Source organism: Paracoccus broussonetiae (assembly GCF_031854425.1).
GTDB classification, from domain to species: Bacteria; Pseudomonadota; Alphaproteobacteria; order Rhodobacterales; family Rhodobacteraceae; genus Paracoccus; species Paracoccus broussonetiae.
On the sequence record NZ_JAVRQI010000004.1, the window covers coordinates 167,332 to 223,498 of the forward strand.

Below are 56,167 nucleotides of genomic sequence, written 5' to 3' on the forward strand. Positions count from 1 at the left end.
CATCGACAAGGGCCAGGACAAGGAATGGCAGGTCCCGCCGCATGAGATCCACGGCGCCCAGAATGGCGAGCTGGTCGAGGCCGAGCAGATCGGTCCGCGCGGTCGCATGGGCCTGCCCGTCGCGCGCATCCTGGAACGCCTGGGCGATCCCTCGGCCCCGCGTGCGGTCAGCCTGATCGCGATCCATCAGCACGGCATCCCCGATGACTTCCCCGACGAAGTCATTGCCGAGGCCGATGCCGCCAAGCCCGCGACCATGAAAGGTCGCGAGGATCTGCGCCAGCTGCCGCTGGTCACGATCGACCCTTCGGATGCCCGCGACCATGACGACGCCGTCGCGGCCGAGATCCGCGAGGATGGCGGGGCCGATATCTGGGTCGCCATCGCCGATGTGGCGCATTACGTCCGCCCGAACTCGGCGCTTGACCGCGAGGCGCGAAAGCGCGGCAACTCGACCTATTTCCCCGACCGCGTCGTGCCGATGCTTCCGGACATCCTGTCGGGCGACCTGTGTTCGCTGCACGAAGGGGTGGATCGCCCCGTCATCGCGGTCAGGATGCGGCTTGACGCGCAGGGCAACAAGGTCAGCCACAGCTTCCATCGCGGCATGATGCATTCCGCCGCCAGCCTCAGCTATGAACAGGCGCAGGCGGCGGCGGACGGGAACCCGGACGATGCCACGGATCCGCTTCTGGACAGCGTCATCCGGCCGCTCTGGCATGCCTATGCGCTGCTCAAGGCCGCGCGGGACCGTCGCCAGCCGCTGGAACTGGACCTGCCCGAACGCAAGATCATCCTGACCCCGGACGGGCGGGTGAAGTCGGTGAATTTCCGCGAACGCTTCGACGCCCACCGGCTGATCGAGGAATTCATGGTCCTGGCCAATGTCGCCGCCGCCGAGGAACTCGAACGCCTGCGCAGGCCGCTGCTGTATCGCGTGCACGAGGAGCCCTCGGCCGAAAAGCTGGATGCGCTGCGCGAGGTCGCGGAGGCGTCGGGGTTCACGCTGGCCAAGGGGCAGGTGCTGCAGACGCGCCACCTGAACCGGCTGCTGGAACAGGCCGAGGGGTCCGATTTCGACGAGCTGATCAACATGACCGCGCTGCGCTCCATGCAGCAGGCCTATTACCACCCCGAGAATTATGGCCATTTCGGGTTGGCGCTGCGCTCCTATGCGCATTTCACCTCACCCATCCGGCGCTATTCGGACCTGATCGTCCACCGTGCGCTGATCCTCGGCCATAAATGGGGCGACGACGGCCTGTCAGCCTGGGATATTGAAAATCTCAGCGAGACGGCGAAGCAGATCTCTGACAGCGAGCGTCGCTCGATGGCGGCGGAACGCGATACGACCGACCGTTACCTTGCCGCCTATCTTGCCGACCGCGTGGGGGCCGAGTTCACCGGGCGTGTCAGCGGGGTGCAAAAGTTCGGCGCCTTCATTCGTCTGGATGAAACCGGTGCCGACGGCCTTCTGCCCATCCGCGAGATCGGACGGGAATATTTCCACTATGATCCCGAGGCTCAGATCCTGATGGGATCGGAAACCGGGCTGGAAATCGGCATCGGCCAGCGCGTCACCGTGCGTCTTTCGGAAGCCGTGCCCACCACCGGCGGACTGATGCTGGAATTGCTTGAGGTCGAGGGGCGGCCGCTGCCCCAAGGGGGCGCCGGTCGCGGTGGCAAGGGGCCGCAACGGCGCCGCGCCACGCAATCGCGCCTGTCCGAGGTCAAGCGCGCGCAGAAACGTCGCCGCATCCGCCGCGAACGCTAGGCGTGCGCAGCCTGAAATGAAGAAAGGCGGGGCCGATGGCACCCGCCTTTTTCACTGTTTCGAAAATACCCCGGGGGTGCGGGGGCAGCGCCCCCGCGGTCCGGAAAGATCAGCCGATCGCTGCGGCGCGGACGTCGGCGTCGATCTTGTCGGCATATTGGGCGAAATTGTCGCTGAACATCCCGACCAGTTTCTTCGCCTGCGCGTCATAGGCCGAGGTATCGGCCCAGGTCTGGCGCGGGTCCAGCAGCTTGTCCTCGACACCGGGGACCGAAACCGGAACCTCGAAGCCGAAATTCGGATCCTTGCGGAACTCGACCTTGTTCAGCGATCCGTCCAGCGCCGCGGTCAGCAGCGCGCGGGTCGCCTTGATCGGCATGCGCTTGCCGGTGCCGAAGGCGCCGCCGGTCCAACCGGTGTTCACCAGCCAGCAATTCGCGCCGGTCGCGTTGATCTTGTCCTGCAGCAGCTTGCCATAGACTTCCGGGCGGCGCGGCATGAAGGGTGCGCCGAAGCAGGTCGAGAAGGTCGGGGTCGGCTCGACGACGCCCACCTCGGTTCCCGGCGTCTTCGAGGTGAAGCCCGACAGGAAGTGGTACATGGCCTGTGCCGGCGTCAGGCGCGCGATCGGGGGCAGGACGCCATAGGCGTCGCAGGTCAGCATGATCACGTTCTTCGGCATGCCGCCCAGTGAGGTCTCGGACGCGTTCGAGATCTGGTCCAGCGGATAGGCGCAGCGCATGTTGTCGGTGATCGAGTTGTCCTCGAAATCCAGCTCCAGCGTGTCGGGATCGAAGACCATGTTCTCGATCACGGTGCCGAAGTTGAAGCAGGTCGCATAGATTTCCGGCTCGGCCTCGGCAGACAGGTTGATGGTCTTGGCGTAGCAGCCACCTTCGAAGTTGAAGATGCCGTGATCCGACCAGCCATGTTCGTCATCGCCGATCAGCGTGCGCGAGGGATCGGCCGACAGGGTGGTCTTGCCGGTGCCCGACAGGCCGAAGAAGATCGCCGCGTCATCCGGGTTGCCGATCGCGTGGTTTGCCGAGCAGTGCATCGGCATCACGCCTTTTTCCGGCAGGATATAGTTCAGCAGCGTGAAGACCGACTTCTTGTTCTCGCCCGCATAGGCGGTGTTGCCGATCAGGATCAGCTTCTTGTCGAAGTTCAGCGCGATCACGGTTTCCGAACGGCAGCCGTGACGGGCCGGGTCGGCCTTGAAGGTCGGGCAGTTGATGATGGTGAATTCCGGCGCGAAGCTGGCCAGCTCGGCCGCCTCGGGGCGGCGCAGCAGGTGACGGATGAACAGGCTGTGCCAGGCCATCTCGGTCACAAGGCGCACGTCAAGGCGCAGCGCGGGATCGGCGCCGCCGAACAGGTCCTGAACGTAGTAGTCCTTGCCCTTCATGTGCGCGAGCATGTCGGCATGAAGGCGGTCGAATGCCTCGGGATCCATGGGCTTGTTGTTCTCCCACCAGATCGAATTCTCGACCGAGGGGGTGCGCACGACGAACTTGTCCTTGGGCGAACGCCCGGTATGGGCGCCGGTCGACACAAGGAACGTGCCGCCCAGACCCAGCTTGCCTTCACCGCGCGCGACGGCGGCCTCGATCAGGGCAGGCTCCAGCAGGTTGTAATAGACATTGCCAAGCCCCGTGATCCCTTGATCTTCGAGACGGCAATTCGGATTTACGCGCGGGTCGGACATGTCCTGAAAGCTCCTGATGATCGACGGGCCGGCAGGACCGGCCGTTGCCCCGTGCTATAGCATGGCAATCGCGTGACGAAACCGGGCATGGGAGCGGGTTTAGCGCAACCAGCGAGTGTTCGCGCCAACATTCGTCTACACTTGGGGTTAAGGCAGGGCGTCAAGTCGCCGTCCTGCGGGGTTTTTCACCTGACCGGAGAAATAGTTTCAACCATGACCGACAGTGACGCCGTGATCCTTCATGCCTCGTCCGTGGAAGTCTCGGGTCGGGGCCTGCTGATTCTCGGCGCATCGGGTTCGGGCAAGTCCAGCCTTGCGCTGTCGCTGATGGCAATGGGGGGCGTGCTGGTCGCCGATGACCGGACGCGGGTCTACCTTCAGCAGGGGCGACTGATCGCGGATTGCCCCGAGGCCATCCGCGGCCGGATCGAGGCGCGGGGCGTCGGCATCCTTGCCGCCGACTATGCCGGTGCGGTTGAACTGACCCTGGCGGTGGACATGGACCGGGCCGAGCCCGAACGCCTGCCGCCCCGTCGTCACCTTGCCGTGCTTGGGGTCGATCTGCCCCTTGTCCTTGGGCAGGGGCGTGGTCATCTTGCATCTGTCCTGCGACAATATCTTTTGGCCGGGCGCGCGGATCGCGACGAGGCTTGACCCCGACGCATATGTGCCGCCCCCTTGAGGGAAGCCGCTTTTCACGAAGCACGCGAAGATTGTCATGAACCAGACCGTGAAACCCGAAGAACAGACCCAGCGCGTCGTTCTTGTCACCGGACCCTCCGGGGCAGGGCGGTCGACGGCCATCGATGTTCTTGAGGATCTTGGCTATGAGGCCATCGACAACCTGCCGCTGTCGCTGGTCCCGCGTCTTCTGGACGGGCCCGCGCGCGGTGTGCCGCTGGCGCTGGGGCTGGATGTCCGCAACCGCGACTTCTCTGCCGCGAACGTGATCGAACTTATCGATCGGCTGACCCGGCTTCCCGATTATGAACCCGAGGTGCTGTTCCTTGACTGCTCGACCGAGCAGCTTTTGCGACGGTTCAATGAAACCCGGCGCCGCCATCCCTTGCGCAGCGAAGGCGCGCCGCTGGACGCCATCATGGCGGAACGTGACATGCTGGCCGCCGTGCGCTCGCGCGCGGATGTTCTGGTCGATACGTCGGAGCTGTCGCCGCACGATCTGAAGGCGGAACTGGCGCGCTGGTTCGATGTCGATCCGGGGCGCCGGCTGACCGTGTCGGTCCAATCCTTTTCCTATAAACGCGGGGTTCCGCGCGGCGTCGACATGATGTTCGATTGCCGCTTTCTGTCGAACCCGCATTGGGAGCCGGGATTGAGACCGCTGGATGGGCGCGATCCGGCGGTTCAGGCCTATGTGACGGCCGATCCCCGATTCGCGGAATTCTTCGAAAAGGTGCGCGATCTTGTACTTTTCGCGCTCCCTGCCCATCTAGATGAAGGTAAGGCGCACCTGGTAATCGGTTTCGGGTGCACCGGAGGGCAACATCGTTCCGTCACATTGGCCGAAAAAATGGCAGACGCGCTTGCGAAAGCTGGCTGGCAGGTGTCAATTAGACATAGGGAACTTGAACGCCGTGAGAAGGCGCCGGCACCTGCGGAAGATGGTCTGACACCAGACCATCACGCGGTCTCGGCGTAGCTTTGACGGCAGACCTTGCGTGGTGGGGTAATTTGATCGGAATTGTCATCGTGGCGCACGGAGGGCTCGCTCGGGAATATCTCTCGGCGGTCGAGCATGTCGTGGGGCCGCAGTCGGGAATTCGTGCCGTGACGATCGAGGAGAATCACGATCGCGGCGAAAAGCAGGCGGAAATCTGCGCCGCTGCCGACTCGGTTGATACCGGGGACGGGGTGGTTGTCGTGACCGACCTGTTCGGGGGCTCGCCTTCGAACCTGTCGCTGATGGCCTGTCACCGACGAAATCGGTCCATTCTATATGGCGCGAACCTGCCGATGCTGGTCAAACTCGCCAAGTCCCGCAAACTTCCGGTCGCGGATGCCGTGACCCTCGCCAAGGATGCCGGGCGGAAATACATCAACAGCTACGATGTTCTGCCCGCCGACATCATCCCCGTCCCCAACCGCGCCGCCTCATGAACGAGATGAGCAACGGGGCCGTGACCCGCGATCTGAAAATCGTCAACGAAAAGGGCCTGCACGCGCGGGCCAGCGCGAAATTCGTCGAAACGGTCGAGAAATTCGATGCCCAGGCCACCGTCGAAAAAGACGGGATGAGCGTTTCGGGCGACTCGATCATGGGCCTGCTGATGCTGACCGCGCCGCGTGGCAGCACGATCCGCGTGACCACCCGAGGGGTGCAGGCCGGTGAACTGGCAGAAGCCCTCAGCGCGCTTGTCGGAGATTATTTCGGCGAAGGCATGTAGGGCCAGAACGTGGCCCGCGAATCCTATCACCACGGAAACCTGCGTCAGGCATTGGTCGAAGCGACCGTGCGCCTGATCGAGGAAAAGGGTCCTCAGGGCTTTACCCTGGCCGAGGCGGCGCGACTGGTCGGTGTCAGTGCCGCTGCGCCCTATCGCCATTTCACCGGCCGTGACGAACTGGTCGAGGAAATTGCCCGTCAGGGTTTCGAAGATTTTGCCGACCGGCTTGGGGCCGCGCTTGCCTCGGGTCGGACGCCGCTGGGCGCGTTCCTGGCGATGGGGCAGGCCTATCTGTCCTTTGCCGCCCAAAGGCGCGGCTATTACATCGCGATGTTCGAATCCGGGATCTCGATTGCCGGCAATTCCGGCCTGACCCAGGCGGCCGAGCGGGCACGGGGCACGCTGCTGCGCGCAGCCGAGGATCTGTTCCAGAACGTCCCCGCCGACCGGCGCCCTCCGGCCGGGATGGCCGCAGATCACATCTGGGCATTGAGCCACGGGGTTGTCGAACTGTTCAGCCGCGGCAAGCCGGGTGGACGCTCTCCCATCTCTCCCTCGGACATGCTGGAAAGCGGTACGCTGATCTATCTGCGCGGACTGGGCGTCATCACATCCTGATTTTTTCGCTGACCCTATTGAAGCGTGACTTTTGGACTCCATTTATGTAAATGTGATTAACATTCACATCGAAAGGGACGCCAATGAACAGCTATATCGCCCCGCGACCGTCGGTGTTGGACCGGATCGGATCGGCACTTGCCGGAATCCGGGACTGGCTGGACGAACGCGGCAAGGGGGCCTGGATCCTCGCCATGATCCTGGGCTTCGTTTTCTTCTGGCCCGTGGGCCTTGCCATCCTTGGCTATATGATCTGGAGCAAACGCATGTTTTCCTGCCGTCACCGCCATGACCACCACGCGCGCCATGACCGTTTCGCAAGCCGTGGATATTCTGCGCCGACCGGCAACGCCGCCTTCGATGCCTATCGCGATGAAACGCTGAAGCGGCTTGAGGACGAGCACCGCGAATTCCTGGACTTCCTGCAGAAGCTGCGCGAGGCCAAGGACAAGGCCGAGTTCGACCAGTTCATGCAGGGTCGCAAGGACGAGCCCCGCGAATTGCAGTCGTGATGCGAAAAGGGGCCGGGAAACTCCCGGCCCACTTTGGTCAATAGGAGTAGTCGGCGTAGATCCGGCTCAGATCTCCGTCCCATTCTCCATGATACTTCTCCAGCAGCTCGTCGGCCGGCACCTTGCCGCTGTCGACGCTTTCGCGCAGGGCGTTCAGGAAATGGGTCTCGTCCGGGATCAGACCGCCGGCACCGGGACGGGCACGCGTCTTCAGGCCGTATTCGGCGATGTCCAGCACCTCGCGCGCGATATCGCGCAGGTGAAGCCCGTCGAACTCGCCCTGAAGCCCCTGGCGCGCGGCCGCGACGCGCAAGCCGTCGCGCTGCTCGGCGCTCCACCCACGGCACAGGTCCCATGCGGCGTCCAGCGCGCCCTGGTCATAGATCAGGCCGACCCACAGCGCGGGCAGGGCGCAAAGCCGCCGCCACGGACCACCATCGGCACCGCGCATCTCGATGAACTTTTTCACGCGGGCTTCGGGGAAGACGGTGGTCAGGTGGTCCGCCCAGTCTGACAGTGTCGGAATCTCGCCCGGCAGCGCGGGCAGCTTGCCCTTCATGAAGTCGCGGAAGCTTTGCCCAAGCGCGTTGATGTATTTCCCGTCGCGGTAGACGAAGTACATCGGCACATCCAGGACATAGTCGACCCAGGCCTCGTACCCCATGCCGCTTTCGAAGGCGAAGGGCAGCAGGCCGGTGCGTGCGTCGTCAAGGTTCTGCCAGATATGCGCGCGCCAGCTTTTCATCCCGTTCGGCTTGCCGTCAAGGAAGGGCGAATTGGCGAAAAGGGCGGTTGCGATGGGCTGCAGGGCCAAGGCCACGCGCAGCTTCTGCACCATGTCCGCTTCGCTTGCGAAGTCCAGGTTCACCTGCACCGTGCAGGTGCGATACATCATCTGCGTGCCCAGCGTGCCGACCCGGCCCATATAATCGGTCATCAGCCGATAGCGACCCTTCGGCATCATCGGCATCTGGTCCTGCGTCCAGATCGGGGCAGCGCCAAGGCCGATGAAGCCCGCGCCCAGATCATCGGCCACGGACTTTACTTCGGCCAGGTGACCGTTCACCTCGTCGCAGGTCTGGTGGATGGTTTCGACCGGTGCGCCAGACAGTTCCAGCTGGCCGCCGGGTTCAAGGCTGACATTGGCGCCGTCCCGCTCCAGCCCGATGATGTTCTCGCCCTCGCGCACCGGGGTCCAACCGAAACGCTCGCCGATGCCTTCCAGCATGGCCTTGACCGTGGGTGTCCCCTGCGGCCCGTCATAGGGGAGGGGCTTCAGGTCGGAATGGCGATAGCCGAATTTCTCGTGCTCGGTCCCGATGCGCCAGCTGTCCTTGGGTTTCTCGCCCGACGAGATGTACTCTGCCAGTTGCTCGGGACGCTCGATCGGGCCGCCGCCCTGCTGTGGAATGGACATCGGTGGCCTTTCAGATTGCCTTGAACGCCACAGGTGACAATCTGCGCGCGTCAAGTCAAGCGCGTGTGGCCTTGCCTGCGCCAAAGGGTCTGAATGGCAGGCCCTTCGGTCGCCAGCGCGGCCGAGACGCGCCCCAGGTCAAAGTCGGGCAACGCGGCAAAGGCGCTGGCCAGAAGCTCGGTACCGCTGGCGTCGACGGGGATCAGAAGCGCTTGTCCGTCAAGACTTTTCAACCGCCAGTAAAGGCGCCCGTTCAGCCGCATCAGCCGGATTTCGGACAGGTCGCGCAATGCGATTTCTCCGCCCAGCAACCGGTCGGGCGAAAGATAGCGGATCGCGCCCTCGTCCAGCTCGACAAGACCGGGCGCGGTGGCGTGGCTTCTGAAGCGCATCCGCCGCCGGGCATCCAACGCCCAGACGGCGGAAACCGTCCCGATCAGCGTGCCGATCGGGCCATAGATCCAGCCGCCCCGCGAGATCACCCAGATCCCGAACGCCGTCACAGCAAGCGCCGAAAGGGTTTCGGTCCAGGGACGCAGCTTTTCGGCAAGCTCGGGGCGGATCAATCACAACTCCCGCGACATGTCGCGGTGGGAGATGCCCGCGTCGTCATATTCCGGCCCGAAGGCGGTGAAGCCCAGCTTCTCGTAAAAACCGATCGCATGGGTCTGCGCGCCAAGCTTGGCGCGGGTGACGCCGGGCTGGGTGCGCAGCTGGTCCAGCGCGGCGCGGATCAGGGCGGCGCCCATGCCCGTGCCACGCGCCGACCGCAGCACCGCCACGCGACCGATCTTGCCCGTCTCGCCCAGCAGCAGGATGCGCGCGGTGCCGATGGCGCGACCCTGATCGTCGCGCGCCAGCAGATGGATCGCCTCTCCGTCGCGGCCGTCCCATTCCTCGGCCTCGGGAACCGATTGCTCGATCACGAAGACCTCGTGCCGGATGGCGCGGCAGGTATCGATATCCTCGGTCCGTTCGATCATGCGAAGTAACGCTCCAGAATGCGGCGATAGATGCGGGAAAGCTGCCGGACCTGTTCGGCCGGGACGCGCTCGTTCACCTGATGCATGAAATGGCCGACAAGGCCGAATTCAAGGACCGGGCAGTGATCCTTGACGAAACGCGCGTCCGAAGTCCCGCCCGAGGTCGACAGTGCCGGATCAAGCCCGGTTTCGTCGCGCACGACATCGCGGACCATCTCGACGAAGGGGCCAGGGCGGGTCAGGAAGCTTTCACCCGACACCTGCGTTTCGATGTTGAATTCGACCCCGGTCTCGGCCTCGATCCCTGCGGCACGGTCGCGGATCATCCGGTCCAGCGTGTGCGAGGTATGCGCGTCGTTGAAGCGGATGTTGATCCGGGCGCTGGCGCGTTCGGGGATCACGTTCGATGCCGGGTTGCCGCAATCGACGGTCGTGACCTGCAGGCCGGAAGGGTCGAAATGCTCGGTCCCGTGGTCCAGCGGTTCGGCAGCCAGTTCGTTCAGCAACCGCACCAGCGCGTGGATCGGGTTGCGCGCGCGGTGCGGATAGGCCGAATGGCCCTGAACCCCGCGCGCCACGATGTCGAGGGTCATCGAGCCGCGGCGACCGATCTTGATCATCTCTCCCATGCGGTCGGGGTTCGACGGCTCGCCGACGATGCACACGTCCATGCGTTCGTCATGCTCGCGCATCCAGTCCAGCAGGGCGCGGGTGCCGTCAAGGCTGACGCCTTCTTCGTCCCCGGTGATGGTCAGCACGATCGCGCCGTCGGGGCGGCATTCGCTCACGAAGCCGATGGCGGCGGCGACGAAGGCCGCGACGCCGGACTTCATGTCGGTCGCGCCCCGGCCCCAGATCCAGCCATTTTCCTGATGGCCCGAAAAGGGCGGGTGGGTCCAGCTGGACAGCTCGCCCGGCGGCACGACATCGGTATGTCCGTTGAAGCCGAAGCTGCGGGCCGCGCCTTTGGCGCCCCAGCGGGCGAACAGGTTCGGCGTGCCGTTGCGGTCCGCGCGGTGGCATTCGAAGCCCGCGGCGGTTAGTTCCTGGGACAGCAGGTCCAGCGCGCCGCCCTCTGCCGGCGTCACCGAGGGGCATCGGATCAGGCGGGCAGTCAGGTCGGCGGGATCCGGGGTTGCGGTCATGTGGTCGTCTCCTGTGTTCCCTTGGGGATTACACCGGCGCGCCAATCAGTTCCAGCGCGCGACGCATCAGATTCAGACCCGTCAGCACCAGCAGGACCAGCGTCCAGCGACGGAACTGCGCGACGTCCAGCCGGTCATGGGCCAGATTTCCAAGCCACATCCCGATCAGTGCCGGAATCACGATGACCGCCGACAGCGGCAGCGTTTGCTGGTTCAGCAGCCCCGATTGCAGATGCGAGACGGTCAGCACCGCCGCCCCGATGCAGAAGACAACGCCCTGCGCCCGCATCTGTTCATCCTTGGGTGCGCGGATCGACAACAGATAGACAAGCAGCGGCGGCCCCCAGATGCCCGAGATGCCGCCGTAAAGCCCCCCGACGATCCCGGTCACGATCTCGACCCGGCGGCGGTGGTGGACGGGAATCGCAAGGCTTCGGCCTGCCAACTGCCACAGCGCGAAAAGCGAGATGGGCACCCCAAGCAGCGCATACATCACCCATTGCGGGACGCGGGTCGCGAACATCGCGCTGACCGGGATGAACAGCACGACCATCGCGATATGCCAGCGATAGGCGCAGACCGCCTGCCAGGCCGGTCCGGGACCCTGACGCAGCGCCTGCCAGACATTGGTCAGCAGCACCGGCAGGATCACCGCCGCCAGCGCCTGTCGCGCGCTCAGGATCGAGCCGAGCGCCGACATCATGATCATTGGCATCGCGAAACCGATGGCGCCCTTCACGAAGCCGGAAAACAGCGTGACCGCCATCGCGATCCAGAAAACCAGGGGGTCGAGTCCGAACATGCCCAAGCCATAGCCCTTGGGGCGGTGGATGCAAGCGCAGGCGACCGGACATATTCGTGCGAATGTTGCATCTGTTGCGCATGATAGTTGCGCTGCGCTTGCGAAGCAGCTAAACATGCTGCATCGCCGAATGTGCGCTGCATCAGCAGAAGGATGGCCCATGAAGGACGCGACGACCCTTTCCGCCGATATCCCCCAGGACCTGCTTGGACAGGCCAGGGACATGCTGTCCGACATCGGCGGGCTGCTCGATTCGGCCATTTCCGCGCTGCGGAGCCGCGTCGCGCCCGCGGGCAAGCCCGATGCCGCGCTTCTGGACCGTCACCAGCACGCTGCGCACGCCCTGTCCTGGGTCGCGACCTATGTCGAGGCGATCCGCCAGCTGACCGGTTGGGCCGGTCGGCTGGACGAGGACAGCGGCCTGGGTCGCACCGAGGCGCTGATCCTGCAGATCGGGCTGGGCGAATACCTGACCCAGCTGGCTGGCGGCATCCCGATGAGCCAGACGGAATTCGCGCGCCTGTCGGATCTTGGCATCGACTGGCAGCCCGGCGCAGCCGCGCGGCTGCTGATGGCCGGGAACACGCCCGAGGCGCGGGCCGAACTGGCGCGCACCATGCAGGCCGATCTGGGGCAGGCGACCTTCGGGGCATCCGGCCTTGATGACGAGCTTGAGATGATCCGCGCCCAGTTCCGCCGCTATGCCGACGAACGGGTGGTGCCCAATGCCCATGAATGGCACCTGCGCGACCAGCTGATCCCCATGGAGATCATCCGAGAACTGGCCGAGTTGGGTGTGTTCGGGCTGACCATCCCCGAGGAATTCGGCGGTCTGGGCATGTCCAAGGCCGCGATGGTCGTCGTGACCGAGGAATTGTCGCGCGGCTATATCGGCGTGGGCAGCCTTGGCACCCGCAGCGAAATCGCGGCGGAACTGATCCTGTGCGGCGGGACCGAGGCGCAAAAGGCGCAATGGCTGCCCGGCCTCGCCTCGGGCGAGATCCTGTCGACTGCGGTCTTTACCGAACCGAATACCGGCTCGGATCTTGGCAGCCTGCGCACCCGCGCGGTTCGCGACGGCGACGACTGGCTGATCACCGGCAACAAGACCTGGATTACCCATGCGCAGCGCAGCCATGTCATGACGCTGCTGGCGCGCACCGATCCCGAAACGAGCGATTGGCGTGGGCTGTCGATGTTCCTGGCCGAGAAGACGCCCGGCAGCGACGAGGATCCCTTTCCGACACCCGGCATGACCGGGGGCGAGATCGGCGTCCTGGGCTATCGCGGGATGAAGGAATACGAGCTTGGCTTTGACGGCTTCCGGGTCGAGGGTGCGAACCTTCTGGGGGGCGAACCCGGCAAGGGCTTCAAGCAGCTGATGGAGACCTTCGAATCCGCGCGCATCCAGACTGCAGCCCGCGCCGTCGGTGTCGCGCAATCGGCTTGCGAGGCGGGGTTGCGCTATGCGGTCGAGCGGCGGCAGTTCGGCCGACCCCTGGCCGAGTTCCCGCGCGTCGCGGACAAGCTGGCCCTGACCGCCGTGGAAATCGTGATTGCCCGGCAGCTGACCTATTTCAGCGCCTGGGAAAAGGATCACGGCCGGCGCTGCGATCTTGAGGCGGGCATGGCGAAGCTTCTGGCTGCGCGCGTCGCATGGGCCGCGGCGGACAATGCGCTGCAGATTCACGGCGGCAACGGCTTTGCGCTGGAGTACCCGGTCAGCCGCCTGCTTTGCGACGCGCGCATCCTGAATATCTTCGAGGGCGCGGCCGAGATTCAGGCGCAGGTTATTGCACGCAGGTTACTGTCCTGACGCGAAAAAACCGGCCACGGCTGGACAGATTGCGGCGATCAGGCATTATGTGCGGCAATACACAAACGGAGCTGCCAATGACCCGCATCCTCAGCTTTACCGCAGCCGCGGTGGCCCTTGCCACGCTTGCGGCCTGCGAGCCGACCGGCTCCAGTGGCCCCGGCAGCAATATTCCCACCGGCCCCTATGTGCTGGTCGGCATCGGTTCCGATACCGTGCCCCAGCGCAATGTCGGCCTGACCATCGAGTCGGATGGCTCGATCTCGGGGCAGGCGCCGTGCAACCACTATTCCGCGCCGCAGGTCGCCGAACCGCCGGGCTTCAAGCTTGGGCCGCTGACCACGACCAAGATGGCCTGTGGCGGCAAAGCCGGCGCGCTTGAGCAGCGTTACTTCAACGCGCTCTCGCAGGCTGACGGCATCAGCTACAAGGGTGGGGTGCTGGTGATCACCGGCGGGCCGTCCTACCTGACCTTCGAGCCGGGCTACCGCAAGGAATGACCCGCGATGTGGGCCGGCTGGCAGGACCGGCTGGCCCGCACGCCGCCTAGCCCTGGCGGACTTCGCTGGCCGTCAGGCGCGCGACAAGCCGTGCGCGCGCGGGCGGCAGCGGCTTTCCGGCATGAAATTCGGCCAGACGCGTTTGCAGGAAGTGACCCGTCAGGCGCAACGCATCGGCAATGCCGCCATTGCCGCAGCCACCCAGCAGCGCGGGCAGCAGCAGCAGCCTTGGCGCCCAGTCCCCGGCACCCGCGGCGCTGACGGCCCGCCCCGATCTTGGGCTGACATAGGCCAGACCCTGCCGCGCGCCAGTCACCGCGCAGCTTGACAGGTCCAGTCCAAAGCCCAGTTCGTCCAGCAGTTGCATTTCCCATTTGAGATAGCTTTCCGCCCAGCCTTGCCCGGCATCGATGCGGTCCAGCAGCGCCTCGGTCGCGTCGGCAAGGGCGGGGTGGGGATCGCGTTCGGGCAGGGCATAGGTCAGCAGCGAGGTGACGGCATTCGTTCCGGCAAGGGCATCGGCGCTGTCCATCAGACCCGGGCGTGCGCGCAACGGCTCGACCGTGAAGGTGCCCAGATGCTCTTCGATCCGGGCGCGCCAGCGCAGGCTGAGGCGGTTGCCCGGTTGCAGCATCGCGGCCCGCTTGCTGCTGGCCCCACCCGGCACGAGTCCCGACACCAGGCCCGCATCGCGTGACAGCACGGTCAGGATCACGGCGTTCTCTCCGTGCCTGCGCTGCGTCATCACGCTGGCTTCGCCCTGCCATTCCATCGTCACGCCTTTCCTTCGCCGTTACCCTGCCGCAGATTGGCAGACAGGAACAAGGAGAGTGTCATGTTGAAACCCTGGATCGAGGCTCAGGCGCGGCTGGTTGAGGTGGCGGCGGGGCGTGCGTTTGCGGATCTGGTGCTCCGTGGCGGGGTCTGGGTCAATGTCCACACGCGCGAGACGATCGCGGGCATCGACATTGCGGTTGCGGACGGGCGTATCGCCTATGTCGGGCCGGACGCCGCCTCCTCGATCGGGCCGAATACGCAGGTGATCGAGGCTGCGGGACGCTTCATGGTGCCGGGTCTGATCGACGCGCATATGCATGTCGAATCGGGAATGCTGACTCCTGCGGGCTTTGCGGGCGCGGTCATCCCGCATGGCACGACGACCATCTTCCACGACCCGCACGAGATCGCCAATGTGCTGGGGCTGGAAGGTGTGCGGCTGATGCGGGACGAATCGCTGCTGCAGCCGATCAGCATGTTCACGCAGATGCCCAGTTGCGCCCCCTCGGCACCGGGACTGGAGACGACGGGGTCGCCCATCAGCGAGGGCGAGGTGGCGCAGGCGATGGGCTGGGACGGTATCATCGGACTGGGTGAGATGATGAACTTTCCCGGCGTCGCGGCTGGCGATCCCCAGATGCTGGGCGAAATCGCGGCAACCCGCGCCTCCGGCAAGACGGTCGGTGGCCATTATGCCAGCCCCGATCTTGGGCGGCCCTTCCACGCCTATGTCGCGGGGGGCGCGGCGGACGATCACGAAACCACCAATGAAGAGCAGGGCATTGCCCGCGTCCGGCAGGGCATGGGCTGCATGATGCGACTGGGTTCGGCATGGTATGACGTCGAAACCCAGATCACCGCGATCACCGAAAAGGGGCTGGACCCGCGCTTCTTCATCCTGTGCACCGATGACAGCCATTCGGGCACGCTGGTCCATGACGGCCACATGAACCGCGTCGTGCGCCATGCCATCGATTGCGGCTGCGATCCGCTGATCGCGATCCAGATGGCCACGATCAATGCCGCCAGTCATTTCGGGGTCGAACGCGAGCTGGGTTCGATTACCCCCGGTCGGCGCGCCGATGTCATCCTGACCTCGGACCTGCGGGCGCTGCCGATCGAGGCCGTCATCGCCCAAGGGCAGTTGGTTGCCGAAAACGGGCAGCTTCTGGTCGATTGCCCCCGCATCGAGTGGCCGGAGTCGGCGCGGAACTCGGTCCATCTTGGCAAGCAGCTGGCCGGGCCCGACTTCGCGGTCCGGGCCAGCGGCGACAGCGCCCGCGTTCGCGTCATCGGCGTTGTCGAGAATCAGGCCCCGACCCGCGCGCTTGAGGCAGAGTTGCCGATCCGCGACGGCGTGATCGAGGGGCAGGGCGAGGTCTGCCAGATTGCCCTGGTCGAGCGCCACCGCGGCACGGGCGGGGTCGTGAACGGATTCGTCTCAGGCTTCGGCTATCAGGGGCGGGTCGCGGTCGCCTCGACCGTGGCGCATGACAGCCACCACATGATCGTGGTCGGCACCGACCGCGACACGATGGCGGCGGCGGCCAACCATCTGGGCCAGGTCGGTGGCGGTGTCACCGTCTTCCGCGATGGGGCCGAACTTGCGACGGTGGCGCTGCCCATCGCCGGGCTGATGTCCGACCTGCCGGCGACCGAAGTCGCCGAGGCCGCGCAGGCCATCGTTCAGGCCATGCTGGATTGCGGCTGCAGCCTGAACAACGCCTATATGCAGCATTCGCTGCTGGCGCTGGTGGTGATCCCGGAGTTGCGCATCTCGGACCTGGGAATCGTGGATGTGCGCAGCTTCGAACTCGTTGACCTGATCGTCTAGACCAGGTGCGAGGCGTCGCCATCCCGGGCGACGCTCAGGAATTGTGCCCGGTCCCGAAGCGTCTCGAACAGCTCGGGTCCGGTTCCCGTCAGGAAGGCCTGGGCGCGCAGCGCGGTAATTTCGTCATAAAGGGCGGCGCGGCGGTCGGCGTCCAGATGGGCGGCCACCTCGTCCAGCAGCAGCACCGGGGTTTCGTCGGCAAGCGCACGGGCATTGGCAAGGATCAGCGACAGCAGCAGGGCTTTCTGCTCTCCGGTCGAGGACAGGGCGGCTGGCATGTCCTGAGGGCCCCAATGCGCGCCAAGATCTGCCCGGTGTGGGCCGGTCAGGGTCCGACCGGCGGCCATGTCGCGTCCGCGACCCTCGGACAGACGTGTCGCGATGCTGTCAGGGTCGGGATCGTCGGCGGCGCCTTCGCCGGGCAGCAGCGTCAGGGTCGCGGCGGGAAAGGCGGTTTCGGCCCCGTCCTGCGCGGCCATGATCCGGGCAATGGCGTCCAGCCTGTTGCGGGTGATCGCGGCACCGGTATCGGCCATCTGCAGTTCAAGCGCCCGGTACCAGCCTGCATCGCGCACCTCGTCGCGCAGCAACCGGTTCCGTTCGCGCATCGATTTCTCATAAGCCAGCGCGTCCTCGGCATGGCCGGGGGTGAAGCTCAGCGTGATGCGATCCAGAAAGCGCCGACGCGCTTCCGGGGCATCGGTCCATAACCGGTCCATCGCGGGCGTCAGCCAGATGACCCGCATCAGGCTGCCTAGCGCCACCTGCGTTGATGCCTTGTCATCTATGGAGACTTCGCGCGAAAGGCCGGGCAGGGCGCGGGTCGTGACCTGACGTTCACCGATCACCGCGCGGACCTGCCAGCCGACATCCGGCCCCCTGCGCGCCTGATCGCCCGGCGCCGCCCCCCGCATCCCGCGACCGGGCGAGAGCATGGAGATGGCTTCAAGGATGTTGGTCTTGCCAGCGCCGTTCGGCCCGTGGATCGCCACGGGCCGTTGATCTGGTTCAAGCTGAAGCCGGTCCCAGCTGCGGAACTGGGTCAGGTGCAGGTGGGTAAGCGTCACACGCGCATCGGCATGACGACATAAACCGCGGTGGTGTCGCCGCCTTCGCGGATCAGCGCCGCGTCGCCCGAACCGTTGAACAGGAAGACCGCGTTTTCGCGATCGATCTGGCCCGCGATCTCATGCAGGTATTTCGCGTTGAAGCCGATCTCCAGCGGCTCGTCTGCATAGGCGACGGGCAGCTCTTCCTCGGCCGCGCCCGAATCGGGGGCGTTGACCGACAGGACCAGCCGGTCTTCGTCCAGCGACAGCTTGACCGCGCGCGAGCGTTCGCTGCTGACGGTGGCGACGCGGTCGACGGCCTTGGCGAAGTCACCGGCGTCCACCTCCAGCTTGCGGGTGTTTCCGGCAGGGATGACGCGCGAGTAATCGGGGAAGGTGCCGTCGATCACCTTCGAGGTCAGGGTGATGGTCGGCGTGGCGAAGCGCACCTTCGTCTCGCTGACCGAAACGGCGATCGGGGTCGCGTCGTCATCCAGCAACTTGCGCAGTTCGGTCACGGTCTTGCGGGGCACGATCACGCCCGGCATCTCGGCCGCGCCGTCGGGCAGGGGGGCGTCGATCCGCGCAAGACGGTGCCCATCGGTCGCCACGCAGCGCAGCGACGGCCCTTCTTCGCCCTGCGCCACATGCATGTAGACGCCGTTCAGGTAATAGCGCGTCTCTTCGTTCGATATCGCGAATTTCGACTTGTCGAACAGCCGGCGCAGGACCACCGCGGGGGCCGAAAAATTCGCCGGGTATTCCGACGAGGACATCACCGGGAAATCCTCGCGCGGAAGGGTCGCAAGGCTGAAATTCGACCGACCTGCCAGGACCGACAGGCGGCCCGAATTGGGATCAAGGTCAAGTTGCACCAGCGCGCCATCGGGCAGCTTGCGGGCTATGTCGTTCAGCATGCTGGCCGATACGGTGGTCGCGCCGGGGCGCTCGACCTGGGCATTGGTCAGATAGACGATTTCGGTGTCCAGATCGGTCGCGCGGAAGCTGACGCCCTCGGGCGTCGTCTCGATCAGGACATTGGCCAGAATCGGGATCGTGTTGCGCCGCTCGACAACGGACTGGGCCTGAGAAACTGCCTTAACCAGATCGGCACGTTCGATCGCAAATTTCATGGTCGGTCCTTATGTCACTCTCGCGGCGGGAAGGGTGACTATAAGACCCAACCCGGTGCCGGGCAATTTCGCAGATTTGCCCGGCGGGTCAAGCGGATCAGGCCTCAAGAAGACGGCGCAGCAGGTCGATATCTTCTGCAAGGCTGCGATCGGCACTGCGCAGCTCCTCGATCTTCCTGACACCGTGCATGATGGTGGTGTGATCGCGCCCGCCAAAACGGCGCCCGATCTCGGGCAGCGAACGCGAGGTCATCTGCTTGGACAGGTACATCGCGATCTGGCGCGGGCGCGCGACGGTGCGCACGCGCTTCGGCCCGATCATGTCGGACAGGCGGATATTGTAATGTTCGGCCACCTTGCGCTGGATCTCTTCGATCGAGACCTTGCGGTCATTTGCGCGCAGGATGTCGGCCAGGCATTCCTGGGTCATGTCCAACGTGATTTCGCGGCCCATCAGGCTGGCGAAGGCGAACAGGCGCTGCAACGCGCCTTCCAGCACGCGCACGTTCGAGGTGATGCGGTGGGCCAGGAATTCCAGCACGCCCGGCGCCAGTTGCAGCCCCGGATATTGCAGGCGGAAAACGTCGGTCTTGGATTGCAGGATGCCCAGGCGCAATTCGTAATCGGTCGGGTGCAGGTCGACGACCAGACCGCATTGCAGGCGCGACTTGATGCGCTCTTCCATGTCCTTGATCTCGCCCGGCGCGCGGTCGGCCGAGATGACGATCTGCTTGCCCTGATCGACCAGGGTGTTGAAAGTGTGAAAGAATTCCTCTTGCGTGGAATCCTTGCCGGCAATGAACTGGACGTCATCGACCATCAGCACCGACACGGTGCGGAACAGTTCCTTGAAGTCCATGACGGTGCGGTCGCGCAGCGCCTGGACAAAGCGGTACATGAACTGCTCGGCCGAAAGGTAAAGCACCCGTGCCTCGGGTTGGCGGGCCTGGATCTCGCGCGCGATGGCATGCATCAGGTGGGTCTTGCCCAGACCGACGCCACCGTAAAGGAACAGCGGATTGAACGTCACCGGCCCGCCTTCGGCGACGCGACGGGCGGCGGCATGGGCCAGCTCGTTCGGCTTGCCGACGACGAAATTGTCAAAGGTGAAGCGCTGGTCCAGCGGGGCGGTCAGTTCCTCGTCGACAGCACGCGGCGCGGGCTGGGGGCGCGGCTCGACCGAATTCGCGGCCTGGCGGATGACCGGGCTGCGCGTTTCGAAATTCAGCCGGTGCACGGGCCCGCCGACACGGTCCAGGACCTTCAGGATGTCGTCGCTGTAATGGCGCGAGACCCAGTCTGACAGAAAGCGCGTGGGGCAGGCGATGACCGCGGTGCCGTCGGTCACACCGGCGAGGCGAAGCGGTTCGATCCAGGTCGCGAAACTGTCGGCTCCGACGATTTTCTGAAGTTCTTCACGCGCTTGCCCCCAAATCTTGTCCATCTCGCCCACGTCCGTTCGTTGCCCATGTTCCGCCGGCTTTGCCCGGCGTGAAGTGTGATTCGGCATCGGCGCCCGACGGACTGGTGGCGACAACAGATCCCCACGCCGCAAAGTGATGCAGCGCAAAGGCCGGTCGAGGCCTCGTCTCCAGACATGAATCGGAACCGGTGGCAGCCGGTTTCCGACTTCATTGGTGAGCTGATCGTCCCCCGATCAAGCTTGCCTGCCCCGGCCTTCCGGCCAAAAGCCGGTCCACGGGGCTTGTCCCCCAGGTGCGACGTGAATCGCTGGACCGAAGCTAGCAAGAACGGCGCTCCGCCGACAACCGATCTTCGCGCTTGACAGTCACTTTGCCCATTCGAATCTCACGGGCGGGTGACGAAATCGTGACAGCGCGAAAGCCGTTATTTTACTGTTTGTTAGTCCGCGGGACTAACGGAAAAGGGCGCGCCAAGATGGAGCGCGCCCAATCTATTTCTACCGCTAGTTGCGGATTTGCAGCAGCCGTATCAGGCGGTTGCGAGCGCTTTCACGCGTGCCGTCAGGCGCGAGATCTTGCGGGCGGCGGTGTTCTTGTGAACGACGCCTTTGGTCACGCCGCGCATCAGTTCGGGCTGGGCTTTCAGCAGTGCCTCGCGGGCGACTGCCGCATCGCCGCTTTCCAGCGCTTCTTCGACCTTGCGCAGATAGGTGCGGATGCGCGAGCGGCGCGCCTTGTTGACTGCGGTGACGCGCTCGATCTGGCGGGCGCGCTTCTTGGATTGGGGCGTATTGGCCATGGGATGCGATCCTGTTTGTTCTTCGTATCGATTACGCAAAAGCCCCACGGCACCGTCCAATCGAGGACGGTCATGATTCTTGCCTTAAAGCGGGCCCACGCGCATGTAAGCTCGGCCCTATACAGGTGGTTCGGGCCAATGCCAAGCGGAAATCACCGGTCGCGGAACTGGGGCTCGCGCTTTTCCAGGAAGGCGGCCATGCCTTCCTTCTGGTCCTCGGTCGCGAACAGGGCCTGGAAGCTGCGGCGTTCGAACAGGATGCCTTCGCGCAGGGTGGTTTCATAGGCGCGGTTGACAGCTTCCTTGGCGGCCATGACGGCGACCTGGGATTTCTCGGTGATCTTCTTGGCCACGGCGACGGCCTCGGCGACCAGCCGTGCGGCGGGCACGACACGGCTGACCAGGCCCGAGCGCTCGGCTTCGGCCGCATCCATGAAGCGACCGGTCAGGTGCATGTCCATGGCCTTCGACTTGCCGACGAAGCGGGTCAGGCGCTGGGTGCCGCCGATCCCGGCCATGACGCCCAGGTTGATCTCGGGCTGGCCGAACTTGGCGTTGTCGGCGCAGATGATGAAGTCGCAGGCCATGGCCAGCTCGCAGCCCCCGCCAAGCGCATAGCCCGATACCGCCGCAATGATCGGCTTGCGGGTCGATGTGATGCGGTCGATCTCGGCCCCGAACAGGTCGCTGGTATAGACGTCGACGAAGCTTTTCGTCGACATTTCCTTGATGTCAGCACCTGCGGCAAAGGCTTTCTCGCTGCCGGTCAGGACGATGCAGCGGATCTTCTCGTTGCGGTCGGCCTCGTTCAGTGCCGTGCCCAGCTCGCTCAGCAGCTGCGAATTCAGGGCGTTCAGCGCATCGGGCCGGTTCAGACGGATCAGCGCAACATAATCGTCAAGCTCGACGGTCAGGGTCTGGTACGCCATCGGATATCTTGCCTTTCAGAAATAGCTGGACAGGACTCGTAACAAAGCCGCGACCGTCTGGCTAGCGTCCCCCGGCGTTCTTTGTCCTGCTCCATCATTTCCCGTCGCTGCGGAACGCATGCCCTGGCGCTATTTCTGGCAATCGGGGCAGAAGAAGCTGGACCTGCCCGATTGCACGACGCGACGGATTGTCCCGGTGCAGCCGGGGGTGGGGCAGGGTGCGCCTTCGCGGCCATAGACGCGGAACGAGTGCTGGAAATAGCCCAGCTCGCCCGTCGCCTGGCGGTGATCGCGCAGGCTTGACCCGCCGGCGGCGATCGCTTCGGTCAGGACGTCGCGGATATGCCCGACAAGCGCCGCGATCCGCTGGTCCGAGATCCGCCCGGACGCCCGCCTCGGGTCGATGCCGGCGCGGCTCAGCGCTTCTGAGACATAGATGTTGCCCAGCCCGGCCACGATCCGCTGGTCCAGCAACGCGGCCTTGATCGGGCTTTTGCGGCCCGCCAGCGCCTCGGCCAAAAGGGCGGGCGTGAAGTCGTCCGAAAGCGGCTCGGGTCCAAGATGAGCCAGCATCGGGTGGGTGGCGCCCGGCGCGACCAGGTCCACCATGCCAAAGCGCCGCGCGTCGTTGAAGGTGATCCGCGTGCCTTGTTCATTCCAGAACAGCACATGGTCGTGTCGCGGAAGGATGGCGGGATCGCGGTGGAAATCGCCCTGAAGCGCATCCTCGATCAGCATCCGGCCGGACATGCCCAGATGCAGAAGGATGCTGCCGCGGTCTTCCAGATCGACCAGGATGTATTTCGATCGCCGCCGCAGGCCGGTCACGCGCGCGCCGGTCACGACCTGCACCAGATCGGGCGGCAGGGGCCAGCGCAGGTCGGGCCGGCGGGCCTCGGCGCGGGCAATGACGTGGCCCTCCAGATGCGGGGCAAGTCCGCGGCGGACGGTTTCGACCTCAGGCAGTTCTGGCATTTATTTTCCATTCGTCGCATGGTGCGCGGCGCACATCTGGCCTATCTGGGCGCGAAACGACGAATGGACAAGCAAGATGACCGACGACCAGCGCAAGGAAACCCATTTCGGATTCCGCACCGTGGCGGAAGAGGAAAAGGCGGGGCTGGTACATGGCGTCTTTTCTCGGGTCGCGTCGCGCTATGATGTGATGAACGACCTGATGAGCGTGGGGGTCCACCGCGTCTGGAAGACCGCGATGATGGACTGGCTGGCGCCGCGCGATGGCCAGCACCTGCTGGATGTCGCGGGCGGCACGGGCGACATTGCCTTTCGGTTTCTTGGCCGCGCTTCGGGCGCGCGCGTCACAGTCTGCGACATGACCGAGTCGATGCTGGTCGAAGGGCGCAAGCGGGCCGAGGCGGGACGCCTTGCCGACCGCCTGGCCTGGGTTACGGGCGACGCGATGAAGCTGCCCTTCGCCGATGACAGCTTCGATCGCTATACGATCAGCTTCGGCATCCGCAACGTCACCCGCATCCCGGATGCACTGGCCGAGGCGCGCCGCGTCCTTCGTCCGGGCGGGCGGTTGATGGTGCTGGAATTCAGCCAGATGCCTGTCCCGATGCTGCAATGGCTATACGACCGCTACAGCTTCAACGTGATCCCGAAAATGGGCGAGATCGTGGCCAATGACCGCGACAGCTATCAATACCTGGTCGAGTCGATCCGCAAATTCCCCGACCAGGAGAGCTTCGCGACGATGATCCGGCAGGCCGGTTTCGGCCGTGTGCAATACCGCAACCTTTCCATGGGGATCGCCGCGCTGCATTCCGGCTGGAAGGTCTGAGACATGCGTGGACCCCACAATATCTGGCGCCTGATCCGGACCGGCGCGACCTTCGAACGCACGGGGGCGATGGGTGCCGCGCTTGACGCGATGAACGCACCCGCCCGAATCCGCATGGCCGCGCATGTGCTGGGCTGGCCCTTTGCCTGGCTTGGCTACAAGGGCGATCCGGCGCTGCCGCCGGTGACACGCGCGATCACGGCGCTGGGGCCGGCCTATATCAAGTTCGGGCAGATCCTTTCGACGCGCCCCGACGTGGTTGGCCCCGAACTGGCCGAGCAGTTGTCGATGCTGCAGGACCGCCTGCCTCCGTTCCCGCAAGATCAGGCGCTGGCCATCATCGCCGAAGCTTTGGGCCAGCCGGTCGATGCGCTTTTCGACGAGTTTTCGGAACCTGTCGCCGCCGCCTCGATCGCGCAGGTGCACCGGGCGCGGCGTGCGGACAATGGCCGTGAGGTGGCGGTCAAGGTACTGCGCCCCTCGGTCGAGGCCGACTTCCGCCGCGATATCGACGCCTTCCATTTCGCGGCCGGGATGATCGAGCGGATCTCTCCCGCGACCCGGCGGCTGCGTCCGCGCGACGTGGTGACGCATTTCGAAACCGTGGTCACGGGCGAGTTGGACCTGCGGCGCGAGGCCTCGGCCGCGTCGGAATTCGCTGAGAACACGCGCGAGGACAAGGGGATGCGCGTTCCCCGTCCGCATTGGCATCTGAGCGCGCGGCGCGTCCTGACCAGCGACTGGGCCGAGGGCACGCCGCTGGGCGATGTCGCGGCGCTGCGTGCGGCGGGCCACGACCTGCCTGCTCTGGCTGCACGGGTGCTGCAGCTTTTCCTGCAACATGCCCTGCGCGACGGGTTTTTCCACGCGGACATGCATCAGGGCAACCTGAAGGTCGGGGCCGACGGCGATGTCATCATGTATGACTTCGGCATCATGGGTGAGATCGACGAATATACCCGTCGTGTCTATGCCGAAATCCTGATGGGGTTCATCCGGCGCGACTATATGCGCGTCGCGCGCGTTCATTTCGAGGCGGGATATGTGCCCCGCGACCGCGACATGGCGGAATTTGCCCGCGCGCTGCGCGCGGTCGGCGAGCCGATCTTCGGCGCCGATGCCAGCCGCATCTCGATGGCGAACCTGCTGGCCTATCTGTTTGAAGTGACCGAGCGTTTCGGAATGCGGACCCGGACCGAGTTGATCCTGCTGCAACGCACCATGGTCGTGGTCGAAGGCGTGGCCCGTTCGCTGGATCCGCAGATGAACATGTGGGAGGCGGCCCGCCCCGTCGTCGAGAACTATATCCGGGATAACCTGGGGCCAAAGGCCGCAGTGCGCGACCTGGCGCGCTCGGCCCAGGTGCTCAGCCGCTATGCGCCGCTTCTGCCGGAATTCCTGGAGCGGCGGATGCCCGAGATGCTGCGCGAACCCGACAGCCGGTCGGAGGATGCGCGCGGAAAGCGGGGCGGCCTGCTGGCCGGCATGGCCGCGGGTGCGTTCATTGCGCTGGTTTCGGTTGCGATTGGCGTCTGGCTGGCCTGAAACCGCAGCGGGGGCTTGAGCGCGGCGCGGCTTTGGCCTAACGCTCGGCCATGCGAATTCTTTATCTTGGGGACGTGATGGGCCGTGCCGGTCGTCGCGTCATTGCCGAAGGGCTTCAGCCGCTGAAAGAGCGGCTGGGCGTCGATTTCACCATCGTGAACGGGGAAAATGCCTCGGGCGGCATGGGCCTGACCGGCGGTCACGCCAAGCTGATCCTGGATGCGGGCGCGGATTGCGTGACGCTGGGGGACCATGCCTTCGACCAGAAGGAAATGCTGTCCTTCATCGAGACCGAGCCGCGCGTCATCCGGCCGCTGAACTTCTCGAAGGTCGCGCCGGGCCGGGGCGCCCGCGTGTTCGAGGCGACGCGGGGCCGCAAGGTGCTGGTCGCGCAGGTGCTGGGGCAGGTGTTCATGAAGCGGCCCTTCGACGATCCCTTCTCGGCCATCGACACGGTTCTGCGCGCCCATCCGCTCGGCGGGTTGGTGCAGGCCGCGGTCGTCGACATCCATGCCGAGGCGACCAGCGAGAAGATGGCCATCGGCCATTGGTGCGATGGCCGCGCCAGCCTTGTCGTCGGCACCCATACCCATGTGCCGACCGCCGACACCATGATCCTGCCACGCGGCACTGGCTATCAGTCGGATGCAGGGATGTGCGGCGACTACGACAGCATCATCGGCATGGAAAAGGCCGAGCCCCTGCGCCGCTTCCTGACCGGCATGGCGTCCGAGCGCTTTACCCCCGCCGAGGGCGAAGCTACCATCTGCGGCGTGCTTGTCACCACCGATGATCGCAGCGGCAAAGCCGTCAAGATCGAGCCGGTTCGGCAGGGCGGTGTCCTGCAAGGGACGCAGCTTCCCGCCTGAGCGCAGCCGCTGCGGGCTGTTTTGCTTGCGGCGGTGCAGAAAATTATTCTAAAACCCATCGAAAGGGCCGTGATTTACGGCGCATGGGACAGAATTCTGCATGCTCGGATTCCAACTGACCGGAACCAACGCGGCGATTGCGATGCTTGTCATCGTCGCCCTCACATTCATCCAGTTCATCCGCGAGAAACACCCGCCAGAGGTCGTCGCGATCGGCTCTGCCGCCACGATGATGCTGCTGGGATTGCTGCCGGTAAAGGACGCAGCCAGCGTGCTTTCGAACGCCGCGCCCTGGACCATCGCCTTCATGTTCCTGATCATGGGCGGCCTGCTGCGGACCGGCGCGCTTGAGATGATGTCGCGGCTGGTTTCGGCCCGCGCCACGACCCATCCGATCCTGACAGTCTGCGCGCTGTTCGGTTTCGTGATCCTGGCATCGGCGATCATGAACAATACCCCGGTGGTGGCGGTGATGATTCCGATCTGCATCCAGCTTGCGCTGCGGATGGGCATGTCACCGTCGAAGCTGCTGATGCCGCTGAGCTACTTCACCATCCTGGGCGGGATGCTGTCGCTGATCGGCACCTCGACCAACCTTCTGGTGGACGGGGTGGCGCGCGAACAGGGGCTTGCCCATTTCACCATCTTCGAGATCGCGCCGGTCGGCATCGCCGTCACGCTGGCGGGCATCGCCTATTTCGCACTGATCGGTCGCAAGCTTTTGCCCGAACGCACTTCGCTGGCGGGCTTCCTGGGCTCACGGCGCGAGATGAAGTACTTCACCGAGGTCGCGATCCCCGAGGATTCCTCGCTTGTGGGGCAAAGCGTGACCGAGGTTGCCATGTTCAAGCGCGATGCTGTGCGCCTCGTCGACGTGCTGCGCGGCGATGCCTCGCTGCGGCGCAACCTGGCCGAGGTCGTGCTTGAGCCGGGCGACCGCGTCGTCCTGCGCACCGAAATGGCCGACCTGCTGGAAATGCAGGCCAACAAGAACCTGCAGATGGTCGACAAGCTCAGCTCGGTCGCGACCGAAACTGTCGAGGTCCTGATTTCTCCCGGCGCGCGGCTGATCGGTCGCAAGCTGGGCGACATGCGCCTGCGCCGCCGCTATGGCGTCTATGTGCTGGCCGCCCATCGTCGCAGTCAGAATATCGGCCGCCAGCTGGATGACCTGGTGGTGCGTGTGGGCGATACGCTGCTGCTGGAAGGTGCGCCCGAAGACATCGCCCGGCTTGCCGCCGACATGGAACTGGTCGACGTCTCGCGTCCGGCCGCCCGCGCCTATCGCCGCGAGCGCGCACCGATCGCGGTGCTTTGCCTGCTGGCGGTGGTGATCCTGGCGGCCGCAGATGTCGCGCCAATCCTTGCGCTGTCCTTCATCGCCGCGGCGGTGATTCTGGTCACGCGCTGCGTCGATGCGGAAGAGGCGTTCTCGTTCATCGACGGTCGGTTGCTGGCGATGATCTTTGCCATGCTCGCGGTCGGCGAGGCGCTGGAATATACCGGGACCGTCAACCTGATCGTCGATGCGCTGGCCCCTTCGCTGAAGGGATTGCCGCCCTTTGTCACGCTGTTCGGGATCTATTTCCTTGGCCTCGCCATGACAGAGGTGCTGTCGAACAACGCGGTCGCAGTCCTGCTGACCCCGATCGCCATCGCCTTGGCCAAATCGCTGGGCCATGATCCGCGCGCCTATGTGGTGGCGGTGATGTTCTCGGCCACGGTCGCCTTTGCGACGCCCATCGGCTATCAGACGCACATGATGGTCTATGGGCCGGGTGGCTATAAGTTCAGCGATTTCGTGAAGGTGGGGGTGCCGCTGGACATCATCACCGGTATCGTGGCCTGCCTGACGATCCCGCTGTTCTGGCCGCTGTAAGCGGTGGCCCGGTGCCGTTTCCCCGCGCCGTTCAGGCTGCGGGGAAGCCCGAGCGGACCGCGGCTTCGGCCTTGGCGGACAAGCTCTTGCGATTTTCGCCCTCGACCGGGATCGGATCATGCAGGCGCACGGTCACGCTGCCCTGCCTTGGTTGCGCCAGCACGGCCAGCAGGTGCGGACCCAGCGCCATGTCCCCGAACCAGCCATAAAAGCGCGGATCGCGTCCCGCAGGAGCGCGATAGATCGCAGTCACCGGCTGGATGGCAAGATCCGTGGGCAGGGCCGGGTCAAGGAAGCCCTGGAACAGCGTCGGCTTGAACGGCAGGACGCGGCGGCTGTCGGTGCTGGTGCCCTCGGGGAAGAACAACAGGCGATGCCCGGCATGGGTGCGCAGTGCGAATTCCTGGGCCTGCACCCGTGCCAGCCTTGGGTCGCGCGTCACGAAATGGGTATCGGTCACGCGGGTCAGGATATTGATGCCGGGCCAGCCCGCGACCTCGGCCTTCGAGACGAAGAAGACCGGCATGGCTGCGTTCAGCACGAAGATGTCCAGCCAGCCCGAATGGTTCGCGACGACCGCGCCCGGGCCGTGCATGGGTTGCCCCTCGCGCCGCCAGCGGATGCCGACGATCCACAGGACCATCCGGCAGACGCCCTGGACCCAAGGACCGGTCAGGGGGCGGCGCGGTCCGGCGAACAGACGCTCGATCCAGCGCAGCGGAAGGATCAGCAGGACGCCCAACAGCAGGACGGACAGCACGCCAAGACCGCGGGTCGCGACAAGGGCCCAGCCCAGCGGCCCGATCCGGGGGATTTCCGGGCTTGGATCGTCGCCGTACCAGGCGTGGCCATTCGTCGCCAGCGGGGGCACGTCCCGGGTGATGGTGTCCGTCATTGGGCCTGCCAGCGCGTCTCGTAGAACTTGCGGTGCTTCTGGGACATGGCTGCCGTATCGACCAGCAGGAACACGTCCGTCGTATTGAATTCGCGGTCCAGATAGGCGCCTTCGCCCACCGTGCCGCCCAAGCGCAGATAGGCCTTGATCAGCGGTGGCATCAGGGTCATCGCGCCGCGCCGTTCCAGCTGGTCGGCCGGGATCAGGTCCATGCGCTGGAACCCTTCGGGATGGGCGCGGGGGCGGATCTGCGGCAGGGCAAGATGGTGGTGGTGCAGCCAGGACAGCGGCTGGCTTAGCGCCTGGGCATCGGTCCCGTGGAACGAGGCGACGCCGAACAGAAGCTGGATCTCGCGGCTCAGGACGTATTCGGCCAGCGCGGTCCACAGAAGATACATGCCGGTGCCGCCGCGCATCCCTGCATCCACGCAGGAGCGTCCCAGTTCAAGCAGCGACCGCCCCGACTGGCGCAGCGGGTCCAGGTCGTATTCCGCGTCGCAATAGAAGCGTCCGAACTTTTCCGCGCGGTCGCCCGGCAGCAGGCGATAGACACCGACGACATGGTCGAGATCCGCGACCGAGCGGCGGTGATCGACCAGGACAAGATGATCGACCACGGGGTCGAATTCATCGCGTTCCAGCCGGTGCTGGTGATCGACCAGCGGGCCATCCGCGCCCAGCTCTTCGACGAAGACACGATAGCGCAGCCGCTGTGCGGCCAGCAGATCCGCCTCGCCAGTGGCGAGCCGCGTTTCAAGATACGAGCTCTCTGGCGTCATTCTTGGGGGGCCGGGCCTGTCATCATGCATTTTTCCGCACCGTGTCTAGGCGGGCGCGGGTCTTATTGCAACATCTCGCGTCATCGGCGGTACGGAAGGGCGCAGATGGTTGACGCACGCATAGGTTGTATTACGCAGATGCTTTCAGAGTTCAGGAGCCTTCGGTGACCAGTTCAAGACTGACATGACGGCCGTCGACCACCTGCTTTCCGGCATTGGCGAAATTGACCGTGATCCGGTCGCCGATCCGCGACTGGACCTGACCGATGCCCCATTCCGGCGCATTCGGATGCCGAACCAACATTCCGGGTTCAAGAATTTCATTCATGGCGCGCCGACTCCTCGCGTGACGAACAAGGCTAGACTTCAATGAACGACGTTACAATCAGCCGATCCACGGCATCCCCCTTTCCAGCGCTACCCGAACGGCTGGCAAGCCTGGTCAGCTCGCGCCTGTGCCACGATCTGATCTCTCCTCTGGGGGCGATCGGGAACGGGGTCGAGTTGCTGCAGATGTCGGGGGATTATCCGGGGCTGACGAAAAGCCCCGAGCTTGGGTTGATCGCCGAAAGCGTCGAGGCGGCGCGCGCCCGCATCCGCTGGTTCCGGTTGGCCTTTGGCCATGCCTCGGCCGAACAAAGGCTGGCGCTGAACGAGCTGGCGGGACTGATGGCCGACATCGAACGGCAGGGCCGCATCCGCGTGCGGCTGGAGGCGCAGGGCGACCTGCCCCGGTCCGAGGCGCGACTGATCCTGTTGGGCGTCATGTGCCTTGAGACCGCCTTGCCCTGGGGAGGCAGCATCCTCATCTGTCGCGGTGCCGTCGGCTGGCGCCTGCTGGCCGAGGCCGCGCGCACCAAGTCGGACCCCGCTCTTTGGGCTTGGCTTGATGCGGATCCGGCCCTTGAACGGGTCGAGCCGCAGCCGTCCGAGATCCATTTCCCGCTTCTGGCCGCCTTTGCCGCGCAGGAGGGACGCAGCCTTGGCTGGGAACTGGACGAGAAGGGCGGAGAGATCTGGTTTCATGGCGCCCAATCCGGCTTGCGCCAGGGGGGCTAGTCCTCGATCGCGTCCAGCGCCTGCTCGATCCGCCGCGCCCAGGAAGCGGGCGGATCGGGGTTTTCGTCCAGAAGCCGGGTCAGCGCCTCGGTCCCGGCGGCAGCGTCGCGGGTCAGAAGCGCAAGTCCGGCCTCCAGCCGCAATTGCGGCGCGCCGCGAAGCGCAACGTCGCGCAGCAGCGGCTCGACGCGCGCGCCGTGCCGCTTCAGCGCGGCGCTGGCCAGGTTGAAGCTGTAACGGATCGAGTTCCGCCGCGCCTCTCGGTGCAGGTTGCGGATCCTGACCGGGTCCAGCCGGTCCTGCACCAGCATGGTCGAGACGTTGCCGATGCGCCCGATATCGGCAATGACGCCGCTGGCCGGGTGGCCGCCATGCGGCAGGGCCACCAGTCGCAGCAACGGAAAGGCTGCGCCGATGCGCAGCGCGTGCTGGCGGTCGGCCGAAATCGCGGGATCGAACAGCAGGACGCCGGAAAGCCCCGGATTGCCCCATTCCTCGGGGCAGGGCATGTCGCGCCCGATGCGGGCGAATTTCCGATGCCGTCCGGGGTCATAGGGGGCGATGGCGGGGTCGATGCAATATTGCGGCGATACGGCCAGGATGCGGCGGACGCGGGCCGCGCGCGAATAAAGCAGTGCCCCGTAACCGCCCATCGAGAAGCCCGAGGCCGTCACCTCGTCATAGCCAGCCGTCGCCTTGTCCAGCGCCGCAGCGAGGTCATCGCTTTTCGCGGACAGGAACCAGTCGCGCCGCGCGGTCTGCACGGTCAGCGCATCGATGCCAAGCCTTTCAGCAAAACGCGGGCACTGGGTCGGTTCGAACCCCTGCATCCGTTCGCGCCCCGGCTCAAAACAGACGACGACGCGCGAACTGCCACCGGGCGCGCGAAACAGCGTCACCCGGTGGCGGCCATCCTGATGCAGCCGCTGGGCCTGCCTTGCGGCAGGGACCTCAGGGGCGGATGGTGCCGTCACCCGTGACCAGATATTTGAAGCTGGTCAGCTGCTCGGCGCCGACGGGTCCGCGCGCGTGCATCTTGCCGGTCGCGATGCCGATTTCTGCGCCCATGCCGAACTCGCCCCCGTCCGCGAACTGGGTCGAGGCGTTGCGCATCAGGATCGCGCTGTCGAGGCCGCTGAAGAAGCGTCCGGCGGTGGCGTCGTTCTGGGTCAGGATGGATTCCGTGTGCCCCGAACCGAAGCGGCGGATATGGGAGATCGCCTCGTCCACGCCATCGACCAGCTTCACGGCGATGATCTTGTCGAGGAACTCCTGCCCGAAATCCGATGGCTGGGCGGGGATGGTACCTGCGACCTGGGCAAGCTCACCCTCTGCCCGGACTTCGACCCCCGCGTCCAGGAGGTCCTGCACCAGCACGGCGCCGTGCCGTGCATAGAAGGCACGGTCGATCAGCAGGCATTCGGCGGCACCGCAGATGCCGGTGCGGCGGGTCTTGGCGTTCAGGACCACCCGGCGCGCCTTTTCCACGTCCGCATCGCCATCGGCATAGACGTGGCAAATCCCTTCAAGGTGGGCAAAGACCGGAACGCGGGCCTCCTTCTGCACCAGTCCGACCAGACCCTTGCCGCCCCGCGGGATGATCACGTCGATCAGGCCCTGTGCGCGCAGCATCGCGGCCACGGCCTCGCGGTCGCGGGTCGGGACAAGCTGGATCGCGGCGTCGGGCAGGCCCGCCTGGCGCAGGCCGGTGGCCAGCGCGGCATGGATCGCGGCCGAGGAGTTCAGGCTTTCCGAGCCGCCGCGCAGGATCACGGCATTGCCCGATTTCAGTGCCAGCGCCGCCGCATCCGCTGTGACGTTCGGGCGGCTTTCATAGATGACGCCGATCACGCCCAGGGGGGTCGCCACGCGCTGGATGTGCAGGCCGTTCGGGCGGTCCCATTCGGCCAGCACACGGCCCACGGGATCGGGCTGGGCGGCGACGGCACGCAGACCTTCGGCCATCGCGCGGATGCGCGGGCCGTCAAGCCGCAGGCGGTCCATCATGGATGGCGCAAGACCCTTTGCGGCGGCAAAGCCCATATCTTCGGAATTGGCATCGAGGATCGCGGTTTCCGATGCAATGATCGCGTCGGCCGCGCCGATCAGGGCGGCGTGCTTGCGTTCGGCGCTGGCTTCGGCCAGCACAAGCGTCGCATCGCGCGCAGCCTTGCCAAGCGTGGCGATCAGGGCATCCGCGTCGGTCTGGGTCAGGTCTTTCATGTCGGCATTCCCTTGGATGTGCCATGAGATAGGCCGGGGCCGCGCGAAAAACCAGCGTTGAAAGGGGGAAGGTGCAGGATTCTGTTGCCAGGTTCCTGCGGACCCCGCCTTACACTGCTAGGCGCAAGGGCTTAAGGTTCGGTAACTCGAACTGCTTACGCAGCCAGAGCGACCGGAGCACGGTTGTCGTTGGCAACTGTACAATTTGCACCGATAACGGTGGTAGCTCACCGAGACAAAGCAAACAGCTTTAGACGTTCGTCGATCCTGTTTCGACCCCAGGTGCCCCCAACGAGGGAGTTTGGTGGAGTCGCCGGGTACCGCCCCCGGGTCCGATCCGCTTATTACCTGCGCGTTTATGTCCATAGTCCGGGCGAACCCGAACAGGGCGAATATAGGCGCGGGCGGGGGGCAGCGCAAGGGCGGGGGAACGTCCCGTTCCCCCCTTGCTCCGCCCCCGTCGGACGCACCAATTCCCCCCTTTGGGGTATTTCCGAAACGATGAGGGGGCGCGGTTCTTCGCGCCCCCTGAAACGATTTAACCTCAGATCCGGATCAGAAGCCGGCCTTGATCTTTTCGAATTCGGCCAGTTGGCGTTCGCGCTGTGCCGGGTCGTTCGGGGTCTGGGCCAGGATCGGGGCGTCGACCGCGGACAGGCCTTCCTTCACCGCGGGTTCGTCCTTGATCGTCTCCATCGCGACGGTCGAGGTATGGCCGTAGCCGATCGTGTCCAGCAGGCCCTTGGCCGCTTCGGGGGCAAGCCAGGCATTGATGAAGTCATAGGCCTTGTCTTCATTGCCAGGTCCGTCCTTGAGATTGACGAAACCGCAGAAGAAGGTCGACGAGCCTTCCTTCGCCGCGCGCTGGAAGCCGACCGGGAAGCCTTCATTCTGCAAAAGCACGACGCCGTCGTTCCAGGACCATGCGACATCGACCGCGCCCGAGGCCATCAGCTGCGCCTGTTCCGAGGGGTCGGCCCAATAGGCGGCGACGTTCTGATGCGCCTTGCGCAGCCAGTCGGCGGCGGCGGTGAACTGTTCGTCCGTCACCTTGGTCCAGTCCGTCACGCCCGTTGCCAGATAGGCCAGCGCCCAGACGTCATCTGCCGAATCGGGCAGCGAGGTGCGGCCCTGGTATTTCGGGTCGATGAAGACGTTCAGGCTGGCCACGTCCTCGGCCGGGACGTTGTCGGCATTATAGGCGATGGCGGTCGCGCCCCAGTCCGTCGGGATGTACCAGACGCCCTTGTCATCCTTGAAGATCGGCGAATCCAGGAATTTCGGGTCGATCGTCGCGAAGGCGGGGATCTTCGAGACATCCCAGGGTTCGATCAGCCCGGCATCGCGATATTTCGACACCATCTGCGAGCAGGGATGCGCGACATCCGCTTTGAACCCCGAGGCGAGCTTCTGATACGCCTCGTCATCGTCGCCATAGAAGGCGAAGGTCGGGCTGTCGCCGTTCTTGTCGATATAGCCCTGGAAGATCGAGGGTTCCTCGAATCCGGCCCAGTCGAATACGGTCAGCTGGGAATCGGCGGCATGGGCAGGCATGGCAAGCGCCGCGCCCGTGAGGATGAGCGAAAGGGCGGAGGAGCGCAGAAGTTTCATCTGGGACCTTGTCTAATGCGTGGCAGATGATCGAACGCTAGCCGCGGCAGGGGCACCCCGCAAGCATTCGCTGCACGTGCGGCATGGTCAAACCCGCCGCCGCATCGCAACCGGGCGCGGGTGTGGGGGCTATTCCGGCAGCATGATCTCTGGCCCGCCGACGATGCGGGCGTCGGGGGCGCCGATCAGGTCGTCGTCGCGGCCCTCAAAATCTACGGCGCGCAAAATGGTCTGGATCGCAGCGATCCGGGCGCGGCGTTTGTCATCGGCGCGGATCACCGTCCAGGGCGCGATGCCGGAATGGCTGCGGCGCAGCGTGTCGTGGATGGCGTCGGTGTAATCGTCCCACTTCGCCAGCCCGTCCACGTCGATCTGGCTAAGCTTCCACTGCTTCAGGGGGTCTTTCTCGCGATCGAGGAAGCGCTGCAATTGCTCGGCGCGACCGACATTCAGCCACAGCTTGACGAGGATGATCCCGTCGTCGACCAGCACGTTTTCGAAATGCGGCAGCTGGCGGAAAAATGTCTCGCGCTGGCTGTCGGTCGAGAAGCCGAAGACCTTCTCGACAACGCCGCGGTTGTACCAGCTGCGATCAAACAGGGCGATTTCACCCGCCGCCGGAAGCCAGTCAACATAGCGCTGGAAATACCACTGGCCGGTTTCACGCTCGGTCGGTTTCGGCAGCGCGACGATATAGGCCGAGCGCGGGTTCAGGTTTTCACGCACGCGCTCGATGGTGCCACCCTTGCCGGCAGCGTCGCGACCTTCGAACAGGACGACGATGCGCTTTCCGGTCTGGATCACGTCGCGCATCAGGCGGACAAGCTGCAATTGCAGCGCCTCCATGCGCTCGTCGTAATCCTTGGACTTCATCTCCTCGTCATAGGGATAATCCCTGTCGAGGATCTCTCGGTCGCGGGCGCCGGTGATCTCCTTGCGGATCGCGTCCGGGGCGTCCTTTTCAAGATACCGGCTGATCGCGCCTACGAAGGGCAGATCGGGCAGCTCCGGCGCAGTCGACTTGTCCCCGGATTTCTTCGCCATGCTCAGCCCTTTCCGATGCGCCCGATGTCGTAATAGGTGGTCTGGTAGATCTCGTTGATCCAGTTACCGTAAAGCAGGTGGGCATGGCTGCGCCAGCGGTTCGTGGGCTGCTGTCCGGGGTCGTCGTCAGGGTAATAGTTGACCGGCACGTTGATCTGTTTGCCCGAGATCACGTCGCGGTCATATTCGTCCTTCAGCGTCGTGCTGTCATATTCGAAATGGTTGAAGACATAGAGCGCGCGATGCCCCGCATCCTCGATCAGGCAGGGCCCGACCTGATCCGAGGCGATCAGCGTGCGCAAGCCGGGGGTGGCGTCGACCTCGGGTTGGCGGACCTCGGTCCAGCGGCTGACCGGGACCAGCACGTCATCCGAGAAGCCGCGCAGATAGGGACTGGCGGGGGCAAGGTTGCGATGCCGGAAGCAGCCGAAGGCCTTGTGGTCCAGGACGTGCTTTTCCAGCCGGTTGAAATGCCAGGCCATCGCCATGCCGCCCCAGCAGACGCCGAAGGTCGAATGCACATGGGTCTGGGTCCATTCGAAGACGCGGGTCAGCTCGTCCCAATAGGTCACCTGGTCAAAGGGCAGGTGTTCGATGGGTGCGCCGGTGATGATCAGGCCGTCGAATTTCTCGCCCGTTGCCTCGACGTCGCAGAAGCGGCGGTAGAAGCTTTCCATGTGATCGGCGGCCGTGTTGCGGCTTTCGTGGTCCGACATGCGGATCAACTGGAAGTCGATCTGCAGGGGCGTCGCGCCTATCAGCCGGGCAAACTGGTTCTCGGTCTGGATCTTCTTGGGCATCAGGTTCAAGAGTCCGATGCGCAAGGGCCGGATATCCTGGGTCGCGGCCCGGCCCGGCGACATGACCATCACGCCTTCATTCGACAGGATGTCGAAGGCGGGCAGGTCATTTGGCAGGGTAATGGGCATCATGCGTCCTTTCTGTCGATGGCAAGTCCGATCAGGGCGATCAGGTCTTCGGGCGTCTTCACCCCGGCGACCTCCTCGGCCAGGATGGTCACGCCGCGCCGGGCCATGGCCTGATAACGGGGCTGGCGATGGGCCAGCGCGCGGGCATAGGTCCAGCGGATGAAATCGTCGGGATTGACCTGTTCCTCGGTCAGGCCTTTTTCAACCCTGTAGGCCGTCCAGGCGCGGTCGAGGAACTGGGGCTGGTAATACATCGGCTTCGGCGCGCGGTCGAAGCGGCGCACCAGTTCCGCCGTATGCGCATCTGATCCGCGGATCCAGACCAGCAGCATGTCGCGCTGAAGCGCGTCCAGGACCGGGTCGTCATCGGCAAAGGGGTCGACCACTTCGCAGACCGAACCCCCCGAATCACATACGAAATTCGGAATGGCATAGATCTCCTGCGCGCGGCGGATGAAATGGCTGCCATCCAGCAGCGCCGCGATCTCGGCGGTGCGGTGCTGGTCCTGGCGGCGCATGTATTCCTCGAAATCCAGCCCCCCGCGCGAGGGGCTGCCGGGCTTGCCCAGATAGGTGGACAGCGGGGCCAGGTTCTCGAACGTGATGTTCGAGGCGATATAGACCGAATCCGACAGCAAAAGCTCGCGCAGGAAGGGGACCTTCATCGCCTCGCGCTTGAAGTTGTCGGCAATCAGTTCCCCCATGTAGCGGGTGCCGATCCGGTAATCGACCGAGTAATGGAACCAGTCGCCGGCATTGCGCAGCATGCTGGCCAGATAGGTCTTGCCCAGCCCGGACATGCCGAAGAAAAGCACGCGCTTGCGCGGTGCTGCCTGCCATTCGGCCCTGGTCTTGTAAAGCATGGTCCATCCTTTGCCGGGTCAGCGATAGTTAAAGCGCCGCGCCGGGATAGGAAAGGGGCAGGCGGCCCGCTGCCGGGCTTCGCGGAAAGGATGAATCCGTTGTAGCGCGATCACACCTTTCGCGCTATCATCCCGCCCAGACCCGGAAAAACGGGCACCCGGAAACGGGATATGGCAGAGGCAGTGACGGCGGTTCATCCATGACCGAAATGGTCTTTGGCACCACGCCCGTTCGGGCTGGTGATCCGATTCTTCCCCGTTGGTGGCGCACGGTCGACCGATGGTCGCTCGCCTGCGTCCTGGGGCTGTTCGCGATAGGGTTGTTGCTGGGGCTGGCGGCCTCGGTTCCGCTGGCGGAAAAGAACAACCTGCCGCAATTCTATTACGTGACCCGACAGGCGGTCTTCGGCGCGATGGCGCTGGTGGTGATGATGGTCATCTCGACCTTCTCGCCGCGCTTCGTGCGTCGGATTGCCGTCCTGGGCTTTGCCATCGCTATGGTCGCGATCGTGCTTCTGCCCTTCATCGGCACCGATTTCGGCAAGGGCGCTGTGCGCTGGCTGCGACTGCCGGGCGGGATGTCCGTCCAGCCGTCCGAGTTCCTGAAGCCCTGCTTCATCGGCATCTGCGCCTGGTTCATGGCGGCCAGCCAAGAGGTGGGCGGCCCCCCCGGACGGCTGTATTCGGCCGGAGTCGCGGGGGCAGTCGTCGTTCTGCTGGCGCTTCAGCCAGACTTCGGCCAGGCCTCGCTGGTGCTGTTTTCCTGGTGCGTGATGTATTTCATCGCGGGCGCGCCGCTTTACCTGCTGTGCAGTGTCCTTGGCGTGTCGGTGGTCGGCGCGGTCTTCGCCTATGGCGCATCGGAACACTTCGCGCGGCGCATTGACGGTTTCCTTGCGGCCGAGGTCGATCCCCGCACCCAGCTTGGCTATGCCGCGAACGCCATCCAGGAGGGCGGCTTCTTCGGTGTCGGCGTGGGCGAGGGCTCGGTCAAGTGGTCGCTGCCGGATGCCCATACCGATTTCATCATCGCCGTCGCGGCCGAGGAATACGGCCTGATCATGGTGCTGGCGATCATCGTGCTTTACAGCACCGTGGTCGTGCGTTCGCTGCTGCGGTTGCGGGATGAACGCGATCCCTTTGCGCGGATCGCGGGCACCGGACTTGCCTGTGCCTTCGGCGTGCAGGCCCTGATCAACATGGGCGTCGCCGTCCGACTGCTGCCGGCCAAGGGGATGACATTGCCCTTCGTCAGCTATGGTGGGTCGTCGGTCATCGCCTCGGGCGTGGCGGTCGGGATGCTGCTGGCGCTGACGCGATCACGCCCGCAGGGGCGGATCTCGGACGTGTTCGGGCGGGGACGGTCATGAACACCGTGAAGGTTCCCTATTGCCTGATCGCCGCGGGCGGAACGGGCGGGCACATGTTCCCGGCCCAGTCTCTGGCCGAGGAACTTCTGGACCGCGGCTGGCGGGTCACGCTGTCGACCGATGAACGCGGCGCGCGCTACGCCGGGGGCTTTCCCCACTCGGTAACGCGTGAGGTGGTGAATTCCGCGACCACGGCGCGTGGCGGTATGCTTGCGCGGGTCGCGGCCCCGCTGCGCATCGGCAGCGGCGTCCTGTCCGCGCTGCGTGCGCTGCGGGCCGACCGTCCCGCGGTGGTCGTGGGCTTTGGCGGCTATCCGACGATTCCTGCCATGTCGGCGGCGCTGTCGCTGCGCATTCCGCGCATGATCCACGAACAGAACGCGGTGATGGGCCGCGTGAACGGCGTCTTTGCGCGCCATGTGAACAAGATCGCCTGCGGCACCTGGCCGGCCGAACTGCCCCAGGGCGTGCAGGGCGTCCATACCGGCAACCCCGTGCGCCAGGCCGTGCGAGAGCGCGCCGGCGCCGCCTATCACCCTCCGGGGGACGGGCCGCTGAACGTGCTGGTCATCGGTGGCAGTCAGGGTGCCCGCGTGTTGTCCGACATGGTCCCCGAGGCCATGGCGGGCCTTCCGCCCGAGGTTCGCGCGCGGTTGCGCGTCAGCCATCAGGCCCGGGTCGAGGACGGCCCCCGCGTCACAACAGCCTATCGCGAGGCCGGGATCGAGGCCGAGGTTCAGCCCTTTTTCGAGGACGTTCCGCAACGTCTTACCGACTGCCATCTGGTCGTCAGCCGGGCGGGCGCGTCCTCGCTTGCGGACATCACCGTGATCGGCCGTCCGGCCATCCTGATCCCGTTCGCGGCCGCCAGCGGCGACCACCAGACAGCCAATGCCCGTGCCCTTGGGGAATCGGGCGCGGCCATGGTGCTTCCCGAATCCGTGCTTGACGCCGAGAGCCTGAGGCGCGACATGCGGGAGATTCTTTCGGACGGCGCGCGCGCCACCTCCATGGCTGCGGCTGCATTGGCCCTTGGTCGCCCTGACGCGGCGCAGCGACTTGCAGATCTAGCGACGGACCTGACCGCATGAACGCAGCGACCAAACTTCCGGGCGAACTTGGCCCCATTCATTTCATCGGCATCGGTGGGATCGGCATGTCCGGCATCGCCGAGGTGCTGATGACGCTGGGCTATGCCGTGCAGGGGTCGGATGCGAAGCGGTCCAAGATCACCGACCGCCTGGAATCCCTGGGCGCCACGATCTTCGAGGGGCAGGGCGCACAGAACATCGGCGAGGCGGGCGTCGTCGTCATCTCGACCGCGATCAAGAAGGGCAACCCCGAGCTTGAGGAAGCCCGCCGCCGTGGCCTGCCCATCGTGCGCCGGGCCGAGATGCTGGCGGAACTGATGCGCCTGCGTTCGAACGTCGCGATTGCGGGCACGCATGGCAAGACCACCACGACCACGATGGTCGCGACCCTGCTGGATGCCGGCGGCTTCGATCCGACGGTCATCAATGGCGGCGTGATCCATGCCTATGGCTCGAACGCCCGCGCCGGCGCAGGTGAGTGGATGGTGGTCGAGGCCGATGAAAGCGACGGCAGCTTCAACCGCCTGCCCGCGACCATCGCCATCGTCACCAACATCGACCCCGAGCATATGGAGCACTGGGGCAGCTTCGACGCGCTGCGCAAGGGCTTCCAGGACTTCATCTCGAACATTCCGTTCTATGGCCTTGCCGTCTGCTGCACCGACCACCCCGAGGTGCAGTCGCTGGTCGGCAAGCTGACCGACCGCCGCGTCGCGACCTTCGGCTTCAACGCCCAGGCGGATGTTCGTGCGATCAACCTGCGCTATGAGGACGGTATCGCCCATTTCGACATCGCCCTTCAGGGCGAGGCCGAGCTGAACGATGGCGAGATCCCGGTGATCGAAGGCTGCACCCTGCCGATGCCGGGTGACCACAACGTCTCGAACGCGCTGGCGGCAGTGGCCGTTGCCCGCCATCTGGGCATGAAACGCGCCCAGATCCGCGAGGCGCTGGCGAAATTCGGTGGGGTCGGGCGCCGCTTCACCCGCGTCGGTGTCGTGAACGGCGTGACCATCATTGACGATTACGGCCATCACCCGGTCGAGATCGCGGCGGTGCTGAAGGCCGCCCGGCAGGCAACCAAGGGCCGCGTCATCGCTGTCCACCAGCCGCACCGCTACACTCGTCTCTCCAGCCTGTTCGACGATTTCTGCACCTGCTTCAACGAAGCCGATGTCGTCGCCATTGCCGAGGTCTATTCCGCGGGCGAGGAGCCGATCCCCGGCGCATCGCGCGACGATCTGGTTGCAGGGCTGATCGCGCATGGCCATCGCCACGCCCGCGCCGTCATCGACGAGGCCGACCTGGCCCGGCTGGTCCGCGAACAGGCCCGGCCCGGCGACATGGTCGTCTGCCTGGGGGCGGGGACGATCTCGACCTGGGCGAACAATCTTCCCGAGCGATTGCAGGAGTGGGCCGCGTGAGCGAACTGGCCAGCCATCCCGCGACCGCGGCAATCTGCGCGCTGAGCTGGGCGTTTCTCAGCTGCATGCTTCCTTTCCTGCGTCCCGGCCCGCGTCATGTCGCGCTGTGGGCGCTGGTTCTCGCCGGCGTCCCGGTGCTGGGCTGGCTGACCTTCCTGTACGGACCCGGCTTTGGCGTCTTGTTCATGGCGCTTGGCCTGTCCATCCTGGTCTGGCCGCCGGTCGAATGGATGCGCAGGCGGCAGGGAACCTCCTGACCGTGGCGCTGGTCTGGGCCGTCGTCATTTTCGTCGCCCTGGGCCATCTGTGGATCGGCTATCGTCGCGCCGCCATGCGGTCCTGGCGTCAGCTGGGCGCGGCGCTTGCGGTGCTGCTGGCGGGCGCGCTGGTCTGTCAGTTAATCGGAGAGGGCAAGACCGGCGGTTATCTGGCCGGGATCATCGGTTTCATGATGATGCTGCTGTTGCTGATCGCGGCCGGTTCGCTGGCTCTGGGCGGATTGATCCGACTGGGCCTTGAGGCGGCGGGAAGGCCCCGGCTGACCGTCGTTGCATTGCCCTGGTGGGATCTGGCGGTCGTCGGGACATTCGCAGCGCTGGCCATCGGTTTCAGCGCGGCCGAGTAGGGCGCGCCCGATTGACGCCCGATCCGGCCTTGATTACGAGCAGCCCATGACCCAGACGCTTCCGACCCCCCGCGGCATGCTGACCCCGAACCGGTCTTTGGCCGAACTGACCTGGCTTCGCGTCGGCGGCCCGGCAGAGGTGCTGTTCCAGCCCGCCGATCATGACGATCTGGCCGCATTCCTGGCGGCGCTTGACCCCTCCGTCCCGGTCTTTCCGATCGGGGTGGGGTCGAACCTGATCGTGCGCGACGGCGGCATTCGGGGCGTGGTCATCCGTCTGGGCCGGAACTTCAACGCCATTGAATGCGACGGCGAGTTCGTCACGGCGGGCGCAGCGGCGCTTGATGCCCATGTCGCCCGCCGCGCGGCCGAGGCCGGGCGGGATCTGACCTTCCTGCGCACCATCCCCGGCAGCATCGGCGGTGCGGTCCGGATGAATGCGGGCTGCTATGGCTCGTATGTCGCCGATCATCTTGTCTGGGTCCGGGCCGTGGCGCGCGACGGCAGCCGTCACGAGATCCCGGCTGCCGACCTGCGCTTTGGCTATCGCCAGTCCGAACTGCCCGAAGGCTGGATCGTGACCGAGGCCCGCTTCCGCGCCGATGCCGGCGATCCCGCAACCCTGCTGGCCCGGATGGAAGAGCAGCTTGCCCGTCGCGACGCCAGCCAGCCGACCCGCGATCGCAGTGCCGGTTCGACCTTCCGCAACCCGGCCGGGTTTTCCTCGACCGGGCGCGCGGATGACAGCCACGAGTTGAAAGCCTGGTCCTTGATCGATGCGGCAGGCTTGCGCGGTTATCGCCTTGGCGGCGCGCAAATGTCCGAGAAGCACCCGAATTTCCTGCTGAATGCCGAAGGCGCAACCGCTGCGGATCTTGAAGCTTTGGGCGAATATGTGCGCAGCCGCGTACGCGAGACCAGCGGCCATGACCTGCAATGGGAAGTCATTCGCATAGGTGAGCCGTAACCCGCCGGTCTGACTGGAAAAATCGCGCGGAACGCGAAAAGGGACTTTTGCGGAAAGGGATCAGCGGCTATCCTCATGGGATAAATACCCGGATCAACCGGGTGCATGAGGCGGAAATTGGCGGGCAGGTCGAGCAGGACAGCCCCGAAAGTCGCAGTTCTCAAGGGCGGACCCTCGGCCGAGCGCGAGGTGTCCCTGTCCTCGGGGCGGGAATGCGCGCAGGCGCTGCGGCAAGCGGGCTATGAAGTCACCGAGATTGATGCGGGCAAGGATCTGCCCGAGCGCCTGGCCGAGGCCGCGCCAGATGTCGTGTTCAACGCGCTGCATGGCCGTTGGGGCGAGGATGGCTGCGTTCAGGGCCTGATGGAATGGCTGGGCGTGCGCTATACGCATTCCGGCGTCCTCGCCTCGGCCATCGCGATGGACAAAAGCCGCGCCAAGCAGGTGTTCCGCGATGCCGGGCTGCCGGTGCTGGAAAGCCTGATCGCCGACGCCGCCGAGGTGCGCACACGCCACGTGCTGCCACCGCCCTATGTCGTCAAGCCGAATGACGAAGGATCGTCGGTCGGCGTCTATATCGTGCATGAAGCCGCGAACAGCCCGCCGCAACTGTCCGACCAGATGCCCGCGCGGGTCATGGTCGAAACCTATGCGCCGGGGCGCGAGCTGACGGTCGCCGTGCTGGGCGATCGCGCGCTGGGTGTGACCGAGATCGTCACGACCGGCTGGTACGACTATGACGCGAAATACAAGCCCGGCGGCTCGACCCATGTCGTGCCTGCCGAGGTTCCGGCCCAGATCGATGCCGCGTGTCGCGACTATGCCATCCGCGCCCATGCGGCTCTGGGATGTCGTGGCCTGAGCCGCAGCGACTTCCGCTGGGACGACAGCCGCGGGCTGGACGGGCTCATCATCCTTGAAACGAACACCCAGCCCGGCATGACCCCGACCTCGCTGGCGCCCGAACAGGCGGCCAAGGTCGGAATGGATTTCCCGGCACTGTGCAGCTGGATCGTCGAGGAGGCGCTATGCAGGGCCTGAACCCCTTTGGCCAAGGTCACGGCGATGCCGCGCGTCCCGCGCCGATCCGTCACGCGCCCCTGCGCCCCGCCCCGCAGGCCAAGGTGACGCAGCGCCGCGACCCGGCGCCGTCGCGCTTGGCGTATCGCCTGAACCGGATGATGCTGCGTCCGCTGATCCGGCGCCTTGTCCGCATCGGGATCCCCGCCTTTCTGGCCGCGATGGTGGCCGGGATCTGGCTGTCGGATGAAACCCGCCGGGCGAATCTGGCCAGCGGAATCGACGGGATCGTGGACAAGGTCCAGCATCGCGACGCCTTCATGGTCCACTCGATGGAAATCGAGGGTGCCTCGGAAGCCGTGGACAAGGGGCTGCGCGCGATGCTGCCGGTCCAACTTCCGGCCTCCAGCTTCGATATCGATTTGGAAAAGCTGCGCGAACGCGTGCTGATGCTGGATGCCGTCGAATCGGTCCAGCTTCGGGTCACGCCCGGCGGCGTGCTGTCGGCCGCCGTGACCGAGCGGGTTCCGACCGTCCTTTGGCGCCATGCCCGCGGGATCGAGCTTCTGGACAAGACCGGCCACCGCGTCGCTTCGGTCACGTCGCGCGAGGTTCGCAAGGATCTGCCGATCATCGCGGGCGAGGGGGCCGACCGCGCCGCGCCCGAGGCTCTGGCGCTGATCGATGCGGCCGGGCCGATCCTGCCGCGGCTACGTGGGCTGGAACGTATCAGCGCGCGGCGTTGGGATGTGGTTCTGGAAGGCGGCCAGCGCATCAAGTTGCCCGAGGAAGGCGCGCTACGCGCACTTGAGCGTGCGATTGCCATGGATCAGGGGCAGGGGCTGCTGTCCCGCGACGTATCCGTCGTGGACCTGCGTCTGGAAGCCCGCCCGGTCGTGCGGATGGGGCTGGATGCGCAGAACGCGATCCGCCGGGCCCGTGGCCAGGACGAGATCGGGCCGGACGGACAGCCCATTGCATCGGGCGCTGACGGCAAGAGCAAGGGCAAGACCGGGACGACTTCGGGAAGTGGCGTGAAAAAGACCTGACAAAGGGTCGAGGGGGCAGGGACATGAAGGATCTGTATCAGGGCCAGCGCGCGATGCGGAACATGCGCCGACAGGCCATGCAACGCGGCGTGATCGCCGTGCTGGACATCGGAACCTCGAAGATCGCTTGCCTGGTCCTGCAATTCGACGGTCCCGGCCAGTTCCGCGAGACGGATGGCGTCGGCCCCATGGCGGGACAGTCGAACTTTCGCGTGATCGGCACGGCGCATACCCGATCCCGAGGGATGCGCTTCGGCGAAATCCAGAACATGGCGGAAACCGAACGCGCGATCCGCACCGTCATCCAGTCCGCGCAGAAGGCGGCGGGGACTCGTGTCGATCACGTCATCGCCTGCATCTCGGGGGCAAGGCCCGCGTCCTATGGGCTGGCCGGGGAGCTTCCCCTGGCCGGAGGCAAGGTCGCGCAGGACGATGTGGCGCGCGTGCTGGGCGCCTGTGAGGTGCCCGATTTCGGGCGCGGTCGCGAAGTGCTGCACGCCCAGCCGGTCAACTTCGCCGTCGATGGGCGCACAGGGCTTGCCGATCCGCGCGACCATTCCGGCGAGCGCCTGGCGGTGGACATGCATGTCCTGACCGTCGACGGGGACGCGGCTGGCAATCTTGTCCATTGCATCCGGCGCTGCGACATGGAGCTTGCGGGCGTGGCCTCGGCCTCATACGCCTCGGGGCTGGCCGCGCTGGTCGAGGACGAGCAGGAGCTGGGCGCCGCGTGCATCGATCTGGGCAGCGGCGCGACCGGGGTCTCGGTCTTCATCAAGAAGCACATGATCTTTGCCGATGCCGTGCGCTTTGGCGGCGATCTGATCACGCAGGATATCTCCAAGGGGTTGCGCGTCAGCTATGCGCAGGCGGAACGCCTGAAGACGCTTCACGGCGGGGTCGAGGCGACCGGTCGCGACGACCGCGAGATGATCGAGCTGGGTGGTGATACGGGCGACTGGGATACCGACCGGCGCAGCGTCAGCCGCGCCGACCTGATCGGCATCATGCGTCCGCGCGTCGAGGAAATTCTGGAAAACGTAGCCGAGATTCTGGATGCGGCGGGTTTCGAATTCATGCCTGCGCGTCAGGTCGTGCTGACCGGCGGCGGCAGCCAGATCCCCGGACTGGACGTGCTGGCGGCGCGGATGTTGGGCCAGAATGTCCGGATCGGGCGTCCGCTTCGGATCCAGGGACTCCCGCATAACGCGACCGCTCCGGGGTTCTCGGCGGCGATCGGGCTGGCCCTGCTGACGGCCCATCCGCAAGACGAATGGTGGGATTTCGAAATGCCTGCAGAAGCCTATCCGGCGCGCAGCCTGCGCCGGGCCTATCGGTGGTTCAAGAACAACTGGTAGTTGAGAAATGACTTGATGCGGTGGTGGCGGGAATCATTCCCACCACATGCTGGGGAATGGGCAAGATACCGCCGAAATACGCGGTGATTCCCGCCATATTTTGTGGAACGACCGTGATTTTAGGGTGACGCTGCGGCCGAATCTGGCTAGGCTTTCACCTATACGGGGATTCGACCGGACCGCGCACAGATCCGGCGCAACAGACAAGGCAGGCGAGACATGGAACGGCAGATCCATCTGATGCTGAACGATGACCAGGAACTGAAGCCGCGTATCACCGTTTTCGGCGTCGGTGGTGCAGGTGGCAACGCGGTCAACAACATGATCGACAAGCAGCTCGAAGGTGTCGAGTTTGTCGTTGCCAATACCGATGCCCAGGCCCTGACCAATTCCAAGGCGGAAAGCCGCATCCAGATCGGTCCCAAGGTGACCGAGGGTCTGGGCGCGGGTGCCAAGCCCTCGATCGGCGCCAAGGCCGCCGAAGAGACGATTGAAGATATCGTCGATCACCTGATGGGCGCGCATATGTGCTTCATCACCGCCGGCATGGGCGGTGGCACCGGCACCGGCGCCGCCCCGATCATTGCCCAGGCCGCGCGCGAGATGGGGATCCTGACCGTCGGCGTCGTGACCAAGCCCTTCCAGTTCGAGGGCACAAAGCGGATGCGCCAGGCCGAGGATGGGGTCGAGGCCCTGCAAAAGGTCGTCGACACGCTGATCATCATCCCGAACCAGAACCTTTTCCGCCTGGCCAACGAGAAGACGACCTTCACCGAAGCCTTCGCGATGGCCGATGACGTGCTGTACCAGGGCGTGAAGGGTGTCACCGACCTGATGGTGCGTCCGGGCCTGATCAACCTCGACTTCGCCGACGTCCGCGCCGTGATGGACGAGATGGGCAAGGCGATGATGGGCACGGGCGAAGCCTCGGGCGAGAATCGTGCGGTGCAGGCGGCCGAAAAGGCCATCGCCAACCCGCTGCTGGACGAGATCAGCCTGAACGGCGCCAAAGGCGTCCTGATCAACATCACCGGCGGATACGACCTGACCCTGTTCGAGATGGACGAGGCGGCCGAGAAAATCCGCGAGAAGGTCGATCCCGAGGCGAACATCATCGTCGGCTCGACGCTTGATCCGTCGATGGAAGGCTCGATCCGCGTGTCGGTCGTCGCGACCGGTATCGACGCCTCGGTGGCCGAGATCCCGGCCCCGCGCCGTGGTATGAAAGAGCCGCTGACCCAGCATCCGTCGGCCACGCAGCGCGTCGCCGAAGAAGAGGCGCAGGTTCCCCCGCGCCGCACCGCGCCGCTGGTCGAGCAACCCGTGACCGCGGCAGCTCCGGCCCCGCAGATGCCGCGCCCGCAACAGCCCGCTGCCGCGCGCTATGAGGACGAGGATATGCCCCGCCCGGCCTATCAGCCCGAGACGCGGCAACCCGCAGCCGATGCGCTGAGCGCAGACTCGGGCAGCTTCGTGGCCCCGCGCCGCGCCCCGAACGGCCCGGCGGGAACGCCCTCGGATGCGGTGATGCAGCGTCTGGCCCAAGCGGTGCAGCGCGCGCCCGAACGTCAGCCGGCCCCGGCCCCGCAGCAACCCGCCGCTGCATCGCGTCCCGCACCGGCGCCGCAGCAGCCGGCGCAGGACATCGCCAGCCGCGTGCAAAGCCGCATGGGTGGTCTCAGCCGCATGCTTGAGCGCATCTCTGGCCATGGCGACTCGTCCTCGGCGGCCGAGAAGCCCCCGGCCTCGACCCTGGCCGAGCGGGTAAACGAACGCGTGGCCGCGCGTCGCAGCACCGGCTTCGATGCCGGTTTCGACGACCTGGCAAGCCCGGACCGCAGCGACGACAACGTCGAAATTCCGGCTTTCCTGCGCCGTCAGGCCAACTGAGGCGTTCACAAATATTTCGCGACATTTCGACAAGGGACCGCTTCGGCGGTCCTTTTTCATTCGAAATTACAGGGATTTACAAGGAAGCGCCGCAACACCCGGCAGGACGGGGTCGCTATGTTTCATGCCGTTACAATTCGTTAATTGTGACTTCTACATGTCGCGCCTAATTCAGCATCAGGGTCAGGACAAGGATCGTCCGGCCCGAGGTATTAGGAAGGCAAGACCATGCAAACGACCATCGCACAAAAAGCTCAGTTCCGCGGAGTCGGGCTGCACTCGGGTGCGGCGGTCCGCCTGGCGATCCTGCCTGCGCCTGTCGGCCACGGGATCGTCTTCGTGCGGACCGATCTGGGCGGCATGCGCATTCCCGCGCGCTGGGACCACGTCACCCCCTCGCAGCTGTGCACCCTTCTGGACAACGGGCAGGGCGCCACCGTCTCGACGGTCGAACATGTCATGGCCGCGCTGGCCGGCACCGGCATCAACAACGCCGTGGTCGAGGTCAACGGGCCGGAAGTTCCGATCCTTGACGGCTCGGCCGAGCCTTTCGTTCAGGGCATCGTCGATGCCGGCATCCGCCACCAGCCCGAAGCCGATCTGCGCGCGATCCGGATCCTGCGCCCGGTCGAGGTGCATCACGGTCAAGGTTTCGCGCGGCTGTCGCCGGCCGACCATCTGGAGATCGATTTCGACATCGACTTCGACGATGCCGCGATCGGTCATCAGCAGAAGACGCTGGACATGGCGAATGGGAGCTTTGTGCATGAGCTGATGGACAGCCGCACCTTCTGCCGCCAGTCGGATGTGCTGCAAATGCAGCAGAACGGCCTGGCGCTGGGTGGAACCTATCTGAACGCAGTCGTGATCGACGGCGACAAGGTGCTGTCCCCCGGTGGCCTGCGCCACGCGGATGAGGCCGTGCGTCACAAGATGCTGGATGCGATGGGCGACCTTGCGCTTGCCGGTGCCCCGATTCTGGGCCGCTATACCGGCCACCGCGCCGGCCATGCGATGACCAACAAGCTGCTCCGTGCGCTTTTTGCGGCGCCGGACGCTTGGGAATGGGTCACCGTGACGCCGGATATGCAGCAAAGCCTGCCCGGCGCGGGTGTCGTGGCCGAGGTTGCGCGCAGCCCGCGTTCCGCCATGCAGCTTGCCGTCGCCTGACCGCTTGGGCGGCGGCTGTCGGTTCTGTGTTCAATCATCCCGCCTTTTCCGTGTTTTGGCATTTTGCGCAGGCCGATTTTCTGTGCTAGGACGGCCGGGCCGCGCGGCCGTTCGGTGCGGGGCGCAAAGAGTTACTGACGGGCAGGTAGATATGGCGGGCATCAGATCGGCGGGTTCCTTGGTCACGGTGGCCCTCTCTGTTGCCCTGCTGGCGGGCTGCGGTGGCGGCAGCAGCAAGGCGCCCGAATCGCTCGACAGCTTCACGGCCGAAGAAATCTACAAGCGCGGCGAGTATGAGCTTGAGAACAGCCGCAAGCCCGAAGATGCGGTCCATTACTTCTCGGAAGTCGAGCGGCTTTACCCCTATTCCGAATGGGCCAAGCGCGCGCTGATCATGCAGGCCTATTCCTATCACCGTGCCCGCGACTATGAAGAGGCGCGCGGCGCCGCGCAGCGTTTCCTGGACACCTATCCGGGGGATGAGGATGCGGCTTATGCGAAATACCTGCTCGCGCTCAGCTATTACGACCAGATTGATGAGGTCGGCCGCGACCAGGGCCTGACCTTCCAGGCGCTGCAGGCGCTGCGCGAGGTGATCGAGCAATATCCCGATACCGAATATGCGCGCTCCTCGATCCTGAAATTCGATCTGGCCTTCGATCACCTTGCCGGCAAGGAGATGGAGATCGGGCGCTACTATCTCAAGCGCGGGCATTACACCGCCGCGATCAACCGCTTCCGTGTGGTGGTCGAGGAATACCAGACGACGACCCACACGCCCGAGGCGCTGATGCGGCTGGTCGAAGCCTATCTGGCCCTGGGCCTGACCAACGAGGCGCAGACGGCAGGCGCGATCCTTGGGCACAACTTCCGCTCGTCGCCCTTCTATCTGGACGCCTATGCGCAATTGCGCGGGGCGGGGCTGACGCCCGAGGCGACCGGGAACAGCTGGCTGACGGGTGTCTATCGCCAGATGATCCAGGGCAAGTGGCTGTAGTTGCCTGATGCTGCGGCATCTCGACATTCGTGACATGCTGCTGATCGACCGGCTGGAGCTTGAGTTCCGGCCGGGTCTGAACGTGCTGACCGGTGAGACCGGGGCGGGCAAGTCGATCCTGCTGGACTGCCTGGGTTTCGTCTTGGGCTGGCGTGGCCGGGCCGACCTGATCCGCACCGGTGCCAGCCAGGGCGAGGTAACGGCCGTCTTCGAATTGCCGGCTGTCCATCCCGCGCGTGACCTTCTGGCCGAAGCCGGTTTTCCGGTTTCCGATGAGTTGATCCTGCGCCGCGTAAACGGCGGCGACGGTCGCAAGACCGGCTATATCAACGACCGCCGCGCCTCGGGCGAGGTGCTGCGCAGCCTGTCTGAAACATTGGTGGAACTGCACGGCCAGCATGATGACCGTGGGCTTTTGAATCCGCGTGGGCATCGCTTGCTGCTGGACGCCTTTGCCGCGCTGGACCTTTCGGCGGTTAGGACCGCCTGGGCAAAACGGCGCGAGGCGCGTGCCGCGCTGGTTGCCGCGCAAGAAGCCCTGGCAGCCGCCAAGGGCGAAGAAGAATTCTTGCGCCACGCCGTTGCCGAACTCGACAAGCTTGCACCGCAGCCGGGCGAGGAGGCCGAACTGGACACCCGCCGCCGCGCCATGCAGGGGGCCGAGCGGATCCGGGGCGATGTCTCCCGCGCGCTTCAGGCGCTTGGCACTGACGGGGCCGAGGGCGCGATGCTGGATGCATCACGCTGGCTTGACGCCGCCGCCGAGCGGGCCGAAGGCAGGCTGGAAGCGCCAGCGGCCTCGCTGCAGCGCGCGCTGCTCGAACTGGGCGAAGCCGTGTCGGGGGTCGAAGCGGCGCTGGACGCGATGGAATTCGACCCGCGGGATCTGGATACGACCGAGGAGCGCCTTTTTGCGTTGCGCGCCCTTGCACGCAAGCACGAGGTCCTGGCCGACGATCTGGCGGGGCTTGCCGACGATTTGCGCGAACGCCTGACCCGCATCGATGCCGGGGATGCAGATCTCGTGCGCCTGACCCAGCAGGTCGCGGGTGCCGATGCCGCATATGACACCGCTGCCGCCGCTGTCGGCGCGGAACGCGTCGCGGCCGCCAAGCGGCTTGATGCCGCGATGGCGGCCGAGCTTGCGCCCCTGAAGATGGAACGCGCGGTGTTCGAAACGCGTCTTTCCGCCGCCGATCCCGGTCCCGACGGGCGCGACGCGGTTGCATTTACCGTTGCGACCAATCCCGGCGCGCCGAACGGACCGCTGGACCGGATCGCGTCGGGGGGCGAACTGTCACGCTTCCTGCTGGCCTTGAAGGTCTGTCTTGCACGGGGCAGCGACTCTCTGGTGCTGATCTTTGACGAGATCGACCGCGGTGTGGGCGGGGCCACCGCTGACGCTGTCGGCCGTCGGCTTGCCCGGCTGTCCGAAGGGGCGCAGGTGTTGGTGGTTACGCACAGCCCGCAGGTCGCGGCACTGGGCGGGCATCATTTCCGTGTCGCGAAATCGGTGGCCGCCGGCATGACGACATCACGCGTTGCCGCGCTTGCGCCGGATGAGCGGGTGCAGGAAATCGCACGGATGCTGTCGGGTGAAGAGATTACCGCCGCCGCGCAGGAAGCGGCCAAGGCCTTGCTTCAGGGCTAATCCAGGACGTAATCGACCTGCCTGATGATGGACTGGACCTGCAATGTGTGCTGGTCATAGCGGATCAGCCGACCGTCGATGACCCCGTATTCGCTGCCCTCGGGCGGACCGCTGATTCCATAAAGGCCAGGACGGCTGACCTCATGCAGGACCGCAGGATCCAGCTTGTCGCCGACGCGGATCGGCTGGTGGCCGCCGAAAGAGGCCTCGCGGACGCTGGTGGACTGGGCGTCGCCGGGGTCCAGATGCTGCGCAAAGGCCATTGTCGCGACCGCCAGCACGAGTGCTGCGGCGAATGAATATCGTTTGATCCGGGACTTCATGGTCGTATCAGTCTACTACCCACTACCTGCCAAAGCGTAAACGCCGTCCGCTTCGACGCCGTGTCGGGGTAACGGGTGACTGCGCCGGATGGATCCCCTACCTCACGCGGTTTTGCGCAGGCGAAGGGATCCGTGGCAATGTTGCATCAGGACCGACTGCGTCCCTGGCCCGCAAGGCGCGGCAGCATGGCCGAGAAATCGCGGCCGCGTCCATCGCCATCCTCGACGAACTCGGCGTAAAGGCGGGTCGCAAGCTCGCCCATCGGGGTGGCGGCATCGACCCCCTCGGCCGCCTGCTGGCTAAGGCGCAGGTCCTTCAGCATCAGTTCCGCGGCAAAGCCCGGCTTGTAGCCGTTGTCGGCGGGCGAGGTCGGCCCGACGCCCGGCGCGGGGCAATAGGCGTTCATCGACCAGCTGTATCCGGACGAGGTCGACACCACGTCGAACATCTTCTGCCGGTCAAGGCCCAGCTTGTCGGCCAGCGCAAAGGCCTCGCAGGTCGCGATCATCGTCGCGCCAAGGATCATGTTGTTGCAGATCTTCGCAGCTTGCCCCGCGCCTGCGTCTCCGCAATGCACGGCCTTTTGCCCCATGATCTCGAACAGTGGTCCGACCGTCGCGAATGCGGAGTCCGATCCCCCGACCATGAAGGTCAGGGTGCCCGCTGCGGCGCCGCCGATCCCGCCCGAGACGGGCGCGTCCAGCGCGCCAAGCCCGCGGTCCTGCGCCTGTCGCGCGACCGCGACCGCGCTTTCGACATCGACGGTCGAGCAGTCGCACAGGACCGCGCCCGCGTTCATTGCGGGGATGATTTCGGCGGCAACGCTGCGCAGGATCTGACCGTTCGGCAGCATGGTGATAACCACCTCGGCCCCCGCGGCGACGGCGGCCGCATCCGGTGCGGGGCTGACGCCGTCGGGCATTGGCGCGGCGGGGTCGAAGCCCACGACCTCGTGCCCGGCGCGGACCAGATTCGCGGCCATCGGCGCGCCCATGTTGCCCAGACCGATGAAACCGATCTTCATTCGCATTCCTCCCATGTCAGCCCGCCATCCTGCAGCGGCCCCAGCAGCGCGCGAACATTGCCGTCGCTGGCATCCGCCGACCATTTCGGCTTGCGGTCCTTGTCTATGATCTGGGCGCGCACGCCCTCAAGAAAGTCGCTTTCGGCGGTCGCGCGAAAGGTGAATCGGTATTCGCGCGCAAGGCTGTCGCGGATCGAAAGATCTCCCCGCGCCGCTCGGACCAGTGCCAGCGTCGCCGCCATGGACAGCGGAGAGTTGCGGTTCAGGGCGGCCAGGCTCGTCTCGTCGATATCCGATTGCAGCGAGGCCATGATCTCGTCGACATTGCGGCCACCGAACGCCGAAAGGTCCATCCCCTCAAGTGGTGCATCCGGCCGTGGCCGGCCCTTGATGACCGCGATATCGCCCTCGGCCGCCAGACGCTCGATCAGGGCGGGCCATTCGTCGAAGGGCAGATAGGTATCGGCGAAGCCCGCGAAGATCGCGTCGCCCGGTCCCATCCGCCCCGAGGTCAGGCCCAGATATTCGCCAACCCGACCCGGAGCATGGCCCAGAAGCCAGCTTCCGCCCACGTCCGGGATCAGGCCGATCCCGGCCTCGGGCATGGCAACCTGGGTGCTGTCGCAGACGATGCGGTGGCTGGCATGGCCCCCGACGCCGACGCCGCCGCCCATCACGAAGCCCTGCATGAAGGCGACGATGGGTTTGGGATATTCCGCGATCTTGGCGTTCATCTGGTATTCGTCGCGAAAGAAGTCGCGCCCGACCTGATGGTCCCCTGCAAGGCCCGCGCGATAGACAGCGGCAATGTCGCCGCCCGCGCAGAAGGCACGCTCACCCTCGGCGTCGATGATGACCAGCTGAACCTGGGGATCGTCGCGCCAGTCGTCCAATGTCGCATCGATGGCCAGCGCCATGTCGTGGCTCAGCGCGTTCAGTGCCTGTGGCCGCGTAAAGGTGATGCGGCCGGCGCGCCGGTCCTTGCGAATATGGATATCGGCCATCAACGATGCTCCGCCAGCAGGGCGCGGCTGACGATCAGCCGCATGATTTCATTGGTGCCTTCCAGGATCTGGTGAACGCGCAGGTCGCGCACGATCTTCTCGATCCCGTAATCGGCAAGATAGCCATAGCCGCCATGCAACTGCAGGCACTGGTTCGCGACCTCGAAAGCGCGATCGGTCACATGCAGCTTTGCCATCGCGCAGAATTTGCCGGCGTCGGGCGCGGCCCGATCCAGCTTCCATGCCGCCTGGCGCAGGAAGATGCGCGAGGATTGCAGCGCAGTCTCCATCTCGGCCAGCCGGAATTGCAGCGCCTGGAACTGGTCCAGCGTCTGGCCGAAGGCGCGGCGCTCGCCCATATAGCGAAGGGTGGCGTCAAGCGCCGCCTGCGCCCCGCCAAGTGCGCAGGCCGAGATATTCAGTCGCCCGCCATCCAGGCCCGCCATTGCATAGGCAAAGCCGCGGCCTTCCTCGCCCAGCAGGTTGTCGGCGGGAATCGCGCAATCGTCGAACTGGACCTGCGAGGTCGGTTGCGAACGCCAGCCCATCTTGTTTTCGGGTGCCCCGAAGCTCAGCCCCGGAGACCCGCTTTCCACCACGACCGAGGAAATGCCCTTGGGGCCATCCTGCCCGGTGCGGACCATTGCGACATAGGCGTCCGAATACCCCCCGCCCGAGATGAAGGCCTTGGTGCCGTTCAGCCGCCAGCCGTCATTCGTCCGCTCGGCCCGCGTACGCAACGCGGCGGCGTCGGAACCGGAGCCGGGTTCGGTCAGGCAATAGGAAAAGACCTTGTCCATCCGGCACAGCGCGGGCAGCCAGCGTGCCTTGGCGGCGCCCGATCCGAACTTGTCGATCATCCCGCCGCACATGTTGTGGATGGACAGGAACGCCGCGACGGATGGACAGGCCATCGCCAGCGCCTCGAAGACCAGCGTGCCGTCCAGCCGCGACAGGCCCGAGCCGCCATGCTCTTCCGAGACGTAAAGCCCGCCCAAGCCAAGCTCGGCTGCCTTGCCCCACAAGTCGCGCGGGATCGTCCCGTCCTGTTCCCAGTCGCGGGCATGGGGGGCGATGTGTTCGGCCCCGAAATCCCGCGCCATGTCAAAAATGGCCTGTTGTTCCTCGCTCAGCGCGAAATCCATGCTCCCCCCATGTCTTTCGGTCCCGCCGCCGGTATAGGCCGCGAAATGTTGCGCAAGTTTTGCACTGGCGCAAAAGGAAAGGCGAGGGTCGATGCCCTCGCCTTTGACCTGTTCAGTCCATCGCCTTGAAGTTCAGGGCGGCGCCTTCCTTGATGCCCGAGAACCAGCGGGCAGTAACCGTCTTGGTCTTGGTATAGAACCGGAAAGCGTCCGGCCCATACTGATTGAGGTCGCCAAAGGCCGATTTCTTCCAGCCGCCGAAGGTGTAATAGCTCAGCGGAACCGGGATCGGGAAGTTGATCCCGACCATGCCCACATTTACCCGGCTGGCAAAGTCGCGCGCAGTGTCGCCGTCGGCGGTGAAGATCGCGGTGCCATTGCCATATTCGTTGTCGATGACAAGGCTCAAGGCGTCTTCATAGGTCTCGGCGCGGACGGTGGTCAGGACCGGACCGAAGATCTCTTCCTTGTAGATGTCCATGTCGGGCGTGACGTTGTCAAACAGCGAGGGGCCGCAGAAGAAGCCCTCCTCATAGCCCTGGATCTTCAGATCGCGCCCATCGACCACCAGCTTCGCGCCCTGTTCCACGCCCGAGGCGATCAGGCCGTTGATGCGGTTTTGCGAAGCCTTGGTGATGACCGGGCCAAAATCCACGTCGTCGCCCGCGGTATAGGGGCCGACCTTCAGCTTTTCGATTTTGGGGATCAGGCGTTCGATCAGCGCGTCGGCGGTCTTCTGCCCGACCGGAACCGCGACCGAGATTGCCATGCAGCGTTCGCCCGCCGCGCCGAAGCCCGCGCCGATCAGCGCATCCGCCGCCTTGTCCAGATCCGCGTCCGGCATGATCAGCATGTGGTTCTTGGCACCGCCGAAGCATTGCGCCCGCTTGCCGTTGTTCGCCGCGCGTCCATAGATATATTGCGCGATCGGGG

General features: G+C 65.4%; 55 protein-coding genes and 1 other RNA gene (2 of these 56 running past the window's edge). 28 read left to right on the forward strand and 28 right to left on the reverse strand.

The features are described 5' to 3' along the window. Positions 1–1,774, forward strand: partial view of a ribonuclease R gene (gene rnr / locus RM190_RS06580; RefSeq protein WP_311758615.1) — the 3' portion only. The gene continues 491 nt to the left of window position 1, outside the view; 1,774 of the gene's 2,265 nt are visible here — the last part of the coding sequence; the start codon falls outside the window, past its left edge; it ends in the stop codon at positions 1,772–1,774. Positions 1,775–1,883: 109 nt separating this feature from the next. On the opposite strand, the gene RM190_RS06585 is transcribed toward rnr, so the two are convergent. Continuing rightward, the gene (locus RM190_RS06585) at positions 1,884–3,482 is read right to left on the reverse strand and encodes a phosphoenolpyruvate carboxykinase (protein WP_311758616.1); all 1,599 of its coding nucleotides are present in this window, start codon (positions 3,480–3,482) and stop codon (positions 1,884–1,886) included. A gap of 213 nt (positions 3,483–3,695) precedes the next feature. Between RM190_RS06585 and RM190_RS06590 the strand changes: the two genes are divergently transcribed. The 6 genes from RM190_RS06590 to RM190_RS06615 all read left to right on the forward strand — a co-directional run bounded on the left by RM190_RS06590 (position 3,696) and on the right by RM190_RS06615 (position 7,017). Continuing rightward, the gene (locus RM190_RS06590; RefSeq protein ID WP_311758617.1) at positions 3,696–4,136 is read left to right on the forward strand and encodes an HPr kinase/phosphorylase; all 441 of its coding nucleotides are present in this window, start codon (positions 3,696–3,698) and stop codon (positions 4,134–4,136) included. A 64-nt stretch (positions 4,137–4,200) separates the two neighbouring features. Next, the gene (gene rapZ / locus RM190_RS06595; protein ID WP_311758618.1) at positions 4,201–5,142 is read left to right on the forward strand and encodes an RNase adapter RapZ; all 942 of its coding nucleotides are present in this window, start codon (positions 4,201–4,203) and stop codon (positions 5,140–5,142) included. A 32-nt stretch (positions 5,143–5,174) separates the two neighbouring features. Beyond that, positions 5,175–5,600: a PTS sugar transporter subunit IIA gene (locus tag RM190_RS06600; RefSeq protein WP_311758619.1), complete on the forward strand. Its 426-nt coding sequence runs from the start codon at positions 5,175–5,177 to the stop codon at positions 5,598–5,600. After that, a complete protein-coding gene (locus RM190_RS06605) occupies positions 5,597–5,887 on the forward strand; it encodes an HPr family phosphocarrier protein (RefSeq protein WP_311758620.1) in 291 nt (96 codons plus the stop codon). Before RM190_RS06600 ends, RM190_RS06605 begins: the two co-directional genes overlap by 4 nt. 9 nt (positions 5,888–5,896) lie before the next feature. Further along, positions 5,897–6,505: a TetR/AcrR family transcriptional regulator gene (locus tag RM190_RS06610; protein WP_311758621.1), complete on the forward strand. Its 609-nt coding sequence runs from the start codon at positions 5,897–5,899 to the stop codon at positions 6,503–6,505. Between the two features lie 83 nt (positions 6,506–6,588). After that, entirely contained in the window at positions 6,589–7,017 is a 429-nt protein-coding gene (locus RM190_RS06615) for a DUF2852 domain-containing protein (RefSeq protein ID WP_311758622.1), read from the forward strand. A gap of 37 nt (positions 7,018–7,054) precedes the next feature. Here RM190_RS06615 and RM190_RS06620 read toward each other — a convergent pair whose 3' ends face one another. The 5 genes from RM190_RS06620 to RM190_RS06640 are packed head-to-tail and all read right to left on the reverse strand — an operon-like array spanning position 7,055 to position 11,364. Then, a complete protein-coding gene (locus RM190_RS06620) occupies positions 7,055–8,434 on the reverse strand; it encodes a glutamate--cysteine ligase (protein WP_311758623.1) in 1,380 nt (459 codons plus the stop codon). Between the two features lie 50 nt (positions 8,435–8,484). Next, entirely contained in the window at positions 8,485–9,000 is a 516-nt protein-coding gene (locus RM190_RS06625; RefSeq protein WP_311758624.1) for a hypothetical protein, read from the reverse strand. Then, entirely contained in the window at positions 9,001–9,417 is a 417-nt protein-coding gene (locus tag RM190_RS06630; RefSeq protein ID WP_311758625.1) for a GNAT family N-acetyltransferase, read from the reverse strand. Beyond that, positions 9,414–10,562, reverse strand: a complete 1,149-nt coding sequence (gene dapE / locus RM190_RS06635) for a succinyl-diaminopimelate desuccinylase (RefSeq protein ID WP_311758626.1) — start codon at positions 10,560–10,562, stop codon at positions 9,414–9,416. Before dapE ends, RM190_RS06630 begins: the two co-directional genes overlap by 4 nt. A 28-nt stretch (positions 10,563–10,590) precedes the next feature. Then, positions 10,591–11,364, reverse strand: a complete 774-nt coding sequence (locus RM190_RS06640; RefSeq protein WP_311758627.1) for a sulfite exporter TauE/SafE family protein — start codon at positions 11,362–11,364, stop codon at positions 10,591–10,593. 160 nt (positions 11,365–11,524) lie between these two features. On the opposite strand from RM190_RS06640, the gene RM190_RS06645 reads away from it, so the two are divergent. Next, positions 11,525–13,180, forward strand: a complete 1,656-nt coding sequence (locus tag RM190_RS06645; protein WP_390908053.1) for an acyl-CoA dehydrogenase family protein — start codon at positions 11,525–11,527, stop codon at positions 13,178–13,180. Between the two features lie 77 nt (positions 13,181–13,257). Continuing rightward, positions 13,258–13,680 carry an META domain-containing protein gene (locus RM190_RS06650; protein WP_311758628.1) on the forward strand — a complete coding sequence of 141 codons (423 nt, stop codon included), beginning with the start codon at positions 13,258–13,260 and terminating at the stop codon, positions 13,678–13,680. A gap of 46 nt (positions 13,681–13,726) precedes the next feature. Here RM190_RS06650 and recO read toward each other — a convergent pair whose 3' ends face one another. Further along, complete coding sequence (recO, locus tag RM190_RS06655; protein WP_311758760.1) at positions 13,727–14,452, reverse strand: DNA repair protein RecO; 726 nt, start codon at positions 14,450–14,452, stop codon at positions 13,727–13,729. A 63-nt stretch (positions 14,453–14,515) separates the two neighbouring features. On the opposite strand from recO, the gene RM190_RS06660 reads away from it, so the two are divergent. Further along, a complete protein-coding gene (locus tag RM190_RS06660; protein WP_311758629.1) occupies positions 14,516–16,291 on the forward strand; it encodes an adenine deaminase in 1,776 nt (591 codons plus the stop codon). Here RM190_RS06660 and recF read toward each other — a convergent pair. From recF to mutM, 6 genes are all read right to left on the reverse strand, one after another. Beyond that, the gene (gene recF / locus RM190_RS06665; protein ID WP_311758630.1) at positions 16,288–17,358 is read right to left on the reverse strand and encodes a DNA replication/repair protein RecF; all 1,071 of its coding nucleotides are present in this window, start codon (positions 17,356–17,358) and stop codon (positions 16,288–16,290) included. The genes RM190_RS06660 and recF overlap by 4 nt on opposite strands. Further along, positions 17,355–18,473: a DNA polymerase III subunit beta gene (dnaN, locus tag RM190_RS06670; RefSeq protein WP_311758631.1), complete on the reverse strand. Its 1,119-nt coding sequence runs from the start codon at positions 18,471–18,473 to the stop codon at positions 17,355–17,357. The genes recF and dnaN overlap by 4 nt, the downstream gene beginning before the upstream one ends. Positions 18,474–18,570: 97 nt before the next feature. After that, a complete protein-coding gene (dnaA, locus tag RM190_RS06675) occupies positions 18,571–19,917 on the reverse strand; it encodes a chromosomal replication initiator protein DnaA (RefSeq protein WP_311758632.1) in 1,347 nt (448 codons plus the stop codon). Between the two features lie 509 nt (positions 19,918–20,426). Continuing rightward, the gene (gene rpsT, locus RM190_RS06680) at positions 20,427–20,696 is read right to left on the reverse strand and encodes a 30S ribosomal protein S20 (protein WP_311758633.1); all 270 of its coding nucleotides are present in this window, start codon (positions 20,694–20,696) and stop codon (positions 20,427–20,429) included. Between the two features lie 152 nt (positions 20,697–20,848). Continuing rightward, positions 20,849–21,625 (reverse strand): enoyl-CoA hydratase, encoded by a 777-nt coding sequence (locus RM190_RS06685; protein ID WP_311758634.1) that lies wholly within the window; start codon positions 21,623–21,625, stop codon positions 20,849–20,851. Between the two features lie 129 nt (positions 21,626–21,754). Next, a complete protein-coding gene (mutM, locus tag RM190_RS06690) occupies positions 21,755–22,600 on the reverse strand; it encodes a bifunctional DNA-formamidopyrimidine glycosylase/DNA-(apurinic or apyrimidinic site) lyase (RefSeq protein WP_311758635.1) in 846 nt (281 codons plus the stop codon). A gap of 76 nt (positions 22,601–22,676) precedes the next feature. Between mutM and ubiE the strand changes: the two genes are divergently transcribed. The 4 genes from ubiE (at position 22,677) to RM190_RS06710 (ending at position 27,722) form a co-directional block, all read left to right on the forward strand. After that, on the forward strand, positions 22,677–23,429 hold the full coding sequence (gene ubiE / locus RM190_RS06695) for a bifunctional demethylmenaquinone methyltransferase/2-methoxy-6-polyprenyl-1,4-benzoquinol methylase UbiE (RefSeq protein ID WP_311758636.1): 753 nt from the start codon (positions 22,677–22,679) through the stop codon (positions 23,427–23,429). Between the two features lie 3 nt (positions 23,430–23,432). After that, the gene (gene ubiB, locus RM190_RS06700) at positions 23,433–24,974 is read left to right on the forward strand and encodes a 2-polyprenylphenol 6-hydroxylase (protein ID WP_311758637.1); all 1,542 of its coding nucleotides are present in this window, start codon (positions 23,433–23,435) and stop codon (positions 24,972–24,974) included. A gap of 50 nt (positions 24,975–25,024) precedes the next feature. Further along, positions 25,025–25,843, forward strand: a complete 819-nt coding sequence (locus RM190_RS06705) for a TIGR00282 family metallophosphoesterase (protein WP_311758638.1) — start codon at positions 25,025–25,027, stop codon at positions 25,841–25,843. A 100-nt stretch (positions 25,844–25,943) separates the two neighbouring features. Further along, entirely contained in the window at positions 25,944–27,722 is a 1,779-nt protein-coding gene (locus tag RM190_RS06710; protein ID WP_311758639.1) for an SLC13 family permease, read from the forward strand. Positions 27,723–27,753: 31 nt separating this feature from the next. Here the strand turns inward: RM190_RS06710 and RM190_RS06715 are convergent, their stop codons facing one another. From RM190_RS06715 to RM190_RS06725, 3 genes are all read right to left on the reverse strand, one after another. Then, positions 27,754–28,617 carry a lysophospholipid acyltransferase family protein gene (locus RM190_RS06715; protein WP_311758640.1) on the reverse strand — a complete coding sequence of 288 codons (864 nt, stop codon included), beginning with the start codon at positions 28,615–28,617 and terminating at the stop codon, positions 27,754–27,756. Continuing rightward, positions 28,614–29,396, reverse strand: coding sequence for a GNAT family N-acetyltransferase (locus RM190_RS06720; protein WP_311758641.1), 783 nt, complete (start codon positions 29,394–29,396; stop codon positions 28,614–28,616). Before RM190_RS06720 ends, RM190_RS06715 begins: the two co-directional genes overlap by 4 nt. A 151-nt stretch (positions 29,397–29,547) precedes the next feature. Next, a complete protein-coding gene (locus RM190_RS06725; protein ID WP_311758642.1) occupies positions 29,548–29,724 on the reverse strand; it encodes a DUF3553 domain-containing protein in 177 nt (58 codons plus the stop codon). Between the two features lie 41 nt (positions 29,725–29,765). On the opposite strand from RM190_RS06725, the gene RM190_RS06730 reads away from it, so the two are divergent. Then, positions 29,766–30,455 (forward strand): histidine phosphotransferase family protein, encoded by a 690-nt coding sequence (locus RM190_RS06730; protein WP_311758643.1) that lies wholly within the window; start codon positions 29,766–29,768, stop codon positions 30,453–30,455. On the opposite strand, the gene RM190_RS06735 is transcribed toward RM190_RS06730, so the two are convergent. The 7 genes from RM190_RS06735 to RM190_RS06765 all read right to left on the reverse strand — a co-directional run bounded on the left by RM190_RS06735 (position 30,452) and on the right by RM190_RS06765 (position 37,125). Then, positions 30,452–31,354: a hypothetical protein gene (locus tag RM190_RS06735; protein WP_311758644.1), complete on the reverse strand. Its 903-nt coding sequence runs from the start codon at positions 31,352–31,354 to the stop codon at positions 30,452–30,454. The genes RM190_RS06730 and RM190_RS06735 overlap by 4 nt on opposite strands. A gap of 52 nt (positions 31,355–31,406) precedes the next feature. After that, on the reverse strand, positions 31,407–32,678 hold the full coding sequence (locus RM190_RS06740; RefSeq protein WP_311758645.1) for a glutamate-5-semialdehyde dehydrogenase: 1,272 nt from the start codon (positions 32,676–32,678) through the stop codon (positions 31,407–31,409). Positions 32,679–32,748: 70 nt separating this feature from the next. After that, positions 32,749–33,102: a transfer-messenger RNA gene (gene ssrA, locus RM190_RS06745) on the reverse strand. Positions 33,103–33,233: 131 nt separating this feature from the next. Beyond that, complete coding sequence (locus RM190_RS06750; RefSeq protein ID WP_311758646.1) at positions 33,234–34,289, reverse strand: ABC transporter substrate-binding protein; 1,056 nt, start codon at positions 34,287–34,289, stop codon at positions 33,234–33,236. A 129-nt stretch (positions 34,290–34,418) separates the two neighbouring features. Then, positions 34,419–35,333, reverse strand: coding sequence for a polyphosphate kinase 2 (gene ppk2, locus RM190_RS06755; protein ID WP_311758647.1), 915 nt, complete (start codon positions 35,331–35,333; stop codon positions 34,419–34,421). 2 nt (positions 35,334–35,335) lie between these two features. Continuing rightward, positions 35,336–36,262: a homoserine O-succinyltransferase gene (locus RM190_RS06760; RefSeq protein WP_311758648.1), complete on the reverse strand. Its 927-nt coding sequence runs from the start codon at positions 36,260–36,262 to the stop codon at positions 35,336–35,338. Then, a complete protein-coding gene (locus RM190_RS06765) occupies positions 36,262–37,125 on the reverse strand; it encodes an ATPase (protein ID WP_311758649.1) in 864 nt (287 codons plus the stop codon). The genes RM190_RS06760 and RM190_RS06765 overlap by 1 nt, the downstream gene beginning before the upstream one ends. 200 nt (positions 37,126–37,325) lie before the next feature. Here RM190_RS06765 and RM190_RS06770 point away from each other — a divergent pair, with 200 nt between their 5' ends. The 13 genes from RM190_RS06770 to recN all read left to right on the forward strand — a co-directional run bounded on the left by RM190_RS06770 (position 37,326) and on the right by recN (position 51,737). After that, positions 37,326–38,495, forward strand: coding sequence for an FtsW/RodA/SpoVE family cell cycle protein (locus RM190_RS06770; RefSeq protein ID WP_311758650.1), 1,170 nt, complete (start codon positions 37,326–37,328; stop codon positions 38,493–38,495). Continuing rightward, positions 38,492–39,586 carry an undecaprenyldiphospho-muramoylpentapeptide beta-N-acetylglucosaminyltransferase gene (gene murG / locus RM190_RS06775; RefSeq protein ID WP_311758651.1) on the forward strand — a complete coding sequence of 365 codons (1,095 nt, stop codon included), beginning with the start codon at positions 38,492–38,494 and terminating at the stop codon, positions 39,584–39,586. The genes RM190_RS06770 and murG overlap by 4 nt, the downstream gene beginning before the upstream one ends. Further along, positions 39,583–41,010, forward strand: a complete 1,428-nt coding sequence (gene murC, locus RM190_RS06780; RefSeq protein ID WP_311758652.1) for a UDP-N-acetylmuramate--L-alanine ligase — start codon at positions 39,583–39,585, stop codon at positions 41,008–41,010. The genes murG and murC overlap by 4 nt, the downstream gene beginning before the upstream one ends. Further along, a complete protein-coding gene (locus RM190_RS06785; RefSeq protein WP_311758653.1) occupies positions 41,007–41,267 on the forward strand; it encodes a DUF2484 family protein in 261 nt (86 codons plus the stop codon). The genes murC and RM190_RS06785 overlap by 4 nt, the downstream gene beginning before the upstream one ends. Then, on the forward strand, positions 41,237–41,635 hold the full coding sequence (locus tag RM190_RS06790) for a hypothetical protein (protein WP_311758654.1): 399 nt from the start codon (positions 41,237–41,239) through the stop codon (positions 41,633–41,635). The genes RM190_RS06785 and RM190_RS06790 overlap by 31 nt, the downstream gene beginning before the upstream one ends. A gap of 46 nt (positions 41,636–41,681) precedes the next feature. Next, positions 41,682–42,602: a UDP-N-acetylmuramate dehydrogenase gene (gene murB, locus RM190_RS06795; RefSeq protein ID WP_311758655.1), complete on the forward strand. Its 921-nt coding sequence runs from the start codon at positions 41,682–41,684 to the stop codon at positions 42,600–42,602. A gap of 117 nt (positions 42,603–42,719) precedes the next feature. Next, positions 42,720–43,643, forward strand: a complete 924-nt coding sequence (locus RM190_RS06800) for a D-alanine--D-alanine ligase (RefSeq protein WP_311758761.1) — start codon at positions 42,720–42,722, stop codon at positions 43,641–43,643. Beyond that, positions 43,631–44,671 carry a cell division protein FtsQ/DivIB gene (locus tag RM190_RS06805; RefSeq protein WP_311758656.1) on the forward strand — a complete coding sequence of 347 codons (1,041 nt, stop codon included), beginning with the start codon at positions 43,631–43,633 and terminating at the stop codon, positions 44,669–44,671. Before RM190_RS06800 ends, RM190_RS06805 begins: the two co-directional genes overlap by 13 nt. Positions 44,672–44,694: 23 nt before the next feature. Beyond that, positions 44,695–46,029, forward strand: a complete 1,335-nt coding sequence (ftsA, locus tag RM190_RS06810) for a cell division protein FtsA (RefSeq protein WP_311758657.1) — start codon at positions 44,695–44,697, stop codon at positions 46,027–46,029. Between the two features lie 219 nt (positions 46,030–46,248). After that, positions 46,249–47,919 (forward strand): cell division protein FtsZ, encoded by a 1,671-nt coding sequence (gene ftsZ, locus RM190_RS06815; RefSeq protein WP_311758658.1) that lies wholly within the window; start codon positions 46,249–46,251, stop codon positions 47,917–47,919. A 228-nt stretch (positions 47,920–48,147) separates the two neighbouring features. After that, positions 48,148–49,089, forward strand: coding sequence for a UDP-3-O-acyl-N-acetylglucosamine deacetylase (gene lpxC, locus RM190_RS06820; protein ID WP_311758659.1), 942 nt, complete (start codon positions 48,148–48,150; stop codon positions 49,087–49,089). 151 nt (positions 49,090–49,240) lie between these two features. Next, a complete protein-coding gene (locus RM190_RS06825) occupies positions 49,241–50,086 on the forward strand; it encodes an outer membrane protein assembly factor BamD (RefSeq protein ID WP_311758660.1) in 846 nt (281 codons plus the stop codon). 7 nt (positions 50,087–50,093) lie between these two features. After that, positions 50,094–51,737 carry a DNA repair protein RecN gene (recN, locus tag RM190_RS06830; RefSeq protein ID WP_311758661.1) on the forward strand — a complete coding sequence of 548 codons (1,644 nt, stop codon included), beginning with the start codon at positions 50,094–50,096 and terminating at the stop codon, positions 51,735–51,737. Here recN and RM190_RS06835 read toward each other — a convergent pair. The 5 genes from RM190_RS06835 to RM190_RS06855 form a co-directional block, all read right to left on the reverse strand. After that, positions 51,734–52,060: a hypothetical protein gene (locus tag RM190_RS06835; protein WP_311758662.1), complete on the reverse strand. Its 327-nt coding sequence runs from the start codon at positions 52,058–52,060 to the stop codon at positions 51,734–51,736. The genes recN and RM190_RS06835 overlap by 4 nt on opposite strands. Before the next feature lie 146 nt (positions 52,061–52,206). Continuing rightward, positions 52,207–53,085: a 3-hydroxyisobutyrate dehydrogenase gene (mmsB, locus tag RM190_RS06840; protein ID WP_311758663.1), complete on the reverse strand. Its 879-nt coding sequence runs from the start codon at positions 53,083–53,085 to the stop codon at positions 52,207–52,209. Continuing rightward, a complete protein-coding gene (locus RM190_RS06845; RefSeq protein WP_311758664.1) occupies positions 53,082–54,089 on the reverse strand; it encodes an enoyl-CoA hydratase/isomerase family protein in 1,008 nt (335 codons plus the stop codon). The genes mmsB and RM190_RS06845 overlap by 4 nt, the downstream gene beginning before the upstream one ends. Next, positions 54,089–55,234 carry an acyl-CoA dehydrogenase family protein gene (locus RM190_RS06850; RefSeq protein WP_311758665.1) on the reverse strand — a complete coding sequence of 382 codons (1,146 nt, stop codon included), beginning with the start codon at positions 55,232–55,234 and terminating at the stop codon, positions 54,089–54,091. Before RM190_RS06850 ends, RM190_RS06845 begins: the two co-directional genes overlap by 1 nt. Before the next feature lie 112 nt (positions 55,235–55,346). Then, positions 55,347–56,167, reverse strand: partial view of a CoA-acylating methylmalonate-semialdehyde dehydrogenase gene (locus tag RM190_RS06855; protein WP_311758666.1) — the 3' portion only. It continues 679 nt past the right edge of the window; the window shows 821 of its 1,500 coding nt (coding positions 680–1,500); the start codon falls outside the window, past its right edge; its stop codon occupies positions 55,347–55,349.

Excerpts from the sequence above, each read along its gene's own strand:
- RM190_RS06825 (WP_311758660.1), top strand. The coding sequence starts at position 49,241 with ATGGCGGGCATCAGATCGGCGGGTTCCTTGGTCACGGTGGCCCTCTCT.
- lpxC (WP_311758659.1), top strand. The coding sequence starts at position 48,148 with ATGCAAACGACCATCGCACAAAAAGCTCAGTTCCGCGGAGTCGGGCTG.
- RM190_RS06620 (WP_311758623.1), bottom strand. The coding sequence starts at position 8,434 with ATGTCCATTCCACAGCAGGGCGGCGGCCCGATCGAGCGTCCCGAGCAA.
- RM190_RS06765 (WP_311758649.1), bottom strand. The coding sequence starts at position 37,125 with ATGCTTTACAAGACCAGGGCCGAATGGCAGGCAGCACCGCGCAAGCGC.
- dapE (WP_311758626.1), bottom strand. The coding sequence starts at position 10,562 with ATGACCGCAACCCCGGATCCCGCCGACCTGACTGCCCGCCTGATCCGA.
- RM190_RS06770 (WP_311758650.1), top strand. The coding sequence starts at position 37,326 with ATGACCGAAATGGTCTTTGGCACCACGCCCGTTCGGGCTGGTGATCCG.
- RM190_RS06845 (WP_311758664.1), bottom strand. The coding sequence starts at position 54,089 with ATGGCCGATATCCATATTCGCAAGGACCGGCGCGCCGGCCGCATCACC.
- RM190_RS06835 (WP_311758662.1), bottom strand. The coding sequence starts at position 52,060 with ATGAAGTCCCGGATCAAACGATATTCATTCGCCGCAGCACTCGTGCTG.
- recO (WP_311758760.1), bottom strand. The coding sequence starts at position 14,452 with ATGGAATGGCAGGGCGAAGCCAGCGTGATGACGCAGCGCAGGCACGGA.
- mutM (WP_311758635.1), bottom strand. The coding sequence starts at position 22,600 with ATGCCAGAACTGCCTGAGGTCGAAACCGTCCGCCGCGGACTTGCCCCG.
- RM190_RS06650 (WP_311758628.1), top strand. The coding sequence starts at position 13,258 with ATGACCCGCATCCTCAGCTTTACCGCAGCCGCGGTGGCCCTTGCCACG.
- RM190_RS06710 (WP_311758639.1), top strand. The coding sequence starts at position 25,944 with ATGCTCGGATTCCAACTGACCGGAACCAACGCGGCGATTGCGATGCTT.
- RM190_RS06685 (WP_311758634.1), bottom strand. The coding sequence starts at position 21,625 with ATGGCGTACCAGACCCTGACCGTCGAGCTTGACGATTATGTTGCGCTG.
- ubiB (WP_311758637.1), top strand. The coding sequence starts at position 23,433 with ATGCGTGGACCCCACAATATCTGGCGCCTGATCCGGACCGGCGCGACC.
- RM190_RS06750 (WP_311758646.1), bottom strand. The coding sequence starts at position 34,289 with ATGAAACTTCTGCGCTCCTCCGCCCTTTCGCTCATCCTCACGGGCGCG.
- RM190_RS06715 (WP_311758640.1), bottom strand. The coding sequence starts at position 28,617 with ATGACGGACACCATCACCCGGGACGTGCCCCCGCTGGCGACGAATGGC.
- RM190_RS06585 (WP_311758616.1), bottom strand. The coding sequence starts at position 3,482 with ATGTCCGACCCGCGCGTAAATCCGAATTGCCGTCTCGAAGATCAAGGG.
- ftsA (WP_311758657.1), top strand. The coding sequence starts at position 44,695 with ATGAAGGATCTGTATCAGGGCCAGCGCGCGATGCGGAACATGCGCCGA.
- dnaA (WP_311758632.1), bottom strand. The coding sequence starts at position 19,917 with ATGGACAAGATTTGGGGGCAAGCGCGTGAAGAACTTCAGAAAATCGTC.
- recN (WP_311758661.1), top strand. The coding sequence starts at position 50,094 with ATGCTGCGGCATCTCGACATTCGTGACATGCTGCTGATCGACCGGCTG.
- RM190_RS06760 (WP_311758648.1), bottom strand. The coding sequence starts at position 36,262 with ATGCCCATTACCCTGCCAAATGACCTGCCCGCCTTCGACATCCTGTCG.
- RM190_RS06640 (WP_311758627.1), bottom strand. The coding sequence starts at position 11,364 with ATGTTCGGACTCGACCCCCTGGTTTTCTGGATCGCGATGGCGGTCACG.
- RM190_RS06645 (WP_390908053.1), top strand. The coding sequence starts at position 11,525 with ATGAAGGACGCGACGACCCTTTCCGCCGATATCCCCCAGGACCTGCTT.
- rpsT (WP_311758633.1), bottom strand. The coding sequence starts at position 20,696 with ATGGCCAATACGCCCCAATCCAAGAAGCGCGCCCGCCAGATCGAGCGC.
- RM190_RS06730 (WP_311758643.1), top strand. The coding sequence starts at position 29,766 with ATGAACGACGTTACAATCAGCCGATCCACGGCATCCCCCTTTCCAGCG.
- RM190_RS06720 (WP_311758641.1), bottom strand. The coding sequence starts at position 29,396 with ATGACGCCAGAGAGCTCGTATCTTGAAACGCGGCTCGCCACTGGCGAG.
- RM190_RS06805 (WP_311758656.1), top strand. The coding sequence starts at position 43,631 with ATGCAGGGCCTGAACCCCTTTGGCCAAGGTCACGGCGATGCCGCGCGT.
- murB (WP_311758655.1), top strand. The coding sequence starts at position 41,682 with ATGACCCAGACGCTTCCGACCCCCCGCGGCATGCTGACCCCGAACCGG.
- mmsB (WP_311758663.1), bottom strand. The coding sequence starts at position 53,085 with ATGAAGATCGGTTTCATCGGTCTGGGCAACATGGGCGCGCCGATGGCC.
- RM190_RS06615 (WP_311758622.1), top strand. The coding sequence starts at position 6,589 with ATGAACAGCTATATCGCCCCGCGACCGTCGGTGTTGGACCGGATCGGA.
- RM190_RS06850 (WP_311758665.1), bottom strand. The coding sequence starts at position 55,234 with ATGGATTTCGCGCTGAGCGAGGAACAACAGGCCATTTTTGACATGGCG.
- murG (WP_311758651.1), top strand. The coding sequence starts at position 38,492 with ATGAACACCGTGAAGGTTCCCTATTGCCTGATCGCCGCGGGCGGAACG.
- ftsZ (WP_311758658.1), top strand. The coding sequence starts at position 46,249 with ATGGAACGGCAGATCCATCTGATGCTGAACGATGACCAGGAACTGAAG.
- RM190_RS06605 (WP_311758620.1), top strand. The coding sequence starts at position 5,597 with ATGAACGAGATGAGCAACGGGGCCGTGACCCGCGATCTGAAAATCGTC.
- RM190_RS06630 (WP_311758625.1), bottom strand. The coding sequence starts at position 9,417 with ATGATCGAACGGACCGAGGATATCGATACCTGCCGCGCCATCCGGCAC.
- RM190_RS06705 (WP_311758638.1), top strand. The coding sequence starts at position 25,025 with ATGCGAATTCTTTATCTTGGGGACGTGATGGGCCGTGCCGGTCGTCGC.
- RM190_RS06790 (WP_311758654.1), top strand. The coding sequence starts at position 41,237 with ATGGATGCGCAGGCGGCAGGGAACCTCCTGACCGTGGCGCTGGTCTGG.
- RM190_RS06660 (WP_311758629.1), top strand. The coding sequence starts at position 14,516 with ATGTTGAAACCCTGGATCGAGGCTCAGGCGCGGCTGGTTGAGGTGGCG.
- RM190_RS06740 (WP_311758645.1), bottom strand. The coding sequence starts at position 32,678 with ATGAAAGACCTGACCCAGACCGACGCGGATGCCCTGATCGCCACGCTT.
- murC (WP_311758652.1), top strand. The coding sequence starts at position 39,583 with ATGAACGCAGCGACCAAACTTCCGGGCGAACTTGGCCCCATTCATTTC.
- rapZ (WP_311758618.1), top strand. The coding sequence starts at position 4,201 with ATGAACCAGACCGTGAAACCCGAAGAACAGACCCAGCGCGTCGTTCTT.
- RM190_RS06725 (WP_311758642.1), bottom strand. The coding sequence starts at position 29,724 with ATGAATGAAATTCTTGAACCCGGAATGTTGGTTCGGCATCCGAATGCG.
- ppk2 (WP_311758647.1), bottom strand. The coding sequence starts at position 35,333 with ATGGCGAAGAAATCCGGGGACAAGTCGACTGCGCCGGAGCTGCCCGAT.
- ubiE (WP_311758636.1), top strand. The coding sequence starts at position 22,677 with ATGACCGACGACCAGCGCAAGGAAACCCATTTCGGATTCCGCACCGTG.
- dnaN (WP_311758631.1), bottom strand. The coding sequence starts at position 18,473 with ATGAAATTTGCGATCGAACGTGCCGATCTGGTTAAGGCAGTTTCTCAG.
- RM190_RS06590 (WP_311758617.1), top strand. The coding sequence starts at position 3,696 with ATGACCGACAGTGACGCCGTGATCCTTCATGCCTCGTCCGTGGAAGTC.